The organism is Polynucleobacter sp. AP-Capit-er-40B-B4 (assembly GCF_018882245.1).
Taxonomy (GTDB): domain Bacteria; phylum Pseudomonadota; class Gammaproteobacteria; order Burkholderiales; family Burkholderiaceae; genus Polynucleobacter.
On sequence record NZ_JACVOV010000002.1, the window covers coordinates 401,917 to 458,853 of the forward strand.

The 56,937-nt window shown below is 45.6% G+C and carries 58 protein-coding genes and 1 tRNA gene (2 of these 59 cut by a window edge); 30 read left to right on the top strand and 29 right to left on the bottom strand.

The genetic code is table 11. The features are described from left to right. The 3 genes in view from ICN19_RS06990 to dacB are tightly spaced (at most 49 nt apart) and all read left to right on the top strand, a layout consistent with a single transcriptional unit that may run on beyond the window. Positions 1–370: the 3' portion of a response regulator transcription factor gene (locus ICN19_RS06990; protein WP_215347694.1), read on the top strand. The gene continues 254 nt to the left of window position 1, outside the view; 370 of the gene's 624 nt are visible here — the last part of the coding sequence; the start codon falls outside the window, past its left edge; it ends in the stop codon at positions 368–370. A gap of 6 nt (positions 371–376) precedes the next feature. Continuing rightward, entirely contained in the window at positions 377–2,809 is a 2,433-nt protein-coding gene (locus ICN19_RS06995) for an ATP-binding protein (protein ID WP_216246508.1), read from the top strand. A gap of 49 nt (positions 2,810–2,858) precedes the next feature. Next, a complete protein-coding gene (dacB, locus tag ICN19_RS07000) occupies positions 2,859–4,388 on the top strand; it encodes a D-alanyl-D-alanine carboxypeptidase/D-alanyl-D-alanine-endopeptidase (protein WP_216246518.1) in 1,530 nt (509 codons plus the stop codon). On the opposite strand, the gene ICN19_RS07005 is transcribed toward dacB, so the two are convergent. From ICN19_RS07005 to ICN19_RS07035, 7 genes are all read right to left on the bottom strand, one after another. Then, positions 4,334–5,425: an L-threonylcarbamoyladenylate synthase gene (locus ICN19_RS07005; protein WP_216246529.1), complete on the bottom strand. Its 1,092-nt coding sequence runs from the start codon at positions 5,423–5,425 to the stop codon at positions 4,334–4,336. The two genes, dacB and ICN19_RS07005, sit on opposite strands and share 55 nt — an antisense overlap. Positions 5,426–5,427: 2 nt before the next feature. Then, entirely contained in the window at positions 5,428–6,612 is a 1,185-nt protein-coding gene (locus ICN19_RS07010) for a 5-(carboxyamino)imidazole ribonucleotide synthase (protein ID WP_216246531.1), read from the bottom strand. Between the two features lie 4 nt (positions 6,613–6,616). Beyond that, positions 6,617–7,111, bottom strand: a complete 495-nt coding sequence (purE, locus tag ICN19_RS07015; RefSeq protein WP_216246533.1) for a 5-(carboxyamino)imidazole ribonucleotide mutase — start codon at positions 7,109–7,111, stop codon at positions 6,617–6,619. Positions 7,112–7,162: 51 nt separating this feature from the next. Continuing rightward, positions 7,163–8,062, bottom strand: coding sequence for a phosphoribosylaminoimidazolesuccinocarboxamide synthase (locus tag ICN19_RS07020; RefSeq protein WP_216246535.1), 900 nt, complete (start codon positions 8,060–8,062; stop codon positions 7,163–7,165). Positions 8,063–8,069: 7 nt separating this feature from the next. Beyond that, positions 8,070–9,134, bottom strand: coding sequence for a class II fructose-bisphosphate aldolase (gene fba / locus ICN19_RS07025; protein ID WP_215347708.1), 1,065 nt, complete (start codon positions 9,132–9,134; stop codon positions 8,070–8,072). Positions 9,135–9,195: 61 nt separating this feature from the next. Continuing rightward, a complete protein-coding gene (gene pyk / locus ICN19_RS07030) occupies positions 9,196–10,632 on the bottom strand; it encodes a pyruvate kinase (RefSeq protein ID WP_216246537.1) in 1,437 nt (478 codons plus the stop codon). Between the two features lie 2 nt (positions 10,633–10,634). Then, positions 10,635–11,846, bottom strand: coding sequence for a phosphoglycerate kinase (locus ICN19_RS07035; protein WP_216246538.1), 1,212 nt, complete (start codon positions 11,844–11,846; stop codon positions 10,635–10,637). 209 nt (positions 11,847–12,055) lie between these two features. Between ICN19_RS07035 and ICN19_RS07040 the strand changes: the two genes are divergently transcribed. The 5 genes from ICN19_RS07040 to ICN19_RS07060 are packed head-to-tail and all read left to right on the top strand — an operon-like array spanning position 12,056 to position 15,361. After that, a complete protein-coding gene (locus ICN19_RS07040; protein WP_216246540.1) occupies positions 12,056–12,979 on the top strand; it encodes a branched-chain amino acid transaminase in 924 nt (307 codons plus the stop codon). A gap of 22 nt (positions 12,980–13,001) precedes the next feature. Beyond that, positions 13,002–13,190, top strand: coding sequence for a zinc-finger domain-containing protein (locus ICN19_RS07045; RefSeq protein WP_215360214.1), 189 nt, complete (start codon positions 13,002–13,004; stop codon positions 13,188–13,190). 46 nt (positions 13,191–13,236) lie between these two features. Beyond that, positions 13,237–14,277, top strand: a complete 1,041-nt coding sequence (waaF, locus tag ICN19_RS07050; protein ID WP_216246541.1) for a lipopolysaccharide heptosyltransferase II — start codon at positions 13,237–13,239, stop codon at positions 14,275–14,277. Positions 14,278–14,294: 17 nt separating this feature from the next. After that, on the top strand, positions 14,295–14,729 hold the full coding sequence (locus ICN19_RS07055) for a nuclear transport factor 2 family protein (RefSeq protein WP_216246542.1): 435 nt from the start codon (positions 14,295–14,297) through the stop codon (positions 14,727–14,729). Positions 14,730–14,761: 32 nt separating this feature from the next. Next, complete coding sequence (locus tag ICN19_RS07060; protein ID WP_370625165.1) at positions 14,762–15,361, top strand: DUF2946 family protein; 600 nt, start codon at positions 14,762–14,764, stop codon at positions 15,359–15,361. On the opposite strand, the gene ICN19_RS07065 is transcribed toward ICN19_RS07060, so the two are convergent. Continuing rightward, positions 15,358–17,058: a M48 family metalloprotease gene (locus ICN19_RS07065; protein ID WP_216246544.1), complete on the bottom strand. Its 1,701-nt coding sequence runs from the start codon at positions 17,056–17,058 to the stop codon at positions 15,358–15,360. The two genes, ICN19_RS07060 and ICN19_RS07065, sit on opposite strands and share 4 nt — an antisense overlap. 23 nt (positions 17,059–17,081) lie before the next feature. On the opposite strand from ICN19_RS07065, the gene moaC reads away from it, so the two are divergent. Then, on the top strand, positions 17,082–17,558 hold the full coding sequence (gene moaC / locus ICN19_RS07070; RefSeq protein WP_216246545.1) for a cyclic pyranopterin monophosphate synthase MoaC: 477 nt from the start codon (positions 17,082–17,084) through the stop codon (positions 17,556–17,558). An 18-nt stretch (positions 17,559–17,576) separates the two neighbouring features. On the opposite strand, the gene ICN19_RS07075 is transcribed toward moaC, so the two are convergent. The 10 genes from ICN19_RS07075 to ICN19_RS07120 all read right to left on the bottom strand — a co-directional run bounded on the left by ICN19_RS07075 (position 17,577) and on the right by ICN19_RS07120 (position 24,634). Continuing rightward, positions 17,577–17,921 (bottom strand): hypothetical protein, encoded by a 345-nt coding sequence (locus tag ICN19_RS07075; protein ID WP_216246546.1) that lies wholly within the window; start codon positions 17,919–17,921, stop codon positions 17,577–17,579. Positions 17,922–18,015: 94 nt separating this feature from the next. Beyond that, entirely contained in the window at positions 18,016–18,546 is a 531-nt protein-coding gene (locus tag ICN19_RS07080; RefSeq protein ID WP_216246548.1) for a pilin, read from the bottom strand. Positions 18,547–18,667: 121 nt separating this feature from the next. Continuing rightward, positions 18,668–19,372 (bottom strand): TerC family protein, encoded by a 705-nt coding sequence (locus ICN19_RS07085; protein ID WP_216246550.1) that lies wholly within the window; start codon positions 19,370–19,372, stop codon positions 18,668–18,670. Positions 19,373–19,471: 99 nt separating this feature from the next. Beyond that, positions 19,472–20,365 carry a succinate--CoA ligase subunit alpha gene (gene sucD / locus ICN19_RS07090; RefSeq protein WP_216246552.1) on the bottom strand — a complete coding sequence of 298 codons (894 nt, stop codon included), beginning with the start codon at positions 20,363–20,365 and terminating at the stop codon, positions 19,472–19,474. A 15-nt stretch (positions 20,366–20,380) separates the two neighbouring features. Continuing rightward, positions 20,381–21,550 (bottom strand): ADP-forming succinate--CoA ligase subunit beta, encoded by a 1,170-nt coding sequence (gene sucC, locus ICN19_RS07095; RefSeq protein ID WP_216152419.1) that lies wholly within the window; start codon positions 21,548–21,550, stop codon positions 20,381–20,383. Positions 21,551–21,738: 188 nt separating this feature from the next. Continuing rightward, positions 21,739–22,260: a recombination regulator RecX gene (gene recX, locus ICN19_RS07100; protein WP_216246553.1), complete on the bottom strand. Its 522-nt coding sequence runs from the start codon at positions 22,258–22,260 to the stop codon at positions 21,739–21,741. 16 nt (positions 22,261–22,276) lie between these two features. Continuing rightward, positions 22,277–23,365 carry a recombinase RecA gene (gene recA, locus ICN19_RS07105; protein ID WP_216246556.1) on the bottom strand — a complete coding sequence of 363 codons (1,089 nt, stop codon included), beginning with the start codon at positions 23,363–23,365 and terminating at the stop codon, positions 22,277–22,279. A gap of 108 nt (positions 23,366–23,473) precedes the next feature. After that, positions 23,474–24,016, bottom strand: a complete 543-nt coding sequence (locus tag ICN19_RS07110; protein ID WP_216246557.1) for a DUF2878 domain-containing protein — start codon at positions 24,014–24,016, stop codon at positions 23,474–23,476. Between the two features lie 52 nt (positions 24,017–24,068). Continuing rightward, positions 24,069–24,145 (bottom strand) — tRNA-Met (locus ICN19_RS07115). A 78-nt stretch (positions 24,146–24,223) separates the two neighbouring features. Beyond that, the gene (locus ICN19_RS07120; protein WP_216246559.1) at positions 24,224–24,634 is read right to left on the bottom strand and encodes a hypothetical protein; all 411 of its coding nucleotides are present in this window, start codon (positions 24,632–24,634) and stop codon (positions 24,224–24,226) included. A 46-nt stretch (positions 24,635–24,680) separates the two neighbouring features. Here ICN19_RS07120 and ICN19_RS07125 point away from each other — a divergent pair, with 46 nt between their 5' ends. Next, complete coding sequence (locus ICN19_RS07125; RefSeq protein ID WP_216246561.1) at positions 24,681–25,292, top strand: MOSC domain-containing protein; 612 nt, start codon at positions 24,681–24,683, stop codon at positions 25,290–25,292. Positions 25,293–25,345: 53 nt separating this feature from the next. Here ICN19_RS07125 and ICN19_RS07130 read toward each other — a convergent pair whose 3' ends face one another. Then, positions 25,346–27,016: an MFS transporter gene (locus tag ICN19_RS07130; protein WP_216246562.1), complete on the bottom strand. Its 1,671-nt coding sequence runs from the start codon at positions 27,014–27,016 to the stop codon at positions 25,346–25,348. A 336-nt stretch (positions 27,017–27,352) separates the two neighbouring features. Between ICN19_RS07130 and ICN19_RS07135 the strand changes: the two genes are divergently transcribed. The 4 genes from ICN19_RS07135 to ggt are packed head-to-tail and all read left to right on the top strand — an operon-like array spanning position 27,353 to position 32,082. Continuing rightward, positions 27,353–28,438, top strand: a complete 1,086-nt coding sequence (locus ICN19_RS07135; protein ID WP_216246564.1) for a TRAP transporter substrate-binding protein — start codon at positions 27,353–27,355, stop codon at positions 28,436–28,438. A gap of 20 nt (positions 28,439–28,458) precedes the next feature. Next, complete coding sequence (locus ICN19_RS07140; RefSeq protein WP_216246565.1) at positions 28,459–29,001, top strand: TRAP transporter small permease subunit; 543 nt, start codon at positions 28,459–28,461, stop codon at positions 28,999–29,001. Then, positions 29,001–30,443: a TRAP transporter large permease subunit gene (locus tag ICN19_RS07145; RefSeq protein WP_370625182.1), complete on the top strand. Its 1,443-nt coding sequence runs from the start codon at positions 29,001–29,003 to the stop codon at positions 30,441–30,443. The genes ICN19_RS07140 and ICN19_RS07145 overlap by 1 nt, the downstream gene beginning before the upstream one ends. Positions 30,444–30,483: 40 nt before the next feature. Beyond that, positions 30,484–32,082, top strand: coding sequence for a gamma-glutamyltransferase (gene ggt, locus ICN19_RS07150; protein WP_216246569.1), 1,599 nt, complete (start codon positions 30,484–30,486; stop codon positions 32,080–32,082). Here the strand turns inward: ggt and ICN19_RS07155 are convergent. Beyond that, positions 32,069–32,698 (bottom strand): trimeric intracellular cation channel family protein, encoded by a 630-nt coding sequence (locus ICN19_RS07155; protein ID WP_216246572.1) that lies wholly within the window; start codon positions 32,696–32,698, stop codon positions 32,069–32,071. The genes ggt and ICN19_RS07155 overlap by 14 nt on opposite strands. Before the next feature lie 90 nt (positions 32,699–32,788). Between ICN19_RS07155 and maiA the strand changes: the two genes are divergently transcribed. Continuing rightward, entirely contained in the window at positions 32,789–33,469 is a 681-nt protein-coding gene (gene maiA / locus ICN19_RS07160; protein WP_216246573.1) for a maleylacetoacetate isomerase, read from the top strand. Here maiA and ICN19_RS07165 read toward each other — a convergent pair. Genes ICN19_RS07165 through ICN19_RS07175 form a run of 3 tightly spaced genes read right to left on the bottom strand, consistent with a single transcriptional unit; the run spans position 33,440 to position 36,166 of the window. Beyond that, complete coding sequence (locus ICN19_RS07165; RefSeq protein ID WP_216246574.1) at positions 33,440–34,369, bottom strand: AEC family transporter; 930 nt, start codon at positions 34,367–34,369, stop codon at positions 33,440–33,442. The genes maiA and ICN19_RS07165 overlap by 30 nt on opposite strands. 13 nt (positions 34,370–34,382) lie before the next feature. Then, on the bottom strand, positions 34,383–34,907 hold the full coding sequence (locus tag ICN19_RS07170; RefSeq protein WP_216246575.1) for a gamma carbonic anhydrase family protein: 525 nt from the start codon (positions 34,905–34,907) through the stop codon (positions 34,383–34,385). A gap of 56 nt (positions 34,908–34,963) precedes the next feature. Continuing rightward, positions 34,964–36,166 (bottom strand): ammonium transporter, encoded by a 1,203-nt coding sequence (locus ICN19_RS07175; RefSeq protein WP_216246576.1) that lies wholly within the window; start codon positions 36,164–36,166, stop codon positions 34,964–34,966. A gap of 137 nt (positions 36,167–36,303) precedes the next feature. Between ICN19_RS07175 and ICN19_RS07180 the strand changes: the two genes are divergently transcribed. Further along, entirely contained in the window at positions 36,304–36,666 is a 363-nt protein-coding gene (locus ICN19_RS07180) for a Rap1a/Tai family immunity protein (RefSeq protein WP_216246577.1), read from the top strand. Between the two features lie 47 nt (positions 36,667–36,713). Then, the gene (locus tag ICN19_RS07185; RefSeq protein WP_216246578.1) at positions 36,714–37,001 is read left to right on the top strand and encodes a glycine zipper domain-containing protein; all 288 of its coding nucleotides are present in this window, start codon (positions 36,714–36,716) and stop codon (positions 36,999–37,001) included. 65 nt (positions 37,002–37,066) lie between these two features. Here the strand turns inward: ICN19_RS07185 and ICN19_RS07190 are convergent, their stop codons facing one another. Together ICN19_RS07190 and ICN19_RS07195 are read right to left on the bottom strand one after the other, a co-directional pair. Further along, the gene (locus ICN19_RS07190; RefSeq protein ID WP_216246579.1) at positions 37,067–37,456 is read right to left on the bottom strand and encodes an OsmC family protein; all 390 of its coding nucleotides are present in this window, start codon (positions 37,454–37,456) and stop codon (positions 37,067–37,069) included. 48 nt (positions 37,457–37,504) lie between these two features. Continuing rightward, complete coding sequence (locus tag ICN19_RS07195; protein ID WP_216246581.1) at positions 37,505–37,915, bottom strand: rhodanese-like domain-containing protein; 411 nt, start codon at positions 37,913–37,915, stop codon at positions 37,505–37,507. Positions 37,916–37,973: 58 nt separating this feature from the next. Between ICN19_RS07195 and ICN19_RS07200 the strand changes: the two genes are divergently transcribed. From ICN19_RS07200 to ICN19_RS07240, 9 genes are all read left to right on the top strand, one after another. Next, positions 37,974–39,236 carry a putative Na+/H+ antiporter gene (locus tag ICN19_RS07200; RefSeq protein WP_216246583.1) on the top strand — a complete coding sequence of 421 codons (1,263 nt, stop codon included), beginning with the start codon at positions 37,974–37,976 and terminating at the stop codon, positions 39,234–39,236. Positions 39,237–39,302: 66 nt separating this feature from the next. Beyond that, positions 39,303–40,649 carry a tRNA (N6-isopentenyl adenosine(37)-C2)-methylthiotransferase MiaB gene (miaB, locus tag ICN19_RS07205; RefSeq protein WP_216246585.1) on the top strand — a complete coding sequence of 449 codons (1,347 nt, stop codon included), beginning with the start codon at positions 39,303–39,305 and terminating at the stop codon, positions 40,647–40,649. Beyond that, positions 40,639–41,112 (top strand): rRNA maturation RNase YbeY, encoded by a 474-nt coding sequence (gene ybeY / locus ICN19_RS07210; RefSeq protein WP_216246587.1) that lies wholly within the window; start codon positions 40,639–40,641, stop codon positions 41,110–41,112. Before miaB ends, ybeY begins: the two co-directional genes overlap by 11 nt. A 30-nt stretch (positions 41,113–41,142) precedes the next feature. Then, positions 41,143–41,982: an HlyC/CorC family transporter gene (locus tag ICN19_RS07215; protein WP_216246589.1), complete on the top strand. Its 840-nt coding sequence runs from the start codon at positions 41,143–41,145 to the stop codon at positions 41,980–41,982. Between the two features lie 38 nt (positions 41,983–42,020). Then, positions 42,021–43,523 (top strand): apolipoprotein N-acyltransferase, encoded by a 1,503-nt coding sequence (lnt, locus tag ICN19_RS07220; RefSeq protein WP_216246591.1) that lies wholly within the window; start codon positions 42,021–42,023, stop codon positions 43,521–43,523. Positions 43,524–43,583: 60 nt separating this feature from the next. Next, the gene (gene glyQ / locus ICN19_RS07225; protein WP_068319536.1) at positions 43,584–44,474 is read left to right on the top strand and encodes a glycine--tRNA ligase subunit alpha; all 891 of its coding nucleotides are present in this window, start codon (positions 43,584–43,586) and stop codon (positions 44,472–44,474) included. A gap of 27 nt (positions 44,475–44,501) precedes the next feature. Beyond that, positions 44,502–46,640, top strand: a complete 2,139-nt coding sequence (gene glyS / locus ICN19_RS07230; RefSeq protein WP_216246593.1) for a glycine--tRNA ligase subunit beta — start codon at positions 44,502–44,504, stop codon at positions 46,638–46,640. Next, entirely contained in the window at positions 46,637–47,209 is a 573-nt protein-coding gene (gene gmhB / locus ICN19_RS07235) for a D-glycero-beta-D-manno-heptose 1,7-bisphosphate 7-phosphatase (protein WP_216246596.1), read from the top strand. The genes glyS and gmhB overlap by 4 nt, the downstream gene beginning before the upstream one ends. A 7-nt stretch (positions 47,210–47,216) precedes the next feature. After that, positions 47,217–47,951, top strand: a complete 735-nt coding sequence (locus ICN19_RS07240) for a 1-acyl-sn-glycerol-3-phosphate acyltransferase (RefSeq protein ID WP_216246598.1) — start codon at positions 47,217–47,219, stop codon at positions 47,949–47,951. 12 nt (positions 47,952–47,963) lie between these two features. Here ICN19_RS07240 and rsmA read toward each other — a convergent pair whose 3' ends face one another. The 4 genes from rsmA to ICN19_RS07260 are packed head-to-tail and all read right to left on the bottom strand — an operon-like array spanning position 47,964 to position 53,702. Further along, positions 47,964–48,740, bottom strand: a complete 777-nt coding sequence (rsmA, locus tag ICN19_RS07245) for a 16S rRNA (adenine(1518)-N(6)/adenine(1519)-N(6))-dimethyltransferase RsmA (protein ID WP_216246601.1) — start codon at positions 48,738–48,740, stop codon at positions 47,964–47,966. Positions 48,741–48,743: 3 nt separating this feature from the next. Beyond that, on the bottom strand, positions 48,744–49,754 hold the full coding sequence (pdxA, locus tag ICN19_RS07250; protein WP_370625168.1) for a 4-hydroxythreonine-4-phosphate dehydrogenase PdxA: 1,011 nt from the start codon (positions 49,752–49,754) through the stop codon (positions 48,744–48,746). After that, positions 49,726–51,171: a peptidylprolyl isomerase gene (locus tag ICN19_RS07255; RefSeq protein WP_255536962.1), complete on the bottom strand. Its 1,446-nt coding sequence runs from the start codon at positions 51,169–51,171 to the stop codon at positions 49,726–49,728. Before ICN19_RS07255 ends, pdxA begins: the two co-directional genes overlap by 29 nt. Before the next feature lie 8 nt (positions 51,172–51,179). Next, positions 51,180–53,702, bottom strand: coding sequence for an LPS-assembly protein LptD (locus ICN19_RS07260; protein WP_216246605.1), 2,523 nt, complete (start codon positions 53,700–53,702; stop codon positions 51,180–51,182). Positions 53,703–53,735: 33 nt separating this feature from the next. Here ICN19_RS07260 and ICN19_RS07265 point away from each other — a divergent pair, with 33 nt between their 5' ends. The 4 genes in view from ICN19_RS07265 to ICN19_RS07280 are tightly spaced (at most 13 nt apart) and all read left to right on the top strand, a layout consistent with a single transcriptional unit that may run on beyond the window. Continuing rightward, positions 53,736–54,737: an aminoglycoside phosphotransferase family protein gene (locus ICN19_RS07265; RefSeq protein ID WP_216246607.1), complete on the top strand. Its 1,002-nt coding sequence runs from the start codon at positions 53,736–53,738 to the stop codon at positions 54,735–54,737. A gap of 13 nt (positions 54,738–54,750) precedes the next feature. Beyond that, a complete protein-coding gene (gene murU / locus ICN19_RS07270) occupies positions 54,751–55,467 on the top strand; it encodes an N-acetylmuramate alpha-1-phosphate uridylyltransferase MurU (RefSeq protein ID WP_216246610.1) in 717 nt (238 codons plus the stop codon). Beyond that, complete coding sequence (locus ICN19_RS07275; protein WP_370625183.1) at positions 55,460–56,827, top strand: aminopeptidase P N-terminal domain-containing protein; 1,368 nt, start codon at positions 55,460–55,462, stop codon at positions 56,825–56,827. The genes murU and ICN19_RS07275 overlap by 8 nt, the downstream gene beginning before the upstream one ends. Before the next feature lie 13 nt (positions 56,828–56,840). Beyond that, on the top strand, positions 56,841–56,937 hold the start of the coding sequence (locus ICN19_RS07280) for an FAD-dependent monooxygenase (protein WP_216246614.1). Its footprint extends 1,061 nt past the window's final position; only the first 97 of its 1,158 coding nucleotides appear in the window; its start codon is at positions 56,841–56,843; its stop codon lies off the right edge, out of view.

A 56,937-nucleotide genomic window follows, 5' to 3' on the forward strand; every position in this document is an offset into this window, starting at 1 on the left:
GGATGAAGCTGTATATGGCGGTAGGGTACGCTCATTAGGTGGGCATGGGTTTGTCAATAAAACTGCAGGAGCAGATGTTATTTTGGCTGCCTGCGTAGCCATATCTCAAGGTTATAACTTTTTCACTCACGGCAAAAATGGCAATAGCTCATTAAGTGACAACGATAAGCTTGCATTGATTTCTGATCGTGAATTGCAGGTCATGAAATATCTTGGTAAAGGCAATACCAATCAACAAATATCTGACATGTTACATATCAGCAATAAGACAGTCGCCACCTACAAGACAAGAGTCTTTGACAAACTAGGAATTAATAATATTGCTGACCTGATCTTGTTCTGCCGCATGAACAACATTATCGAAAGCTAAAACAGCATGCGTCGATCTATCGCCCGCACTACTTTTTTCATCTTACTGAATGGGATCTTAAGTAATGCTTATGCCAATTTTCTAAGCCCTGTTGAGCAAAGATGGATCGATGCCCATCCTGTAGTGCGTTTTAGTATTCATGAAAAGTACGCACCTTATCTAGAATTCAATCAAAAGGGTGAGAGTGGCGTTTTTCACAGCATCTTAAGCAAGCTCAGTGAGCTTACTAAACAAGAATTTCTACCAAAGTGGCGTAAGAGTGATCAAGAAGGGTTACAACAACTTGCTAGCGGGGAAGTCGACTTCATTATTGATCCGCCAGCTCTTGATGATGATTACCTAAAATTTGGCTCCCTATCAGAGGCAATTTTTTGGGGTCATGATGTAATTCTGACAAAGCGCTCAGAAAGTAATGCGCCCATCGAACCAATCAATATTGCCTACTTCGATCGTGGCTATGAAAATCCTCCGTCGCCCACCCATCCGCAATCTAGAATTTCTAGTCACACTGAGGCATTAGTTTTTGATCTACTCAAAAATGAGATCAAAGCACTTGTCTTACCAGTTCGCCTGGCGCAACAAATCATTCAGAAAGTGAATGGCCAGCAATTGCAATTAAATGGCTTATATAGCCGAGAGCCTTTTGAATACCGCTGGCTAGTTACCCATCAGAACGAGGCTTTACATGCTGTTCTTGGTGGCTTTCTAAATAACTTAGACCCTATGGAATCGCGCAATCTATTTGACCTTCATTCCAGTGAATTCTGGGGGCACGATTCCAGGTCTAATTACCCGCAACTTAGCTGGCTATCAGCCTTGGCAGCCCTGTTGGGCGGAGCCTTGTTGCTTTGGTACATAAAAAGAAAAAATCAGCTACATACCCATCAAACCGAGAGACTCATGAACTCTAAAGAGCTTGCCGAAAAAGCAAATGCTGCGAAGTCATCGTTTCTAGCTACGATGAGCCATGAAATTCGTACGCCAATGAATGCGATTTTAGGAGTGCAAGAACTATTGCTAAACAGCCCACTCCCAAATAATGAAAAAGCATTACTCAAAAGCGCTCACTCATCGGCGGAGTCACTCCTAGGTATTCTTAATCAAGTTTTAGATCTTTCAAAAATTGAGGCGGGTAAGTTAACTCTCAATTTAGAACCTTGCTCCCTCAATACTCTTATCGACGATATCGATTCTGCATTTTCAACCGTTGCCCAGATCCAAAGCCTCACCCTTCACACATCCAAAGATCCTCGGATTGCCCAAGTATTAATGATTGATGCACTCCGGCTGCGGCAAATACTACAAAACCTCCTTAGTAATGCCATCAAATTTACTGAGCATGGAGAGATTTATTTCTCAGTTACCGTTTTGGCTGATGACCATGCGGGACAGTTGATTGAGTTCCGAGTGATTGATACCGGCGTAGGGATGGGAGCTGAGGATATTGAGATTGCATTGCAAGCATTCGAGCAAATTCCGGGCACGAGCGAACAACATAAGGGGACCGGTCTTGGGCTTACTATTACCAACCACCTAGTCACCTCAATGGGCAGTCAACTTTATTTTGATAGTGCCCCAGGATTTGGTAGCAATATTTATTTTTGCGTAGCATTTCCTCGGACCAGCGTTGCTGCATCCGGACAAGAGTCGACCAAAGGTAAGGCTCATGAGTCAAGAAGACTTGTTTCTAGATGTCCCGATAAATCCAATCGAACCTTGCGCGCCCTAGTAGTCGAGGACCATCCCGCTAGCAGGCAAATTATTTCCTTGCAATTAGAGGCGCTTGGAATTGAGGTAGCTGTTTGCGATAACGCGCATACCGCTCTAGATTTGATTGCCCAGACCCCTTTCGATCTCTTGTTAACTGATCAATCCATTCCGGGAATGCAAGGCTCAGAACTGGCTAAGCAAATTCGTGATCTAGGACATCGTGATCTTGTCATCATTGGTGTAACGGCAGATATTTATGCGCTAGATTCACGTCACCAGTTTTTTGCTGCCGGCATGAATAGCGTTCTGATCAAACCTCTCAGTCTTATGACTTTGGAAAATGAATTAACTCGCTATTTTTCTGTTCAGAAGATTGCTGAAAAAATCACCTCGGAATTTAGCGCCGAAGAATATTCATTTGATGCATTTGCAGGCCTGCTAAGAGATAACCCCAATCATATTTTGGTGATACTCGATGAGATCAAGAAAGTCCATGATGAATCTCTTGAGCTATTAGAAAGCAATCAATGTGATGAAGAGACTTTCAATGGTCTGGTTCATAAGGTCAAAGGTGGTGCACAACTGCTAAAAGCTAAATCATTTATTCAAGCCTGTGCCGAGCTCGAGCAAAAGGGCAGCCTGAGCCTTAGGATCAGTGCGTTTACTCAATTATTGGCGCAGCAAAATCAAGTGATTGCGAGCTATAAATCCAAATACCTTGAGCCCTAAGACTTGATTGAGGGACCCCTTCCAATAAGGTGGGTTTATCCTATGAGGAATGTACTCATATTTTCTTCGTTACCCGACTTTAATAGCGACCCTATTTTGGCTTGCCAGCTTCAGCGTCGGCGCTAATAATGCTGCTCCACTAGATATTCCAAAGCCAGTGTCTAGCAGTCTTGAGCGCAATCAAATCCCCAAAGATGCCATCAGCATCTCGGTAATAGAAATTGAGCCTGGGCGCCCAGGAAAGCTTGTTGCCAAAAATATACTGGGTTGGCGTCCTGAGGTTGCCATGAACCCAGCCTCAACGATGAAACTACTAACCACCCTAAGCGGTTTGGATATTTTGGGGCCGCAATATCGTTGGCGCACTAACATTTATACCGATGGCGTTATTCGTCAGGGAGTCTTGAAGGGTAATGTGTATTTACAAGGCACGGGTGATCCAAAACTCATCCCCGAAGAGCTCGCCAAGATGATGAAAGAACTACAGAATCTTGGAATTCAGAAAATCGACGGTAATTTATTTTTTGATCGCAGTGCCTATGCACCAAGCGTAATGGAACATAACACGATTGATGGAGAATCTTTACGCGCCTATAACGTTCCGCCAGATCCATTGCTGTACGCCTTTCGCACCCTCTCCTTTCAATTGGGTAAGTCACGCACTGCAGACTTTATTGATATCAACTACACCCCTGCTCTCTCCCAGCTCAAAGTGGTGAATCAAATGCAGTTAGTAGATCGTCCTTGCGATAACTGGAAAAGCAATATTGGCTTTAAATTGGACCCCGAAGGGATCGGCAATACTGACCAAGCCTTGACAGCCCAGTTTTCAGGCGCCTTTCCAAGCTCTTGCAAGGGCGTGAACTTCAACATCGTTGCTTTAGATGCCAATACCTTCTTAACGCAAGGCTTTGCAGCTGCCTGGGAGTTATCTGGTGGCACCTGGTCTAAGCCACCCGTTGGCAAGGATGGTAGCGTGCCGCTTGCAGCTCGTCTGTTGCTGCAATTTGAAGGCATCAAATTAGCCGATGATGTTTTAGACATCAATAAATATTCGAATAACGTAATGGCGCGTCAGGTTCTATTAACGCTTGCCCTAGAAAAAATGGGCAAGCCGGCAACTACCGCAAACGGTGATTTGGTAATTCAAAGCTGGCTCAAGCAAAACGGTTTGAATTTTATGGACTTGGTTATTGAAAATGGATCTGGGCTATCACGCAATGAAGCAATCTCTGCGGAGCAAATGAATCAACTTCTATTAACCGCTCGCAACCTTCCAGTAGCAGAAGTGTTCTATAACAGTCTCCCGATAGCAGGAACTGATGGCACCATGCGCAATCGTTTGTTAGGGCAACTTCGCAAGTTTTTACATCTCAAGAAAAAACCTGAGGCCAGAATCAAGACTGGCTCACTAGCAGATGTGCGTGCAATATCGGGTTACGTTTTGAGTAAATCTGGAAAGATGTACGCTGTGACTTCTTTTATTAACCACCCCAATGCCTGGAGAGGTCTTGAAGCCCACGATCAGCTACTGACGTGGCTATTAGAGGATGGCCCAGAACCAAAGCACGCCCGCTGAAGTCGATCCCTCACGCCGTCCCACTCCTCACCCGCTGGCGGCTCTGGAAACAAAATAAGATCCCAACCTTGCTGATCTAAATCACGTAACGAACGGTATAGGCGACTAGCAAATGCGGCACTATCACTTGGCACTTCGACTTCTTCAAAGTGAGCAGATGGGTGACCATCATCACCTAAGGAAGAGTCCGAATCCCACACCGCTACCGCAACACGAGATTTAATATCTGGAAATTCACTTAAGGCATCTAAGACGCGTCCTGGAGCATACAAGCGCAAAGGTGTAGTTGGGGCGTAATGGGCCTTGAGACTTCCAGACACCTTAGGAAGATCTTCTGTCAATTCATTTGCCTTTATCTCACCAGGCAGATACACCTTGATACCCGTTTTAGCGAAGATCTCGCTTGGTGTAATTGCACCTGGTCTAAGAAGTATCGCTTTATCGCCTGAGGACAAATCAATAATAGTTGACTCAATCCCTACCTCGCAATCGCCTCCATCTAAGATCATTAAATCGAGCATGCCTTCAAATTCATGACGAACATCTGCAGCGCTGGTTGGTGAAACCTTGCCAAAACGATTAGCTGATGGCGCTACAACGCCACCTTTAAATTTACGTAATAGCTCTTGAGCAATGGGGTGTGACGGTGCACGAATTGCTACCGTATCTTGACCACCAGTCAAATCCGTCAATACGCTTTTATCTTTCTTAAAGACCAGCGTTAGCGGTCCCGGCCAAAATGCATTGATTAGCTTTAAGGCCTCTTCTGATACATCTCTTGCCCAATTAGCTAGTATCGGCATCCAATCTACTTGAGTCTGATCAAACCTATCCGGTGCAGCAAGGTGAACAATTAATGGATGGTTCGAAGGGCGACCCTTGGCGGTAAAGATCTTTTTAATAGCCTCAGCATTTTTAGCATCCGCGCCCAATCCATAAACAGTCTCAGTCGGAAAGGCGACTAAACCACCATCACGCAATGTTTGTACTGCCTCGTTAATTACTGCAGAAGATTGCAGGCTACTGTCGCTGGACATTTCTAGGGCTCGATACCTAATTCAGTAGCAACGGCCGCGCAGTTTTGGCGCGCTTCATTGAGAGCTTCGCCTAGGCAATTGATGTGGCCCATTTTTCTACCCATGCGAGGCTCAGACTTGCCATACAAATGCAATTTAGCATCGGGATGAGCCAGCACTTGATTCCAAGCAGGTTCTTTTGGTTGATCCTCACTACCTTCAAACCAAAGATCACCCAATAAATTCAGCATTGATACCGGCGCTAGCTGACGTGTATCACCTAAAGGTAGGCGAGCCATTGCTCTCACCTGTTGCTCAAATTGACTGCTAACACAAGCATCCATCGTGTAGTGGCCAGAGTTATGGGGGCGAGGAGCGATTTCATTCGCGACAATATCGCCATTCTTGAGAACAAAGAATTCAACACAAAGGACGCCTACGTAATCAATCTTTCGAATGAGTGCCTTTGCCGCTTCCACAATCTTTTTCTCTTGTGCGGGCTTTAGTGATGGCGCTGGCACAGTAGAGGTGTGCAAAATTCCATCGCGGTGAATGTTTTGTGAAACTGGATAAGCAACTACTGCATCATCGTATCCGCGCACAACTAAGGCCGACACTTCAAAATCCAAATCCATGCGCTTTTCTAATACACAAGGAACCTTACCTAATTCCGCCCAAGCCGCTGGTAAATCGGCGACTGCATAAACTGTAATTTGACCTTTACCGTCATAGCCCATGCGAGCTGTCTTTAATATTCCAGGAAATAAATCGGTTGGGATATGAGCAATATCAGCATCATGTTCAACAACGGCGTATGGTGCTGGGCCGATATTCGTTTCAGATTTCCAGGTGGCTAGAAACTTTTTCTCAGCCACTCGATTTTGTGCCAAAGAAACGCAACTGCTGCGTGGCGCAACAAATACACCCAGAGCTTCCAACTCATCTAATGCCTGCGCTGGAACATTCTCAAACTCAGTGCTGACTGACGGGCAAAGAGCGGCCATTTCTTTTAAGGCAGCAGAGTCGGTGTAATCAGCTTGAATAAATTTTTCTGCAATAGAGCCTGCAGGGCTATCAGAACCAGGATCTAAAACACAAACCTTGTAGCCCATCGCTTGAGCGGCTTGCGTGAACATCCGCCCCAATTGACCGCCGCCTAAAATTCCTAAATATGAACCCGGCAAAATGGGTTCCATACGATCTGCCATGTAATTAATATCCCGGCAAATTCATTGAACGTGCTGTATCTGACTGCTTCACACGGAAATCTTCTAAACGCTTAGCTAACTCCGCATCATGCAAGGCCAAACCAGCAATAACATGCAGGGCGGCATTAGCTGCACCAGCCTCACCAATCGCAAAAGTAGCAACCGGAATGCCTTTGGGCATCTGCACGATTGAATATAAAGAATCTTCGCCACGTAAATACTTACTGGCTACTGGAACACCATAAACTGGAACAATTGTTTTAGATGCAAGCATGCCTGGTAGATGCGCTGCACCACCTGCGCCAGCAATAATGGCTTGCAAGCCATTGGCTTGTGCTTTTTCAGCGTACTGAAACATATCGTCTGGCATGCGGTGTGCGGACAGCACTTTAGCTTCATGAGCGATACCAAATTGCTCAAGCATTTGAGCAGCGTGCTGCATGGTGTCCCAATCTGAATTGGATCCCATTACTATTCCGACAATTGGCTTCTTGCTCATTTACCTCTCCAAATACCTTTAATTTTTCCCAAGGCTCTTATTATCCCTGAGTTAACCCTGCTCAGTTAGCCTGGTTAAGGCTTCGCGATACTTTTGCGCAGTCTTTTCAATGACATCTGCCGGCAATTGCGGTGCTGGGGCTGTTTTAGGCCACAGCTTGCCATCTACCATCGCTGTTTCCAACCAGTCGCGGACAAACTGCTTGTCATAAGAAGGTGGGTTTGAGCCAACATAGTAGGTCTCAGCCGGCCAGAATCGGGAGGAGTCAGCAGTGAGGATCTCGTCCATCAACACCAATTGACCATTAGTATCTAAGCCAAACTCAAATTTGGTGTCGGCAATGATGATGCCGCGAGTCGCTGCATACTCAGAAGCTTCTTTATATAAACGAATACTCACTTCACGAATTTGATTGGCTAATTTTTCACCAATAAGCTCAACAACTTTTTCAAATGAAATATTTTCATCGTGCTGACCAAATTCTGCTTTTGCTGCTGGAGTAAAAATAGGCTCAGGTAATTTTTGAGCATTTTCTAAACCTGCTGGCAATGCAATTCCGCAAACCTTGCCGGTTTCTTTATAGTCTTTCCATCCACTACCAGCCAAATAGCCACGTACCACAGCTTCAACCAAAATGGGTTTCAGGCGTTTAGCAACAACTGCGCGGCCCTTAACTTGACTGACTTCATCGGCAGCCACAACAGTGGCTGGATCAATACCTGTTAAATGATTTGGGATAACAGAAGCTAACTTATCAAACCAAAAATTCGCCATTTGATTGAGAACCACACCCTTCTCAGGGATGGGTTCACCCATCACCACATCAAACGCAGAGAGGCGATCAGTCGTAATCATCAATAACTTGTCATCGTCTAGCGCGTAGACATCACGTACCTTGCCTTTAGAAAGCAAAGGCAATGACTTAATAGAAGTTGCGTATAAAGCGGCCATATTTAAATCACTTCACAATTTGAGTTAATTTGCCGCTCTTATATAGCTCAGCCATCTTCTCTAAAGAGATCGGCTTAATTTTAGATGCTTGCCCAGCAGAACCAAAGGCTTGGAAGCGTGCAATACATACTTTCTTAGCGGCTTCACGGGCTGGCTTTAAATAATCACGTGGATCAAACTTAGATGGGTTCTCAATAAAGTAACGGCGGATTGCACCAGTCATTGCCAAACGAATATCGGTATCAATGTTGATCTTACGAACACCATTCTTAATGCCCTCTTGAATCTCTTCAACAGGAACGCCGTAAGTTTCTTTCATATCGCCACCAAACTCACGAATCTCAGCAAGCAACTCTTGCGGAACGCTAGAAGAGCCGTGCATCACCAAATGAGTATTCGGAATACGCGCATGAATTTCTTTAATGCGATCGATTGCCAAAATATCGCCTGTAGGCTTCTTGCTGAACTTGTATGCACCATGGCTGGTGCCAATCGCAATTGCCAAAGCATCGCACTGAGTTGCCTTCACAAAATCTGCTGCTTGTTCAACGTCAGTCAGCAACTGTTCACGAGTCATTTTGCCGTCAGCACCATGACCATCTTCTTTGTCGCCCTGCATTGTCTCGAGTGAGCCCAATACACCCAACTCTGCCTCGACAGTAACTCCAATGGAGTGTGAGAACTTCACCACCTCTTTGGAGACGTCTACGTTGTATTCATAGCTAGCAACTGTTTTGCCGTCAGCCTCTAATGAACCATCCATCATCACGCTCGTAAAGCCGCTCTTAATGGCTGCCATACAAACTGCAGGGCTTTGACCGTGGTCTTGGTGCATTACTACTGGAATATGTGGATAAGCCTCAACTGCGGCAGAGATTAAGTGGCGTAAGAACGCTTCGCCTGCGTATTTACGGGCGCCTGCAGATGCTTGCATGATGACTGGAGAATCAGCCTCATTTGCCGCTTCCATAATTGCTGTCACTTGCTCTAAGTTGTTGACGTTAAATGCTGGTAGGCCATAACCATTTTCAGCAGCGTGATCCAAGAGTTGTCTTAAAGATACTAAAGCCATGATGTTCTCTTAATAAATAGTAATTAGGTTTAAAAATAAATCGTTTGGTTAAAGATGCAAATTACTTCACATGAATAATTTTGAGGGTATTGGTTCCACCAGGCTCGCCCATTGGCTCGCCGGAAGTCAGTACAACGGTATCGCCTTTTTTGACCGCACCCACTTTTTTCAAGCATGCCTCTACCTCTTGTAATGCAGTATCACGATCTTTGGTGTAATCCAGACCAATTGGAGTGACATTACGATAGGTACTCAATGCTCGTTGCGTAGCAATCTTAGAGGTCAACGCAAAAATAGGCACATGAATATTGTGACGACTCATCCAAATCGCAGTTGATCCTGAATCAGTCAAAGCTGCGATGGCATCCGCGTTTAAATGATGTGCCGTGAAAAGAGCTCCAAGCGCAATCGTTTGATCAATGCGGGTGAAGGTTTGATCTAAAAAGTCGGTATCGAGCTTCACGCGATCTGACTTCTCGGCCTCCACACAAATTTCTGCCATTGCTTTAATGGTCTGTACTGGATACATGCCTGCAGCAGATTCAGCAGATAACATCACCGCATCAGTGCCATCCAACACTGCATTCGCAACGTCGCTTACCTCTGCGCGCGTTGGAACTGGGGCGTTAATCATGGACTCCATCATCTGCGTAGCGGTAATCGTAAATTTATCCGCCTCACGCGCCCAAGCAATCATGCGTTTTTGGAGAGCAGGCACAGCAGCATTGCCGACTTCAATTGCTAAATCACCGCGCGCAACCATAATTCCGTCGCTTTCAGCAATGATACTTTTGAGTGCCTCTGGTTCAATGGCTTCGGCACGCTCCACCTTAGCAATCGTTCTCACCTTGCCAACACCATACTTAGCGCTAGCAGCATCTGCCAGCTTACGGGCGTAAGCCATGTCAGCGCCATCTTTTGGAAAGCTGATTGCCAAGAAATCTACGCCCATCGCGATAGCTGCATCTAAGTCAGCGATATCTTTTTCAGTCAGAGCAGGAGCAGTTAAGCCACCACCAGCACGATTAATGCCCTTGTTATTAGAGAGAGGTCCACCTTGCTCAACAACGGTAAAAATCTCCCCGCCTTTAACGCTCTCAACGGTAAGAACAACTAAGCCGTCGTTCAACAAAAGGCGATCGCCTGGCTTTACATCGCCTGGTAATTCTTTGTAGTCAAGACCAACTTTGGTTTGATCACCAAGCTCACAAGCTACATCAAGAGTAAATTTGTCACCCTCTTTGAGCAAAATTTTATTTTCTGCAAACTTTCCAACACGGATTTTTGGGCCTTGTAAGTCAGCCATGATGCCGACTTCTTTGCCAGCTTCCGCAGAGATGGTTCGCACTAAATCATGGCGCGCTTTATGGTCTGCCACAGTACCGTGAGAGAAATTCATCCGCACCACATCGACGCCGGCGCGAATCATGTCACGCAACACTTCAGGCTTTTCTGAGGCAGGCCCTAGGGTTGCAATGATCTTTGTTGCTCTCAACATATTTAGTCTTTCGCTCTTTCAGCAAGTACTGCAAAGGCTGGCAAGGTTTTACCTTCAAGAAACTCCAAGAAGGCACCGCCGCCAGTAGAGATGTAATCCACTTGATTCTCAATACCGTACTTCGCGATCGCCGCCAAAGTATCGCCCCCACCAGCAATTGAGAAAGCTGGTGAATGTGCAATAGCTGCAGCTAACATTTTGGTGCCACCACCAAACTGATCAATTTCAAATACGCCCAAAGGGCCATTCCAAACAATCGTGCCTGCATGAGCGAGCATGATTGATAAACGGGCTGCAGTCTTTGGACCAATATCTAAAATCATGTCATCTTCCGCCACCTGGTCTGAAGGAACACGGTTTGCGCGGGCCAATGGAGACAATTCATTCGCAACAACAACATCTTCCGGAATGGGTACATGGGCACCACGCTTTTCCATGATCTCCATGATCTCTCTGGCTTCATCAACTAAATCAGGTTCAGCTAGCGACTTACCAATAGGCAAACCTTTGGCTAACATGAAGGTATTTGCTATACCGCCGCCAACAATCAACTCATCCACTTTTTCTGACAAAGCTTTAAGAATGGTGAGCTTAGAGGAAACTTTAGAGCCTGCTACGATCGCCACCAAAGGACGCTTAGGACTTGCTAGTGCACGACTCAGTGCATCTAACTCAGCGGCCATCAAAGGACCAGCACAAGCTATAGGGGCAAACTTCGCTACGCCATGAGTAGTTGCTTCTGCGCGATGAGCGGTTCCAAATGCATCATTGACATAGACATCACACAATGCAGCAATCTTTTTTGCCAACTCGTCGTTGTTCTTTTTTTCGCCAACATTCAGACGACAGTTCTCTAGTAATACCAGCTCACCTGGATTTACCTCGAAGCCGCCATTCACCCAATCGCTGATTAAAGGAACTTTGCGATTCAACAAACTCGCAATTCTGTCAGCAACAGGAGCCAAACTATCTTCTGGCTTGAATTCACCTTCAGTTGGGCGCCCCAAATGTGAAGTCACCATTACCGCTGCCCCAGCATCCAAACACATCTGCACAGCAGGCATTGATGCCCGAATTCGAGTGTCTTCAGTAATATTTCCAGCCTCGTCCTGAGGGACATTCAGGTCGGCACGGATTAAAACCCGCTTACCCTTTAATTGACCTGATTGGGCTAATTCGCTTAAACGCTTAACTTTAAATAAGGATTCCGGCATGAGTTTGGGTAAAAAAAGATGATTTGTGGGGAATACTCCATTCTAAAGGCTCCGACCCATTTACCCTAAGGATCCAAGCCGACAGACTGCCCTGCCTGCTCTACAATAAGGACTTAAATGCATTCTGGGCTGAAAGACCAATGTCTACCAGCCTGATGCCTTGCTTAAACCGCTTTATAGATACTTAATAGACACAAAAGGTAAAGAAAATGTCGATGTCCGACCGCGATGGCTTTATTTGGACTGATGGGAAGCTTATTCCTTGGCGTGAGGCCAATGTTCACGTGTTAACACACAGCCTACACTACGGCATGGGCGTGTTTGAGGGCATTCGAGCCTATAAAACCCCCCAAGGAACAGCCATTTTCCGCCTTCCGGAGCACGTAAAACGCCTGTTTAATGGAACTAAGATTTTCCAAATGAACATGCCTTACAGCCCTGAAGAGGTCACCAAGGGCATTATCGACACGGTAAATAGCAATAAGCTGGAAGCCTGCTATATCCGCCCAATTATCTTTATCGGCTCCCAAAAGCTGGGAATCTCCCCAAAAGGGAACAGCATTCACACCTCAATCGCTGCCTGGGAGTGGGGTGCTTATTTGGGTGAAGATGGCCTAAACAAGGGGATTCGCGTAAAAACCTCCTCTTTTACCCGCCACTTTGTTAACTCATCCCTAGTGCGCGCTAAGGCTTCTGGCTACTACATCAACTCCATTTTGGCCAATCAGGAAGTTACTGCCAATGGCTATGATGAAGCGTTATTGCTTGATACCGAAGGTTATGTTTCCGAAGGATCCGGCGAAAACCTCTTTATGGTTCGCAATGGCATCGTATACACACCAGACTTAGCCTCTTGTTTGGATGGCATCACACGTGATTCCATCATTCAGATTGCAAAAGACCTCGGTTACGAAATTCGTGAAAAACGCATTACTCGTGACGAAGTTTATTCTGCTGACGAAGCATTCTTTACTGGCACTGCCGCTGAAGTAACTCCAATTCGCGAACTGGATGATCGCACTATTGGTGATGGCAAGCGTGGCCCGATCACTGAAAAAATTCAGAAGACATATTTTGATGCGGTTTACGGCAGAAACGATCAATACAAATCTTGGCTCACCTACGTAAAGTAACTTCGGTAATCAGGAACAGCATATGACTCAAGCTCAAGTTGTGATGGTGGATGGCAAAGACTTGCCGTTACATTGCCCCACCAATAAAACACCAGCATGGAACTCACATCCACGCGTTTTCTTAGACATTACTAAAACCGGTGAAGCGAAGTGTCCTTATTGCGGCGCAGAGTACAAACTCATTCCCGGCACTGAGCCACACGGTCACTAAGCCTTATCAGCGCCTCCTGGTGAGGCGCTGAGTCGGGATACATTACATGCACGGTATTCTGATCATCGCCCCAAACTGGATTGGGGATGCAGTAATGACACAGCCTTTACTGGCGTCTCTCAAAGCACAATATCCAGAATCAAAAATTGATGTACTAGCCAGTACTTGGGTTGCCCCAATCTATCGCGCCTGCTCTGAAGTACATGAAGTCATCGAAGCAAAGTTTGAGCACAAACAATTGCAGTGGGGCTTACGTAAAGAATTAGCTAACAAGCTCGCGCTAAAAAAATATCAGGCGTGTTTTATATTACCTAATAGCTTGAAGTCAGCGCTGATTCCTTGGCTTGCTAATATTCCCTTTCGAATTGGATATCGCGGTGAGTTGCGCTTTGGCTTAATTAACGTAGCACTAGATAATCCAAGCAAAGTAAATCGGCCGCCGATGGTTGAGCACTATCTTGCATTGAGTCAGCTTTTAAATGGTGAGCAGACTTCACCAGCTACTGACAATCTCACGCCAAAGTTAAATGTATCTTCGATAGCTACCCAATCAGTACAAGCAAAATTAAAAAATATTCATATTGATCAGGCGAATATTTATGTAATGTGCCCTGGCGCAGAGTATGGCCCAACCAAACGTTGGCCAACTGGCCACTTTGCGGAATTGGCGCAAATCATTGTTACCCACAACCCAAACAGTCAAATCATCCTTTTGGGCGGCAAAGGCGATCACTCTCTCGCCCAAGAAATCGAAGCTAAAGTCAAATGCGATGGTCATATCCATAACTGGTGTGGCGACACCTCTCTTGATGAAGCCATTGCCCTAATCGGCATGAGTAAAGCAGTCATCAGCAATGACTCCGGCTTAATGCATGTTGCGGCTGCCCTCAAAACCCCGCAAGTTGCCATTTTTGGTTCGAGTGATCCAGCCCATACCCCACCACTGTCAGACAAAGCTCAAGTCATTTGGTTAAACCTACCTTGCAGCCCATGCCATAAGAGAGAGTGCCCCCTGGGACACCTTAAGTGCTTAAATGACATTTTGCCGGCACAGGTATTCGCTACACTGAGTACATTGCAGCCTTAAACCAGGAAAAGTAAGCCATGCCAAAACTTGCCAGACTCTTTCAAAATGCAGATGATGTTGTTGAGGCGTGGCGTGATGCACTGAGCCATCGTGACGTGCAAAGCGCTCTGGATATTTGGTTGGATGACGATTCCATTACCTGCGTTCTACCTGAAGGGCATCGCCTGACAGGTCATGCAGAAATTCGCGAAGGCTTGGAGCGACTGCTTGCAAAGCAACCTCTTTTTCTAGAGCCTATCGCATGCATTAGCCACTCTGTACTGGGCGCCGCGGTATATGACACTACTGAAGCAGTACATTTACGGGCGGATCAAGTTGAAGCAGAATTTTTCCTCAACATCACACTAGTACTTCTGCAAGATAGTCAGGGATGGCGCATTGCACACTTACACGCAAGTCATTCCACCGAAGAAACCTTCGACGCACCCTCCACACCACACGGCCTGCATTAAACACTATGGATGATCAAGTACTACGGTCACTGATGAAGTGGCCAAATGTGCCTGATTGCTTCGGTTGGCTTGCACTAGATCGTCGCGGCCAATGGCGGATGCGCGATGAGTTTGCCCAACAAAATCGTCTTCCAGGACAAGTGATTAAACATGTCGCTCTTAATGACTTTATTGCTCGCAACTATGCAGGCGATGAACTCGGAAGGTATTTTTTTCAAAATGGTCCGCAGCGCGTTTTTATTACGCTAGATGCCACCCCCTGGATTGCGCGCATTATCCCGAATGCTCAAGGCGATCTATTTCTTACTCAATGTCATAACGTCATTGACCCAGATTCAGCCCTAAGCGATGAAAATGGCAATATTTATATTGTTGGGAAAGTGAACCTAACAATTTATGACAGCAGCAACAGTGGTGATGAAAATAGGCAGTTTCTCAAAAGAGAAACTCAAGCAATTGCTCTTTTGCACGATCACGATCTAGATCATTTTTCTGAGCTGGCCAAACTTCGCGAAGAGGCCTGTAGTTTTGGGGGATCCTGGACTTGGCAAGGAAAGCAGCTGCCACTAGACCCCATACATTCCCAAGAGTTAGCTACACGCTTTCGTTACCAAGCTACACCGCAACCTTAACCGGGAGCTTGCTTACCCTGCTCCTTGAGCTCATCTTGATATTGCCTCTGCATTTCACGCAAACGAGCATCAATACTGGAGCCCTGGTAAAAATCGGCCCCACCAGCTGAGCGAGCAATACGAAGTTGTTCAATTGCTGAAGGCCACGCCCCCTCGAGTGCATATTTTTCACCTAGTGCGTAATGACGCATTGGGACATTTCCAGCCTGATCATAAGACTTGGATAATAAGCTCCACCACACAATTTCATTAGGCTGAGATCTTGTTCGCGCCTTTAGCCAAGTAATCGCATCATTGGTACGACCGAGTCTTAGTTCAGCATTAATCATTGCCGCGCCTGCTGCATAAGATTGTGGATATGCACGCAAAGTGGCTTGGGCAATTTGAAGTGCTTCTTCACTTTTACCTTTAGCCAAAGCTAATTCAGAAGCGGTGACATCCAACGACAGGCTCTGCCTTTGGATCGGCGAGCCTGGCGCACTGGCCTTCTGGGCTAAGTTACGCGCTTGCTGAAGATTGGATTCGGCTTGATCAATTTTTCCCTGACGCTGAGCGATGAGAGCTAAGCCATAGAAACCTTCTAACTGTTTTCCAACTTGAGGCTGCTTACTCAAGCTATCAAAAGTATTTTTTAAGTCATAGAGTCCACTCGAGCTACCGGCCTGCTCCATGCGCGCTCGCGCCTTGATGAAATAAAACTCAACGGAGCTAGGCACGTTGCGCGTTGCCACAGTCCGCGCCCGATCTTGCATATCAGCAATACGATCTGTTGTTAAGGGGTGGGTGCGTACGTAGGCAGGCACGCCTTTATCCATAATGCCAGTAGCCTTTTGTAAACGCTGGAAAAAACCTGGCGCACCATTTACATCGTAACCACTAGCTTCCAGAATCTGAAAGCCAATACGATCAGCTTCACGCTCAGCATCTCTTGAATAAGAGAGTTGATTATTGATAGCAGCTGCTTGGCCGCCCTGCATGAGCCCCGCTGCAGCTTGTGGATTACGAGACATTGCTAAGGCGCCAAGCACCATGCCAGCAATCGCAATCATTGTATTGGTAGCCTGCTTATCCATCTGACGAGCCAGGTGACGCTGTAATACGTGGCCCGTTTCATGCCCCATGACTGAAGCTACCTCAGAATCGGATTCTGCACTCACAATCAGGCCCGTATGAAAACCAATAAATCCTCCAGGCAAAGCAAATGCATTAATGCTGCTGTCCTTAACAGCAAATACCTCGAAGTTATAAGCTCCACTACCCTGCTCGTTTGCGCCTCCAAGCTGTAATTTTTTTGCAGCCTGTAATAAGCGTCGCTCCATCTGATTGAGAAAATCATAAAGAGGTAAATCATTTGAATAATCAGGGTCAGGACGAATCTGGCGCATGATCATTTCGCCATATTTACGCTCATCCACTCGACTTAAGGCATCGCCGCCTGGATCGCCCATATCTGGCAAAACAATTGTTGGCTGACTGCGCAAAGGGCTTCGTGTTGGGGCATTAGCCGGACGCGCATCGGGTGACTGCATAGCTCTGCCAATATTCTGAATAGCAGCAGAATTACCCTCTACAGAAACGTCCCCTGTAGGAGTTGCAGCATAGGCAGGGAACCCAGAAAAAGTTAGTCCCAACGTTAACCAAACGGCTAAAGTGCGGTACAAAAAAGTGGTTTTTGGATCTGACTTTATGTCTTGCATCTCTATATGGTAAAACTTATCCCATGAACAAACTAACTCATTTTGATACCAGCGGGCAAGCCCACATGGTAAACGTTGGCGATAAGCCTAACACCCATCGTATAGCTATAGCTACCGGCAAGATCACCATGCTTCCAGAAACCTTCAAAATGGTCGAAGCTGGTACCCATAAAAAGGGTGATGTACTGGGTATTGCCAGAATTGCCGGCATTCAGGCATCTAAGAGAACATCAGACTTGATTCCTCTTTGCCACCCATTAGCGCTCACCCACGTCAGCCTGGAGTTTCAAACCAACTTCCAAGACAGCAGCATTACCTGTGAAGTGAGAGCAGAAACTACAGGGCCCACTGGCGTAGAGATGGAAGCCCTCACCGCAGTCCAAGTTGCCCTACTCACAATCTACGATATGTGCAAAGCCGTAGACCGTGGCATGGTAATGGGTGATGTGAAACTGCTTGAGAAGAGTGGTGGTAAGAGTGGGGAGTGGAAGGCGGGCTGATCCCGCGCTCCATTCACACTACTTATCTTTTACTACAAAAGAATATAAGACACATAAAACTGCTGCAACCAATCCGGTAACAATAGCTTCGCCCGAAAAGGCGGCTGGATGAGCAACAAAATCAGATGTAGTTGTTGCCAATCCAGTCAATGCTCCAGTGGAATAACGGTTATGCAGCCATTTTTTGGACTCTATAAACGATAGGCAGACCATGACACTGCCAGTAATGCAGCCGGTTCTCAGGGCCGTCTCCCAGTGCGCCAAAGTAATTACGTTCAAATTACCTTGAGCCATAACAAATAAGCAAGCAGGAGTTGCCTCAGATAGACGCCGAAGAAAGATCACTATTTTTTCTTTAATCATCCCTCACTCTCCTTGATTAATAAAATGTAGCCTCATCTTAATCTAGGCACCAGAACTTGCATGGGAAACAGACACCCCGAACCGTCTTATTTTCTTACTTAGCTATTCTGCATTCAGAAGGCAGTAACTGAGAAATCAAGTTAGTTTCCGTTGATCTACATGACCATCCACCAGACCATGTTGAACCCTCTGGCTTTGACAGGTCCAATGGCTTAGGAGCATTAGCATCGGGCTCATTTGTTGGAATAAGGTGCAAAGTGTTCTTACCTTCTGGCGCCACGCTCACTTGGTAATCAATGGCAATTGCTCCCGATGGAGTAATTTCAATCAACTTAACGCTGCGAGTTGGTGTAAATGTAAAGGCCCCATGAGTTGCCTCATCCATCAGCACAGTTCCACGGCTTGCAAAAGCTTCTGTTACGGCCAGCTTAGCGCTGGACGATAAATTCATACCTTCCACAACACGACTTCGAGCAATATAGTCTTGGTATTGGGGCACCGCTACTGCAACTAAGATGCCAATAATGGCTACGACAACCATCACCTCAATCAAGGTAAATCCAGACTCTGATGTTTGATCTTGATGGGTTTTTATATTTTCGAATTGATTATCGATACTCTGCATATTTCTGGCTCCCGAGGTGAAATACCTCATGATCCAGTCTACGCCTTTTGCATTCAAGTGGCGCAGGAAATGAAAAAGCCGGCTATGAAGGCCGGCTTTTTCTGATTCATCTGTAAGAAAATCAATGTGCTTTTGCTGCGTTCTTTTTCTTCAAATAAGTGCCTACCAAAATCACAATAGCGACACCAATTACCTCAAACGCAAGTTTTGCATCGCCTAAGGCGGCTTGAATGCTGTCTTTGATAGCAGGATCATCCACCAACATTCCACCAGCCAGCAGACCTAAAAGGCCAGCACCCAAAGTAATAATGATTGGGAAACGTTCCATTACCTTCAACAACATGGCGCTGCCAAAAATGATCAATGGAATAGACATACCCAAACCAATAACCAACAAGAGCAAACGAGTCTCTTCTGGACCTTTTTGCGCTGCAGCTGCAACAGCCAATACGTTGTCCAAACTCATTACTAGGTCAGCAATCAAGATCGTACGAATAGCAGCCCAGATACTAGTCTTAGCTTCCATATGCTCTTCGCCACCGCTATCAGATAAAAGCTGGATACCGATATAGAGCAATAACAAACCGCCAACAATCTTTAAGTACGGCAAAGTGAGCAATGCTACTGCTGTGATGGTGAGCACTACACGTAAAACAATTGCGGCAGCACTACCCCAGAAAATCGCTTTCTTTTGTTGTGCCGGTGGCAAATTACGTGATGCCAAGGCAATCACAACTGCGTTATCGCCAGATAGCAAAATATTTGCAACGATGATTGATAAAAGCGCCGCCCAAAAGGTGGCGTCAGAAAATGCTGAAAAATCCATGGTGTCTCCTACGTTTCTCTTATGTTTTATTTTATTTTTAACTACTGGGTACTACAAAAAAGGATGCTGTTTTAGCAGCACCCTTTTCCAAAACACTAATTACAACATGGCTTTCAATAAAGCAGCCATTTCTGATGGATTCTTTGTGACTTTGAAGCCACATTCTTCCATTACAGCTAATTTCGCATCCGCAGTATCAGCACCGCCAGAAATCAACGCGCCTGCGTGACCCATACGCTTGCCTGGAGGCGCTGTTACGCCAGCAATAAAGCCAACTACTGGCTTTTTCATATTGTCTTTGCACCAGCGAGCAGCTTCCGCTTCATCTGGACCACCGATTTCACCAATCATGATCACAGCATCTGTCTCTGGATCTTCATTGAACATTCTCATGATGTCGATATGTTTCAAGCCATTGATTGGGTCGCCACCAATACCTACTGCTGTGGACTGGCCTAAACCAATTGCTGTCAACTGACCAACCGCTTCATAAGTCAATGTACCGGAACGGCTAACAACACCAATACGGCCTTTCTTATGAATGTGGCCAGGCATGATACCGATCTTAATTTCGTCTGGGGTGATGATGCCTGGGCAGTTAGGGCCAAGCAATAAAGTCTTCTTGCCGCCAGCAGCTTCTTTTGCATGCATCTTGTTACGGACTTCAAGCATGTCGCGCACAGGAATACCTTCAGTAATACAGATCACAAAGTCGAGGTCAGCCTCAACCGCTTCCCAAATCGCTGCAGCAGCACCAGGAGGCGGAACATAAATTACAGAAGTTGTTGCACCAGTTTGCTGAGCAGCTTCTTTAACAGTCGCATAAATTGGAATGTTAAAAATAGACTCTCCAGCTTTTTTAGGATTTACGCCGGCAACGAAACAATTCTTGCCGTTTGCGTATTCCTGACATTTCTCAGTATGGAACTGACCTGTCTTACCAGTAATACCTTGTGTAATGACTTTGGTGTTTTTATTGATCAAAATAGACATATTGAAATTCCTGGATTATTTGTTTTTGGCAACAGCAGCAACTACCTTAGTAGCGGCTTCAGCCATTGAATCGGCGCTAATAATTGGCAAACCAGAGTCCGCAAGAATCTTCTTGCCCAACTCTTCATTTGTTCCCTTCATACGCACAACCAAAGGTACTGTGAGGTTTACTGCTTTACATGCAGTAACAACACCGTCTGCAATCACATCACAACGCATAATGCCGCCGAAGATGTTTACCAAGATTGCTTCAACACTCTTGTTCTTCAACATGATCTTGAATGCTTCGGTAACTTTTTCTGCTGTAGCGCCGCCACCAACGTCCAAGAAGTTTGCTGGTTCGCCGCCAAACAACTTAATAGTGTCCATAGTGGCCATCGCCAGGCCTGCGCCGTTCACTAAACAGCCGATATTGCCGTCGAGAGAGATGTAAGCGAGGTCAAATTTTGAAGCTTCGATTTCTGCAGCATCTTCTTCATCGATATCGCGATAAGCAACGATCTCTGGATGACGGAACAATGCGTTTGGATCAAAGTTGAACTTGGCATCCAAAGCCTTGATCTTGCCATTACCTTCAAGAATTAATGGGTTGATTTCAACCAATGAAGCATCGGTATCCCAGTAAGTCTTGTAAAGGTTTTTGAATACGTCGCGTGCCATAGGAATAGACGCCTCAGGAACGCCAATACCTTTCGCAACGATGTCGCAATCCGCATCTGTCAAACCAATCATTGGATCAACAAATACTTTGATAATTTTTTCTGGATGAGATTCAGCAACTTCCTCAATATCCATACCGCCTTCGCTAGAAGCCATGATCACATTCTTTTGTGTGCCACGATCTGTAACGATACTGAAGTAGTACTCTTTTTTAATATCAGCGCCATCTTCAATTAAGAGGCGATTTACTTTTTGACCTTCTGGTCCAGTTTGATGCGTCTTGAGCTGCATGCCCAAAATTTCAGAAGCATATTTCTTTACTTCGTCCATGCTTCTCGCCAACTTCACGCCGCCGCCTTTACCGCGACCGCCAGCATGAATCTGCGCTTTTACAACCCATACTGGGCCACCTAATTTTTCAGCAGCTTTAACTGCCTCATCAACACTAAATGCAGGAATGCCGTTAGGAACAGGCACATTAAATTGGCGAAGGAGTTCTTTGCCTTGGTACTCGTGAATTTTCATAATTACTCCGAAACGGTATCTTTTTTAGCAAGCGATGAGGATTAGTAAAACCGATGTTGCCTTGATCCCATGCTTACCCTAGAAATAGCTAAATTAGCCAATTTTGAATAAATGTGAGCGGCTTGACCGACTCCATAAGTCTATCATGCTGCAACGCCGCAAATAGCGTTGCCTGATCCGTAATTGCCCTAATCAGGGGTCTGACCGCCAATGACCTTGGCAACAATCTCCGACCCAAATCCCTTGGAAGCCAGAAACCGATACTGTCTTGCTTTTTCCTTTTGGTCCTGGGGGCGAACACCGTATTTTCTAGCCCAAAGATCAAAAGCGCGCTGAAATTCGGTCTCTTTGAGAGCCACAAGGAGTTTTGCCGACTGCTTGGAATCAACGCCAGCCTTTTCAAGCTCATCGGCAATCTTTCTCGTGCCATACCGCTCGCTACGGCGACGAACCAAAGCTTCTGCAAAACGCTCGTCAGACAACCAGCCACGAGCCTCAAAATCATCCAAGACCGCCTCAATCTGGGTATCCCTCGATTCTGGGGTTTGTTCCGCCTGCGCTCCACCTAACTTACCCCACCTGGCCTCTGATTCAGCCAATTTAACGGCTAAGCCCTTGCGGCTATATTCCCGCTGCGACAAAAGGCGCAAAGCCCGAGCTTTGAGGCTCGGGCTTTGTTTGACTTTTTTATTGCTCGTTAATTCTGACATTCAATTATTCAAGAACTTATTCGACTTCCTCTTCGCTCAGCACATCAGTAACCACTGCTGAACCAGATTTAACACCTAATTTCTCACGAATTTTTGCTTCAATATCTTTGGCAATAGCTGGGTTCTCTTTCAAGAACTCACGCACATTATCTTTGCCTTGACCAATGCGGTCGCCGTTGTAGCTATACCATGAGCCTGATTTTTCAACGAGGTCTGCCTCGACACCCATATCAATAATTTCACCCTCTCTAGAAATGCCAGCACCGTACATGATGTCAAAGATAGCTTCGCGGAATGGAGGAGACACTTTGTTCTTAACAACCTTCACACGAGTTTCATTGCCAACAACCTCATCACCTTTTTTGATGCTACCAATACGACGGATATCTAAGCGCATGGAGGCGTAGAACTTCAGCGCATTACCGCCAGTAGTGGTTTCTGGAGAACCAAACATCACACCAATCTTCATGCGAATCTGGTTAATGAAGATCACGGTAGTGTTGGTACGCTTGATCGCGCCAGTTAACTTACGCAAAGCTTGACTCATCAAACGAGCTTGTAGGCCTGGTAAAGAATCGCCCATGTCGCCTTCAATCTCAGCTCTTGGAACCAAAGCAGCAACCGAGTCAATTACGATCAAATCAATAGAGCCGGAACGAACCAATGCGTCAGCAATCTCTAATGCTTGTTCGCCAGTATCTGGTTGAGAGATCAAAAGATTATTTACATCAACACCAAGGCGTGATGCGTACTGCACATCCAATGCATGCTCAGCATCGATAAACGCGCAAGTGCCGCCAAGTTTTTGCATTTCTGCAATCGCGTGCAATGTGAGTGTTGTTTTACCGGAAGATTCTGGGCCGTAGATTTCAATCACGCGACCACGTGCGAGGCCACCAACTCCAAGAGCGATATCCAATCCGAGTGATCCACTAGAAACTACCTGAATATCTTCGCTAATTTCAGCATCGCCCAATCGCATGATTGAGCCTTTACCAAATTGCTTCTCAATTTGCGCCAGTGCTGCTGTTAGTGCTTTTTGCTTGTCTCCGCTCATTCCTTCAAATTCTGAAGAGGCTGATTTTCTTTTGTCATCCAAGGCCATTTTTGATTCCCTTTTCGCTATGTACTGGGCTTTTTCCCGAAGTTTTATCTACTGTGTAACAACTTAGGAGTTACTGTATATAAAAACAGTGGTATTTGCAAGCGACTTTTAAGCCGAATTTACGGATTTTTTACTAAGCTGCGTATGATTGGCTCGATCCCAATAGAAAAAGAGGGGGATGGCTACAGCCCAGACCACCCCAACGAGGATAAATCCAGTGATTTGACCGCCTGGACCCCAAGCTCCAGCCCCCATCCGAATACCCGCTTCGTAGGACATTGGACCTGCAATACCGCCTAAAACAGCCCCTAAAACAGGCCTGCCTCGCAACCAGCTCAAAGAACCATTGATGGTAGTTGCCACCAAAACCCACAAAACCCACATCCATAAGGGTGATAAATACGGTGATGGCCAGTCATCCCGAAAATCCAGATAGCCTAAATGCATGATGAGGGTGTCAGCCACCAAGCCAAAGATAAAAGCTTTGAGTAAAAGGCTAATTTCTGTTTTTGGGAAGGGTGAACGCCAGGCATGGAAGGCAATATAGGCCATGGTAGCGATAACCGCCCAAAGCACCTGTTTATTGGCTGCACCCAGTACACAGGCAAACCAACCAAGCTGGAAAATAACAAAGTTCCAAAATTTAGCCATACCCAGCACCCTAAGAAAAAGGCCACTGCCGAGGGGCAATGGCCTTTAGATTTGGTGGCGAATCAGGGATTTGAACCCCGGACCTGCGGATTATGATTCCGTCGCTCTAACCAGCTGAGCTAATTCGCCGAACTCGCTATTGTAAATGATCAGCATCCATCTGTCTAAAGGAAACAGAGGGGGCACCCCTACACCCTAATATAACCACTATTTAATCTGAAATGTGCTTACAGCCTCTTCTCGGCCATAAAGGACATTAAATTCAATTTTCTTAGCCAAAAAGAGCTTCTTTAGCACTTCGTCCTTATTGTCAAAAACAATTGCTGTTTGTTCCGGATAGTGGGAAAAAGGGTCGCTATTAACGTCCACCACAATCCCATCAATCTTGATCTGTTTAATAGAGCGCTTATAGAGTTTGTCTGGACGTATAAATATGAGTCGCTTTACATACTTGTCCAATACGAGCTTTTGCCCTTGCTCATTAATCTTATAGTAGTAGACCAACTCTTCTTTGCCATTGGCAGTCATGTCACGCTCTTCATCCCATTTGGCCAAAGCTGTTTGACTAATGAATAGACTCAAAAATAGAGTGGCAACTACTTTATAAAAGTGCATCATTTACTTTCTTCAATCGATACTTTCATCTTATCAGTCATTTTCATTTATGCGCCTCTTATCTATCTCCGTAGGAAAAGTTGCCCCATTGTTTGGCAACCATCACCCTGACTACAAATCTGTTGCCTCAGCAATACGCAAGAAAGTAGTGAGTGATTTAGAAAATCCTGCCTCTGTTGAAATTAATAAGCTTGGCATTAAGGGTGATGAGCAGGCAGACTTATCGGTACACGGCGGCATTGAGAAAGCAATTTATGTTTATCCTGCAGAACACTATGCGTTCTGGAATGAACTACTTACTCGCGAGACGAAACAGCCTGTGCATTTAGAGCATGGCGCTATCGGTGAAAACTTTACCATTAAAGGCTTGCTAGAAACCGAGGTTTTTGTTGGCGATCGACTGCAAATTGGAGATTTAGAATTTTCAGTTGTGAAGCTGCGTGAACCCTGCTTTAAATTTAACGCTGCGATGCGTTACAAAGGCGCTGCAAAAGCTATGCTGCAGTCTGGCTTTAGTGGCTGGTATTTACGGGTATTGAAAACTGGAACAATTTCTGCTGGAGCAGAAATTGTACTCATCCCAGGCCCAAGAGAAACTTCTATCGCCCAACAAAATCAAAAGCTTCTAAACAATCGCAATCAAAAAGATTTGTGGGAATAAAAAAACCCGACCATTTCTGATCGGGTTTCTTATTTGTTACAGACTAAAGAAGCTTAGTCACGTGCGTAGATATCTACGTCTTTGGTTTCTTTAACAAACAGTGTACCGATTACCAATGTCATCGCAGCGATGATGATTGGGTACCAGAGACCGTAGTAAATGTTACCGTTTTGCGCAACCAAGGCAAAGGAGATCGTTGGCAACAAGCCGCCGAACCAACCGTTACCAATATGGTATGGCAATGACATAGAAGTGTAACGAATGCGAGTTGGGAACATCTCAACCAGCATCGCAGCGATTGGACCATAAACCATGGTTACCAAGATCACCAAATAAACCAACAAGAGCAATACAGCAACGTAGTTAATTTGTGCTGGATCAGCTTTAGCTGGATAGCCAGCAGCATTCAACGCATCACGAATTTGCTTCTTGAACTCAGCATCTTTAGCCTTCAAATCTGCTGGAGCCATCCCTTTTGCTGAGTAACCAGTGATTTCTGTATCACCGATCTTCACAACAGCTGTACCGCCGGCTGGGCCAGGGATTGTGCTGTAGCTTGCAGAGTTAGACGCCATCACTTGTTTTGCGATATCGCAAGAACTTGTGAACTTCGCAGTACCTGTTGGGTTGAACTGGAATGTACATTCGTTCACGTCAGCAGTAATAGTTGCTGGTGAAGTTGCCATTGCCTTTTCTAACGCTGGGTTAGCAAAGTGAGTCAAAGCATTAAATACGGAAACTGGTGTATTTGGGATGTAAGTAATGATTGCCAAGAGCAAGCCGCCCATGATGATCACTTTACGGCCGATCTTGTCAGACCATGCACCAAATACTACGAAGAACGGTGTGCCAATTACCAATGAAGCAGCAATCAACAAGTTCGCAGTCTTAGCATCTACTTTCAACACTTGTGTGAGGTAGAACAAAGCGTAGAACTGACCTGTGTACCAAACCACCGCTTGACCTGCAACCAGACCAAACAATGCCAAGATAACAATCTTCAAGTTCTTCCACTGACCGAATGACTCGGACAAAGGAGCTTTTGACAATTTACCCTCTTCTTTCATCTTCTTGAAAGCTGGAGACTCATTCATGGACAAACGAATCCATACAGAGATCGCCAACAATGCGATAGAAGCGATGAAAGGAATACGCCAGCCCCAAACATCAAAGTCTGGACCAGTGAATTCACGTGTGAACAAAATCACGAGCAAGGAGAGGAACAAACCTAAAGTAGCAGTTGTTTGAATCCAAGCTGTGTATGCACCACGACGACCGTGAGGAGCATGTTCTGCAACATAAGTAGCAGCACCACCGTACTCACCGCCCAAAGCCAAACCTTGAAGCATACGCAATGCGATCAAGATAACTGGAGCAGCAACACCGATAGTTGCGTAGTTAGGCAGAATACCTACGATGAAGGTTGCGCCACCCATTAACAGGATGGTGACCAAGAACGTATATTTACGTCCGATCAAATCGCCTAAGCGACCAAACACCAACGCGCCAAATGGACGCACGATGAAACCAGCAGCAAACGCTAACAAAGCGAAAATGAAGGCTGAGCCTGCATCTAAGCCTGAGAAAAACTGCTTGGCAATAACGGCAGCCAAAGAACCGTAAAGATAAAAGTCGTACCACTCAAAAACCGTACCTAAAGAGGAAGCAAAAATAACTTTGCGTTCTTCAGCGGTCATTGGGGCTGCTTTAGTTGATGTTGACATCAGTAGCTCCTAACTATTTTTATTAAATAAAAAACAACGGGTCGATTATGCTTTGAAAAAAACCAAAGAAATCCACTAGTTAGGGTAATTCCCCATCAAATTAACTCGGGGTTTTCCCGAGAAATGTGGATTTGATGCAACGCATTTAAGCCATGATGAGGCAAGGGTTAAGCACTAATTTAAAGCGGCACGCCCAGGTGAGGTGCATTTCTGTAAATCAGAGTGCAACCCATCAAAAACACACTTGTTGTACTTCGTTTTAATTGATCTAGAAGTAAGTAAAAAGGCATAGCAAAAAAATGCCGCCAAATAATCAATAAACAAGGAGCAAGGCAAATGAAAAGACGTGACTTTTTAGGTAAGGCTGCAGTTGGCGCAGCCGCAGGCGTATTGGCTGCACCAGCAATTGCACAATCCATGCCAGAAGTGAAGTGGCGCTGTGCATCCAGTTTCCCCAAAAGCTTAGACACTATTTATGGTGGTGGTGAATTTATTGCCAAACGGGTGGCAGCGCTAACCGATGGCAAGTTTCAGATTCGCATCTTCGGTGCTGGCGAAATCGTTCCGGCATTCGGCACAGTTGATGCAGTGCAGCAAGGCACAGTGGAATGCACACATACTGCCGGCTACTATTTTGTTGGCAAAAATAAAACTTTTGCTTTTGATACTACCGTCCCATTTGGCATGAACCAGCGCCAACAAAATGCTTGGATGTACTGGGGTGGTGGCTTGAAACTGCAACGCGAGTTCTTGCGCGACTACAACATCATTTCTTTCCCAGCAGGTAACACCGGAACCCAGATGGGCGGCTGGTTTAAAAAGCCTGTAAAAACCGTTGCGGATCTTAAAGGTCTCAAAATGCGTATCGCCGGACTTGGCGGTGAAGTGATGTCTCGCCTCGGCGCAATTCCACAACAAATCGCTGGTGGTGATATTTACCCAGCCCTTGAAAAAGGTGTGATTGATGCTGCTGAGTGGGTCGGTCCATACGACGATGAAAAATTAGGCTTTTACAAAATTGCCCCCTACTACTACTACCCAGGATGGTGGGAGGCTTGCTCGATGTATTCCATGTACGTCAACATCAAGGAATGGGAAAAGTTACCAAAGCAATATCAAGAAGCATTGGCCTCAGCATGCGCCGAATGCAACATCGACATGATGGCTGAATACGACTACAAAAACCCAATCGCCTTACAAAGCTTAATTAAGAATGGTGTCAAGTTGCAGTCTTACTCCACAGAAATTATGAAAGCCGCATCAAATGCAGCCTTTGAAATGTATGAGGAAGAGGCTGCCAAGAATCCATCGTTCAAGAAGATTTACGAGCCTTGGAAGAAATTCCGCAACGATCAAATGCTGTGGAACAAGGTTGCCGAACAAACCCTCATGAGCTTCATGCTAACTAATCCTGTCAAATAAACTTTAAGCGAGTAACTGAAATGCCAAAACAATTTTTAGTTTTTGCAAATTTCGTTGATCGCCTAAATGACCGTTTTGGAGTTTTAGCAAGCTGGATGGTTCTTATCGCCGTACTGGTTAGCACTGCAAATGCGCTAATCCGGTACGGCTTTAACATCAGCTCAAACGGTTGGTTAGAAGCGCAATGGTATTTGTTTGCTGGCATGGTGATGTTTGGTGCAGCCACCACATTTCGCCTGAATGAGCACGTGCGTGTTGATGTGCTCTATGCCTTATATCCCAATAAAGTACGCCTCTGGTTGGACTTTTGGGGGGGAATTATTTTCTTCCTACCAATGACCATCATTATTGGCTACTACTCTTGGGAATTTTTTATTACCTCGGTAATTCAAAACGAAACCTCGAGCAATCCAGGCGGTCTTATTCGTTGGCCCGTGCGCGGCATCATTACTTTGGGATTTTTCTTATTAACACTCCAAGGTATTTCAGAAATCATCAAGCGCTACGCAGCCATTATTGGCATGATTCAAATCGATCCTAAATACGAAAGACCTCTCCAATGATTAGCCAAGATTTAATGGCCCCCATCATGTTTGGGGGTCTCATTGTATTTTTATTAATTGGATATCCTGCAGCGTTTTCTCTTGGCGCCGTTGGCTTATTCTTCTCTTTCATCGGTATTGAGATGGGCATGTTTCAGCCCACCTTCTTGCAAGCATTACCTGACCGGGTATTCGGCATTTTGTCGAACGATCTTCTACTCTCTATCCCATTCTTTACCTTCATGGGTGCCATTCTGGAGAAATGCGGATTAGCAGAAGATATGCTCGAAGGATTAGGTCAGTTATTTGGCCCGATCCGTGGTGGCTTAGCCTATGCCGTCATCATTGTTGGCGCGATTCTTGGTGCTATTACTGGAACTGTGGCGGCCTCTGTTATTGCGATGGGATTAATTTCTCTTCCAGTGATGCTTCGCTACGGATACAACCCGCGTGTTGCTACTGGTGTGATAGCGGCATCAGGCACGATTACCCAACTCATTCCGCCATCACTCGTTTTAATTGTGTTGGCTGACCAGTTAGGCAAATCTGTTGGCGATATGTATGCTGGAGCTATTGGACCATCCATTATCCAAGTAGTCCTGTTCTGCTTATTCATCTTCTTCCTGTCAATTTTTAGACCGCAGGATGTACCGGCACTACCGCCAGAAGCGCGCCCAAAAATTGACTGGAAACTACTCCGAAAGATTTTGTGGGGAATCATCCCTTCCATCGCACTCATTTTCTTAGTGCTTGGAACTATCTTGATGGGTCTTGCTACACCTACCGAAGGTGGCGCGATGGGCTCAGTTGGTGCTTTAATTCTCGCTGCTATGAACAAGCGTCTACAAAAGCCCTTGGTCTGGGAAGCAATGACTTCCACTATGCGCATCAATGCCATGGTGATCTTCATTCTGATTGGCTCCACTGTCTTTGGCTTGGCATTCCGTGGTGTGGATGGAGACCTTTGGATTGAGCATCTCTTGTCAGGTCTACCAGGCGGTCAGGTTGGCTTCTTAATTGTGGTGAACTTGTTTGTCTTCTTCTTAGCCTTCTTTTTGGATTATTTTGAAATTGCTTTCATCATCATTCCATTGTTGGCTCCGGTTGCAGAAAAGCTCGGCATTGACTTAATTTGGTTTGGCGTTCTTCTTGGAGCCAATATGCAGACCTCTTTCATGCATCCGCCATTTGGATTTGCATTATTCTATTTACGAGGTGTGGCACCGAAATCACTAAAGAGCTCCGATATTTATTATGGAGCCCTGCCGTGGGTTGGCCTGCAACTGATTCTGGTAGCGATCATTATTTTTATCCCAGAAACAGTGACCTACTTTGTAGATAAGCCAGCTGTTGCAATTGATGCCAATGGACCATCTATTGATCCACTGGCCGGAGTCGAACAAAATGAAATTACCGTAGACTCCAGTGCAGATATCGAGCGGCAATTGCGAGAAAATAAATAGCTATAACAAATAGCAAAATAAAAAATAGAGGGGATTTACGATGCAAGCAAAGTGGGGTATTCGGGGGATGGCGGTAGCACCGCACTCTCTCGCTTCTGAATCAGCTTTAGCAGTTCTTCGTGAGGGCGGCAATGCATTAGAAGCAATGGTGGCGGCTGCCGCTACCATTGCCGTTGTCTACCCCCATATGAACTCCATTGGTGGCGACTCTTTTTGGGTCATTCACTCACCCGGCAAGGCCATGGGCGGTATCGATGCTTGTGGCGCTGCTGCTGGCCTAGCTACCAAGCAATGGTATGCGGAGCGCGGTATTACTAAAGCAATTCCTTTTAGAGGATCGATTGCTGCAAATACGGTTGCCGGAACGATCTCAGGCTGGGGCGCTGCTCACAAACTTTCAAAGCAAGGTTTAGGTGGCAAGATTCCCTTATCCCGCCTATTGGCTGATGCAATTCATTACGCAGAAGCAGGTGTGCCTGTTACTTATAGTCAGTCTAGTTTGACAGAAAAGAAACGGAAAGAGTTAAGCCCGATTCCAGGATTTTCCGAAACATTTTTGGTTAATGGCAAAGCACCTTCGGTTGGCAGCATCTTTAAGCAAGAGCGTCTTGCGAAAACTTTGCGACAAATTGCAGAAAAAGGAACGGATGATTATTACCGCGGCGATCTTGCTCAATTACTTGCAAAAGAATTAACTGATATTGGCAGTCCTTTGCGTTTAGATGATTTGCAACGTCATCACGCAAAACTCATTGATCCTCTTGAGCTAAAACATAGTCTGGGCAAGGTATACAACATGATTCCGCCTACCCAAGGCGTTGTCTCCTTAATGATTATTGGCATCTTGGATCAGCTGAACTTAAAACGTTTCAAAGTTGATAGCCCAGAGTATGTGCATCATTGCGTTGAAGCTACCAAGCAGGCATTTAAGATTCGTGATCAATTTGTCACGGACCCTGCGTATATGACTAAGAATGCGCAGTCTTTCCTGGCGCCTGCATTCCTGAAAAAACTTGCTAAGAATATCGACCCCAATAAAGCTTTACCTTGGGGCCAAGGCAAAGGACCAGCAGATACGATTTGGATGGGCGTCATTGATGGCGATGGCAATTGCGTTTCGTTCATACAAAGTATTTATCACGAGTTTGGCGCTGGAATTGTGCTGCCAAAATCTGGTGTGAATTGGCAAAACCGTGGTTGCAGTTTTTCACTTGATCCAAATACACTCAATCATCTTGAGCCCTATCGCAAACCATTCCACACGTTGAATCCGGCGATGGCTTTATTCAAGGATGGTCGTTCTATGGTTTATGGAACTATGGGTGGTGATGGTCAACCGCAAACGCAATGCGCAGTCTTTACTCGCACTGCCACTTACGGCTTAGACCCACAAGATGCTATTAGCCGTCCACGCTGGTTGCTCGGTCGCACTTGGGGTCAAACGAGCGATAGCTTAAAACTTGAGTCTCGCTTTAGTCCTTGGGTTGCAAAAGAACTGCATGCCTTAGGTCACGAGATTGAAATGCTCGATGCATTTGATGAAACGGTAGGGCATGCGGGTTGCATTATTCGCGACCCATCGGGTACTTTGCGCGGAGGATGGGATCCTCGCAGCGATGGTGCGGTTAGCGCGTTTTAGTAATAAACATTTTAGGCACGCGCAGATCCCAATAAATAGCGGCTGCGCGTAGCCCAAAAATACCGAGCATACAAATCACAGAACCTTCAACTACATACTGTGGCAAGAAGTTCAGCACCAAAACATAAGCAACGCAACCCAAGGTCACCGGTATCGCATAGAGTTCATGCGACATGATTAACGTTTTTCTGCCGGCAAGCACATCACGCAACAGGCCACCACCGATCGCAGTAATTAACCCCAAGATGACTGGTGCAACAGGTAAGCCAAAATCCATATTCCATGCTTTATCCGCACCCTGAATTGCAAATAGTGCAGCACCAAAACCATCGATGTACAACATCCAGCGATAAATTTGCGGTTGGGTAAAAAAAGATTCTGCGAAAAATGTCAGCACGCTTGCACCTAAGGCAAGCCATACATATATTTGATTGGCTGACCAAAAAGTGGGAACTTCTAAAATAATGTCGCGAATAGTCCCCCCACCAATTGCGGTAATCAATCCGAGAACCAAAACACCAAACAGATCCACACCACGATCTGCAATGGCCAAAACCCCCGTGACGGCAAAGGCCATGGTTGCAATGATGCCGATCCAGAAACTAATCTCTTCCATAGCAATGAGTCTAAAGCACTTTGCTTGAGCCCTAACTTAAATGACCATTCTGAATATACTGTTAGCTATGAGCTCAGATAAGGTATTGATATGACCCCCAGGCTATACAGCTTTTGGCGCAGCTCTGCTGCCTTTCGTGTGCGTATCGCCCTTAACCTTAAGGGCATGAACTACGAAACCATTCCAGTTCACCTCAGTAAAAATGGTGGAGAGCAACTGGATGAGATCTATAGCAGCAAAAATCCTAATCGCTTGGTGCCTTTATTTGAAGATGACCATAAAAGTATTCATCAATCTTTGGCAATCATTGAGTATCTTGAAGAAGTTCAGCCTGAGCTAGCACTTCTCCCTAAGCTTGCGATTGATCGAGCTTGGGTGCGGTCTGTTGCAATGGATATCACCAGCGACATTCATCCGATTAATAACGTTCGCGTACTGCGGTACCTCATCAAGAAACTTGGTATTAGCAGTGAATCTAAAGATGAGTGGTACCAGCACTGGGTCAAAGTTGGACTAGAGAGCATTGAAAAACAATTAAGCAATGACTCTAGGGTGGGGATGTTTGCCTACGGCGATCAACCAGGCTTGATTGATATCTGCTTAGTGCCTCAGTTATTTAATGCATTAAGCGCAAAAGTAGATGTGAGAGCCTACCCCACACTCATGAGCATTTTTCATGAATGTATGAAGTTGCCTGCTTTTATTGATGCATCCTGGGAAAACCAAATCGATGCGGAAGGTTTAAACCCTATTGCTCCACCAAAGAAATAATGAGAGCGTGAGCAAAGAGCTCACTGTTGTGATCAGTACCACTCTAGAAATAATGCTGCCATCAGCCTTGTAATACTGGGCCAACATAAAGGGTCCCGTGCCAGTGGGGAGCGCACTCAAAATCACAATGGCGCTTACCCATAAATCAGACAAGCCCAATATCGGACCGGCAATCATCCAGGCAATCAATGGCTGCAGAATTAATTTTGCCAAACTAATGCCCCATGCTCTTATTGGAGCAGCAGTACTTTTTTGCATCAGAAACAAACCAATCGAAACCAAAGCGCATGGCGTAGAAGCAGCCGCTAAAAATGAAATGACTTGGGCAACTGGATCATACAAAGTGAATTCGCTAGAAGCCCATGCCAAACCAGCAACTGGAGCAACCAGCAATGGATTCGTGCATAAGGATTTAGCGACACTCCATCCGATCTCATGCGACTTCTTGTGCGACAAGATACCAATCTCAATAAATACTGTTGCCAAGGCAAACATCACGAACACAATAAAAGTGGAGATAATGGCTGGAGCCAGCCCATCTTGCCCAAGAGCAAGTGCACACAATGGAATGCCCATGTATCCAGTGTTTGAATAAGAGGCGCTGAGGCCATCAAAGCTGGCGGCCGCTAAGTCGCGGTGACGTATCCAGCTCACTAAAAGCACTAAGGCAAAAACAATTAAGCAGCTCAGAAAAAACGCAGCGATAAAACCTGGTTGCCACAATGTTTGCCAGCCGCTATTAGCGGCAAAGTTAAAGAGTTGTGCAGGCAAAGCCAACCAAACAACAAATCGATTTAACTCAGTTGATGCATTGATGCCCAACTTGCCAGTGCGCCCACCAAGATACCCAATCAGAATGAGTAAAAAGACAGGCAGGACTACATTAAATACGTAGAGCAAAATTCAACTGTGGTTAGGAAATCTTTTTCAGCGTCTTGGCGTAACGCTGTGCATTTTTAACGTAACGCCCAGCGATGTCGTGAATGCCAGCGATTTGCTCTGCAGTCAGCTCTTTCACCGCTTTTGCTGGAGTGCCTAAAATCATAGAGCCGTCCGGAAATTCTTTTCCTTCGGTCACCAGAGCGCCGGCGCCCACTAGGCAGTTTTTGCCAATCTTGGCGCCATTCAAAATCACTGCGCCAATACCAATTAAGCAGCCATCGCCAATCTGGCACCCATGCAGCATTACCTGATGTCCAACAGTGACACCCTTACCAATAATGAGCGGGTAGCCAGGATCGGTATGCAAAATAGAGGCGTCTTGCACATTGCTACCTTCGCCAACTTGAATGAGATCGTTATCGCCACGGATAACAACTTTGGGCCAGATGCTCGCATCTTGATGGAGTTCAACTTTACCGATCACTTCTGCGCTCTCGGCAACCCAAGCGCCCTCCGCTAATTGAGGGGCATTTCCGTCTAGTTCAAATATAGCCATGACTCATTATAGGTATGAATCAGGCTATAGATGAACAGCCTTGCACTAAAAATCCATTACCAGTTAGGTTCGCGATCAGGTGTTGAGGAAATGCGATGCACACTTAAATCAGCGCCCTCGAACTCCTCTTCTTGAGACATACGAATACCTAAGGTCGCCTTCAGGGCGCCGTATACGACAAAACCACCGATCAGTGCGATACCTACACCTAACGCGCTACCAATCAGCTGCCCGCTAAAAGTGATGCCACCGAGACCACCAAAAGCTTTGGTACCAAAAATACCTGCGGCTAGACCGCCCCATAAACCGCACAAACCGTGCAATGGCCAAACACCAAGAACATCGTCTAACTTCCAGCGGTTCTGAACCAAGGTAAACATATATACAAACAATCCACCAGCAACTAAACCAACAAACAAAGCGCCAAGCGGGTGCATTAAGTCTGATCCAGCACAAACTGCTACCAAGCCAGCGAGAGGGCCGTTATAGGTAAAACCTGGATCGTTTCGGCCAACTACCCAAGCAGCTAATGTGCCACCAACCATCGCCATTAAGGAGTTCATTGCAACCAAGCCACTGATCTTGTCGATTGTTTGCGCGCTCATCACGTTAAAACCAAACCAACCTACCGCCAAAATCCAAGCACCTAAAGCCAAGAAAGGAATGCTTGATGGTGGATGAGCAGAAATTTGACCTTCTTTTGTATAGCGACCACGGCGAGCGCCCAAAAGAATAACAGCCGGCAAGGCAATCCAGCCGCCCACTGCATGCACCACAACTGAACCAGCAAAGTCATGGAACTCTTCGCCAGTTAAGCCTTTAATCCAAGCCTGAATACCATAGTGTTGATTCCATGCAATACCCTCGAAGAAGGGATACACAAAACCAACCAAGATAAAAGTGGCAATCAGCTGAGGATTAAATTTAGCGCGCTCTGCAATGCCGCCTGAAATAATTGCCGGAATAGCTGCAGCAAAAGTAAGTAAGAAGAAAAACTTCACTAACTCATAACCATTCTTCTCGGCGAGTAACTCTGCACCAGAGAAAAAGTTCACGCCATAAGCAATGCTGTAACCAATAAAAAAATACGCAATCGTTGAGACTGCAAAATCCACCAAGATTTTTACCAAAGCATTCACTTGGTTTTTCTTGCGAACAGTTCCCAACTCTAAGAACGCAAAGCCGGCATGCATGGCAAGAACCATGATTGCACCGAGCAAGATGAATAAAGCATCGCTACCTGTTTTCAAAGTTTCCATGAAATTTCCCCTCTTATTTTTTGCATCATTATGGGGAATTAAAAAACCCAAAGAAGTGCGAGTTGCACCTATTTAGTGCATTAAATAGGCATATTTATGGTTTATCATCATTTTTACATACACCTAAGGGAGAACCCATGAAGAAATTCCTCATTGCTTTGGCTGCTTTATCCGCTTTTTCAGGCCTTGCTCAAGCACAAGAAACTATCAAAGTATTAAGCACTCAAGAACTCGCTAATGTTTGCAAGCTCCCTGCAAGCCCAGAATCACGCAGCTTTTGTATTGGCTTTACCACCTCTGTTTATGAGACTTATTTAGCCACTCGTCATCCACAACGTGCAAAGCCATTTATCTGCGTAAAGCAACCAGCTCCAGCACGTGATGAAGTAATCGCTGACTTTGTTAAGTTTGCACAAAGTACTCCACAAGTTGCTGACAAACCAGCGGCGGGTGTTTTCTTAGGCTTCTTAGCTTCACGCTTCCCTTGCGCTAGAAAATAATTCCAGCGACTTAGCCAAACTAATACACTTTTAAAGGATCAGTTGAGATGAAAAAAATTATCGCAATTACCGCAGCAACTTTAGCAATCGGTGGTTGCTCAAATATGAGCAACACTGAGCAACGTACACTCTCAGGCGCTGGCATTGGCGCAGCAGCTGGTGCCGTTGGCACTGCAATCTTCCACGGCAACCCTATCTGGGGTGCAGTTGGTGGCGCAGCAGTTGGCGCGGCTTCTGGCTATGTATACGATGCTTACAAGAAAGATCAAGCAGCTGAATACAACTCTGGCTATAACGCTGGGAAAAATAATCAGCCTGCTAAGGCACCGAATTAAGTCATTCAGTTCCGCTTGAACCCAGGCCGATTAAGGCCTGAGTAAGAAATACAACCCAGCTCGTATTAATTTACCAGCTGGGTTTTTATTTGGATCTGCCCAGCAAGTGCTTTATGAATTGGGCACTTATCTGCAATCTCCAACAAGCGCTCTTTTTCTTCTGAGCTTAAATTTCCTAGTAATTGAATCTCGCGTGAAAATGTCTCAACCTCATTTACTCGCTCGATATCTACAGTCACAATAGCATTTTCTAAATTCATTGCCTTGCGACCAGAATACATTTTCAAAGTCATTGATGTGCAAGCGGCTAAGGCTGCACCAAGATATTCATGAGGACTAGGTCCGGTCCCCTCACCACCTTTAGAGGTTTCTGCATCCGATAAAAAATGTAGATCCCCAGCAGTCAATTTCTGCTGAAGTGGACCATCGCCAAACTGTGACACGACTTTTCTCATAAAGATCCTAAATAAATAATTAATACCTGAGCACGATTAAAGATGACTTTAACCGGAATGGGGTTTGCTTGCTTTTTCCACTGTCGGTAATTGCGCCTTCTTCCAGGCACTAAAACCGCCCTCCAAATGACAAATATTTGGAACGCCCATTCTCTGAAGCGTTTGAGTTGATAGAGCGGAGCGCCAGGCGGAGGCGCAATACAAAATAATCCGCCTTCCTTCGCCGAAAATTGACTTGTAATAAGGACTTTCGGGATCAACCCAGAATTCCAACATGCCTCTGGGAGCATGAAAAGCATTGGGAATCATGCCCTCTCGCTCTAATTCACGAACATCACGAATATCTACAAACACCACATTGGGGTCTGTTAATAATTGCTGCGCTTTTTCCATTGGCAGAGTCTCGATTTCAGCCATTGCACTCTGAATGAGCTCTTGATATCCAATCTTTAATTTCACCAAAATCTCCCAAATTAACAATGCCTCATTTTTATCAACTACCTGCTACCATTCTGCTATGAACTTTACCCCTATTGAACTTGGTGCAAGCGTTATTTTTGCAACTGCAGTTTTGCATACTTTTTGTACTGGTTATTTTGAATCCATTGCAAAGAAATCACCGCGGCATGCTGGGCTTTGGCACCTTCTTGGGGAAGTGGAAATCGTTTTTGGCTTTTGGGCTGCTATCTTGGTTATTTTTATCTCTCTACAGAGTGACTTAAGTACCGCCAAAGACTTTCTAAATAAGCGCAACTTCACAGAGCCACTGTTTGTTTTTGCGATCATGATTGTGGCCGGTACAAAGCCAATCTTGTACTTTGCCACCAATATTCTGCATTCCCTATCTAAGATAGTTCAATTGTTATTGCGCACAAGAAGCGCTCCTGCTTTATATTTTCTTACCCTGGCAATCACTCCGCTTTTAGGTTCATTCATCACTGAGCCCGCGGCCATGACTTTGGCAGCCTTTCTACTGCGCGATTTGGTCTATCGCCATAAATGCTCTACAGCCCTGCTTTTTGGAACGCTTGGTGTTCTCTTTGTCAACATCTCTATTGGTGGAACACTCACCAACTTTGCCGCACCACCAGTTCTGATGGTGGCCTCTACCTGGGGGTGGAGTTCAGCATTCATGTTTGCCAACTTTGGTCTGGAATCTTGCATTGCGATTTTCATTAATGCTCTTGTAGTTACTCTTTTATTTCATCGCCAACTTATTGAGCCCGATACGGGTAAGAAAGAAGTCAAAATTCCGTTGGCCGTAATTTTGGTGCATATACTCTTTTTATTTGGGGTGGTTGTATTTGCGCATGACCCAATTATTTTTACGTGGATTCTGCTGTTTTTTATCGGCTACACCACAGCCTATCCAAAGCATCAAAGTCCGTTAATTCTGAAAGAAGCGTTGCTGGTCGGCTTCTTCCTGGGCGGCTTAGTCGTACTGGGCTCGTTACAAGGCTGGTGGTTACAACCCATCCTCGAAATGATGAGCCCTACTGCGGTGTTCTATGGCAGCCTAGTTCTCACCGCCTTTACTGATAATGCAGCACTCACCTACTTGGGTTCATTGGTGACAGGAACGTCGCCAGAATTCAAGCTTGCTTTAGTAGGAGGAGCAGTGGCAGGTGGAGGCCTAACCGTGATTGCCAATGCACCTAACCCGGCCGGGATTGCCATCTTGCGACAACACTTCCCCAATGGCGCAGTATCGGCACTCTATTTATTGGTTGCCGCCATTCCACCCACAATAGTGGCTATCTTGGCTTATCGACTCATCTAAGGCCTTGACAAGACTTAGGCAGTAAAATCTGAGCTTCGCCCCCAGCTATAAACCTGAGAACGGCATATGAAAAAGCTCTATATCAAAACCTTCGGCTGTCAAATGAACGAGTATGACTCGGGCAAGATGGCCGACCTATTGCATGCTGATGAAGGCATGGTCATGACAGATCGTCCGGAAGATGCGGATGTTGTCCTTCTCAATACTTGTTCTATTCGAGAAAAAGCTGAAGACAAAGTATTTTCAGATTTAGGTCGATTACGCGAACTCAAGAAAACAAAACCCAACCTACTCATCGGTGTTGGTGGTTGTGTAGCAAGCCAAGAAGGCCAGCAAATTGTCAGTCGCGCTCCTTATGTAGATGTGGTATTCGGCCCCCAAACATTACATCGCCTATCTGACCTTATTGCAGAACGACGTAAAACAGGCATCTCTCAAGTAGACATTTCATTTCCTGAGATTGAAAAGTTTGATCACCTCCCAGCATCACGACAAACTCGTGGCTCAGCTTATGTATCGATCATGGAGGGCTGCTCCAAATACTGTAGCTACTGCGTTGTGCCCTATACACGCGGCGAAGAAGTTTCTAGGCCTTTTGATGATGTGCTCACCGAAGTAGCGGGTCTTGCCAGCAAGGGTGTAAAAGAAATTGTGTTGCTTGGTCAAAACGTGAATGCCTATTTGGGCAAGATGGGTGATACCGAAGAAATTGCCGACTTCGCCCTTCTTATTGAATATATTGCTGAAATTCCCGGGGTCGAACGAATTCGATTTACCACTAGTCACCCGAAAGAATTTACCCAACGTCTCATAGATGTCTATGCAAAGGTACCTAAGCTAGTAAGTCACCTACACCTACCGGTTCAGCATGGATCAGATGCCATGTTGTCAGCAATGAAACGTGGCTACACAGCATTAGAGTTCAAAAGCATCATTCGCAAAATGCGCGCAGTTCGTCCTGACCTCACGCTATCGAGCGACTTCATTGTGGGCTTCCCAGGTGAAACAGAAGCGGATTTTGAGAAGCTGCTAAAGATGGTTAAAGAGTTAAATTTTGACAACAGCTTTTGCTTTATCTTTAGTCCACGCCCAGGCACACCAGCTGCCAACTTGCACGATGAAACACCTTATGAAGTCAAACTGAAGCGTCTTCAAACATTGCTAGCTCTTGTTGAGGGTCAGGCAAATCAGATTAGCCAAAAAATGTTGGGTAATACCGAAAGAGTACTGATCGAGGGCCTTGCTAAGGATGGCATTAACTTACAGGGACGCGCCGAAAATAATCGCGTCATACATTTCACGGCACCAGGTCAAGATATTGAGAGCCTCATTGGACAGATCGTAGATATACGCATCACTGAAGTTCTTAACTACACCCTCAGGGGTGAATTGGTAGAAGTAAATGTCAGCTAAGAAAAAAGTCAATCCACCTAAACTGAATATTGACTTGCAATACGCTAGTCCTGCGATTGAATCTACTCTAAGAAAAATCGCTTCACCCGCTTTAATAAAAAAATGGGTCAAGAGTGCAACACCTCTTGGTGGCCTTATGACACTACGCTTTGTAAATGCTACTGAAGGCAAAAAATTAAACCGAGCTTTTCGCGAAAAAGATTACGCCACCAATGTACTTACGTTTCCTTACGAGCTTTCAAAAGAGGAATTGATAGCAGACATCATTTTCTGCCTACCTATCTTACAAAAAGAAGCAAAAGAGCAAGATAAATTACTGAAAGCCCATTTGGCACATTTAATTTTGCATGGCTGTCTTCATGCCCAAGGCTATGACCACGAATCTGGCAAAGATGCCAAGAAAATGGAAACACTGGAAATCCAGATTCTCCAAAAAATGGGTTTTGCCAACCCTTATCAGTGATTTGACTGATTTCTACGCTATTCTTGCTATATGCCTGACCCCAATAAATCCCTTTTAGACCGTTTAGCTGATTTTTTAACCCCTCAGCCAACGGAACCTAGCGAACGCCGTCAAGAGCTGATTGAAACCCTGCGCGAAGCACAAGCCGAAGGCTTAATAGATGCAGATGCACTCTCAATGATTGAGGGCGTCTTTCAAGTTGGTCAGTTATGCGCACGCGACATTCTTGTACCTCGCGCCCAGATTGATTGGATTGATATTGGTCAGGCACTTCCCGAAATTATCAAGAATGTGATCGAAGCAGCGCACTCACGCTTTCCAGTGTTTGAAGGCAGCCGAGATAATGTCATCGGCATTTTGCTAGCCAAAGATTTATTGCGTCACGCCACAGAAAAAGATTTTCAAGTGCGAGACTGGTTGCGTCCCGCTGTCTTTATTCCAGAATCAAAACGTCTTAGCGTTTTATTGCGCGACTTTAAAGATAATCGCAATCACCTAGCGATTGTGGTTGATGAATATAGTGGCGTAGCAGGAATTATTACGATCGAGGACGTCCTTGAGCAAATCGTTGGCGATATTGAAGATGAGCATGATGTTGATGAAGAGGCAGACAACCTCATTGCTCTAGATAACGGCGACATCCGTGTCAAAGGCATCACAGAGCTTGAGCAATTTAATAAAGCACTAGGCACCCACTTCGAGCTTGAAGGTATCGAGACAGTAGCTGGCTTAGTTATTCAACATCTTGGCCGCGTACCTAAGATGGGCGAACTCATTGAAATCGATAATATTGAATTTGAAGTTCAACGCGCCGACCCAAGACAAATTCATATCCTGCTTGCGCGACAAACCAATAAAAAATCTGACTGAGATTTACTTTGTTTGATCGGCACCCCTATCAGCAGCACATGAGCGTCAAAATAATGTCAGTGTTTATCTTACTGTTATTGGGGGCAGCACTTGCGCTAGCTGCAGAGCTCCCTTACGGCGGCTGGATTCAGATTCCTCTTTTAAGTATTCTCTGGTGGCGTTTTGATTCCCACCCTTCACCCTCAGTCAAAAAACAATTTGCTTTAGGACTCACATTTGGCATTGGCTATTTTGTCCTAGCTCTATGGTGGCTCTACATTAGCTTGCATGACGTTGGTGGCATGAATGCGCTACTTGCTTGTATAGGAGTATTTTTACTCTCAGCTTACGTTGCCATCTACTTTTCGCTAGCCACGTTGGCAATACCTTTATTTAAAAAGAATCGGATAACCGGCTTATTTCTGGCGTCAAGTTGGGTTGTTGCAGAATTTTTGCGCGGCTACATGTTTACAGGATTTCCTTGGATGGGTTTTGCTGAAACCCAATTTACTGGGCCATTCGCCCTCATCGCGCCCTTCTTTGGTGGATTGACTTGCACCTTCCTAGTGGTCTGGGCTTCCTGGGAACTTTATCAAGCTTGCAAACACCCCGCTTCCAGCGTGTTCCTGATTGTGGCAGCTATTGGCCTGACTCAATTTGCTGGCCTATTTACTTTTACAAAGCCCATTGGAGAACCTATTAGCGTTCGACTCATTCAGGGCAACTTTGAACAAAGTCTGAAATTTAATCCTCAAGCGATTGGGAAACAGATTGATTTTTATGCTGGTGAAATTACTAAGCAAGCAGCTAATCTCATCATCATTCCCGAGACCGCATTCCCATGGCCTATTCCAAATTTACCGATCGGCCTGCTGAATTACCTGCAAGATTTCTCTAACAGCAGCAACAGTAATATTCTTCTTGGCTTGATTGGTGAAGTACCAGGAGAGGACGGCCTACAGTATTCCAATCGCGCCACTGGACTCTCGCCAAACGCAACGGCATATCAATACGATAAAGCGCACCTTGTTCCTTTTGGAGAATTTATTCCTCCCGGATTCCAATGGTTCGTCAAAGCATTTCACGTACCAATGAGCGACTTTGCTAGAGGAAAGTTAGATCAATCCCCTTTTGCGATTGTTCGCAAAGATCAAATAGATATTCATGCGGCTATTACGATTTGCTACGAAGATGTGTTTGGTGGTGAGTTAGCCTCTCGGATTCAGCACAGCGACAAGCCAGTTAATTTACTGATTAACATGACCAATCTTGCTTGGTTTGGCGAATCTCAGGCATCTACTCAGCAACTCAGACTCTCACAGCTACGCTCTTTAGAAACTGGGCTGCCGTCCCTGCGCGCTACTAACACTGGCATTACAGCCGTCTTAGGACCTGACGGCAAAGTTTTACAGGCGCTCCCAGAATTTACCCAAGGAACCCTAAGCACCCAAGTCCAGGCTTATTCTGGAAAAACACCTTATGTCATTTGGGGCAATTTACCGATTTTGAGTGTTTCTTGCCTGCTACTGCTCTGGGGCTTCGTTCGCCATAGACGTTTTTAGGCATTTTTTAACTCTTGAGTGCCCTAGCCATGTAAAATCAATGGCTTAGCCAGGTTAATCATGCTTACTTTTCAGCAAATCATTCTCAAACTTCAAGATTATTGGGACCAACAAGGTTGTGCCCTATTGCAACCCATCGACCTCGAGGTAGGCGCTGGTACATCTCATACCGCCACCTTCTTACGCGCTATTGGTCCAGAGCCTTGGAAGGCTGCCTACGTTCAGCCATCGCGCAGACCTAAAGACGGTCGTTATGGCGAGAATCCAAATCGCTTGCAGCACTACTATCAATACCAAGTAGTACTTAAACCAGCTCCAGAAAATATTCTCGATCTTTATCTAGGATCTCTTGCCGCACTCGGCTTAGACCTGAAGGAAAATGATGTTCGCTTTGTGGAAGACGACTGGGAAAACCCAACGTTAGGCGCCTGGGGTCTTGGCTGGGAAGTTTGGCTTAATGGGATGGAAGTGACACAGTTCACCTACTTCCAACAAGTTGGCGGCTTAGATTGCAAGCCCGTCCTTGGCGAAATTACTTATGGCATCGAGCGTTTGGCAATGTATATCCAAAACTGCTCTAACGTATATGACTTAGTTTGGGCGGATGGCATCTCTTACGGTGACGTGTATCACCAAAATGAAGTGGAACAATCTTGCTATAACTTTGAACACTCCAATACCGATTTACTCTTTGCTAACTTCACAAACTATGAAAGTGAAGCAAAGCGTTTAATGGAAGTTCCGCTAGCGCTACCTGCTTACGAAATGGTTTTAAAAGCAGCACATACATTTAACTTGCTGGATGCTCGTGGCGCCATCTCTGTGACAGAGCGCGCGGCCTATATCGGACGCATTCGCAATCTTTCACGCGCTGTAGCTCAGGCCTACTTTGAGTCTAGAGAAAAACTGGGCTTCCCAATGTGTCAACGCCAAGCTAAAGCGCAGGCTTAAGCACAACGAGATTTCTGCATTCTATCTATGAGCACATCCAATTCAAATCCTCAATCAGCCACTTTATTGATTGAGGTATTTACAGAAGAATTACCTCCAAAGTCATTGCGTCGTCTAGGTGACGCCTTTAGCGAAGGTATCTTCACAGCACTCAAGTCTGCTGGCCTTGCAACAGAAGGCTCAAAAGTTACTGACTTTGCAACACCCCGTCGCTTAGCGGTTCAAATTACAGATGTTTTAGATCAAGCGCCGGACTATCCCGTACGTGAAAAATTACTACCGACGAGCATTGCATTCGATGCCGAAGGTAAAGCAACTCCACCCCTACTTAAAAAATTAGGTGCCCTTGGATATGCGGATGTTGATCTCGCCACTTTAGAAAAAGCGGGTGAAGGTAAAAATGAAGCGCTTTACCTTAATGTCATTGCCAAAGGCGCTGCGCTTGAGCAAACCGCTCAAACTGCCCTTGAGCAAACATTAAATAAGCTACCGATTGCCAAAATGATGCACTACCAAGTGCTGCAGAAAAATGGTCAATTAGCTGATGTGCAATTTGCTCGTCCTGCCCATCGCATCATTGCACTCCATGGCAGCACTGTTCTGAATATCAGCGCTTTAGGCATTGATGCTGCCAATCAAACCGAAGGGCATCGCTTCTTGGCTCCTGGCAATGTAACGGTTTCTAACGCAGATCAATACGAAATAGATTTGCAATCCAAGGCAAAGATTATTCCTAGCTTTAACCAACGTCGCGCACAAATTGAGGCCGCCCTTTTAAAAGCAGCTGGCGATGATTTGGTTTTAATGCCGGATAGCCTTTTGGATGAAGTAACTGCCCTCGTCGAATGGCCAGCTATCTATGAGTGCCACTTCGATCAAGAGTTTTTGGAAGTTCCACAAGAATGCTTGATTTTGACAATGCAAACCAATCAAAAGTACTTTGCATTAACCGACAAGCAAGGCAAGTTACGCAATCGCTTCCTCATTGTTTCCAATATTGAAACGAATAAGCCTAATGCCATCATTTCTGGTAACGAACGCGTTGTGCGTCCTCGTTTATCAGATGCGCGCTTCTTCTTTCAGCAAGATCAAAAACGCCCGCTAGCTTCACGTGTAGTTGATCTTGGCAAAGTGGTTTATCACAATCAATTAGGCAACCAGTTAGACCGCACCAAACGCGTTCAAGGCCTTGCTGTAGGCATCGCCAAAAAACTGAATGCCGATGAAAAACTTGCTTCACGTGCTGCTGAAATTGCTAAAACAGACTTATTGACCGATATGGTTGGCGAGTTTCCAGAGCTTCAAGGCATCATGGGTCGCTACTACGCCAATCATGATGGTGAGAATGTTGATGTTGCTAGTGCCTGCAGCGAACACTATATGCCGCGCTTTGCCGGTGACACACTCCCACAGACCCAAACTGGAACTATTTTGGCCATTGCCGACAAACTAGAAACGCTAGTTGGCATTTGGGGTGTAGGCCTTGCTCCAACGGGTGATAAAGACCCATATGCATTGCGCCGTCATGCTCTTGGTATTTGCCGTTTGCTCTTAGAAAAAAATCTTTCGCTCAATTTGCCTGAACTCATTGAATTGGCTCGTGCGCAGTTTCCACAGGCTGATGTGCAAGAAAAAGCAAAGGCTGCCGATATCTACGCTTTCATCATCGATCGCTTGCGCGCCTATCTGCGTGATCAGTCTGTTGCTGGCAAAGCGTTTACTAGTGCAGAAATTGATGCTGTTTTAAGTCAAGATCCTGCTCAAATTAACGATCTGATCGAGCGCTTAACTGCATTACGTGAATTTAATGCCCTTACAGAAGCTGCTCAACTTGCAGCCGCCAATAAGCGTATTAGCAATATCCTCAAGAAAACAACCACTGCTATCCCTGCGACTTGCTCAGCAAAATTATTGCAAATTCCAGCAGAAGCTTCATTACATCAAGCATTGGAAGCGGTTACACCCGCAATCAATGCGGCTTATGAAAATCGTCAATTTGTAGAGCTATTGAGATCTCTTGTAGCTTTAAGCGGTCCAATTGATCAATTCTTTGCTGATGTGATGGTCATGGACCCGAATCCCGAGCTGCGCGATAACCGTTTGGCCCTTCTGCAACAACTTCACCAGAAAATGAATCTCGTTGCCGATCTCGGCAAGTTAGCATGAGCAACAGCTCTTCTAAACTTATTATTCTCGATCGCGATGGCGTGATCAATGAAGACCGCGATGATTACGTGAAGTCAGTTGATGAGTGGATACCACTCCCGGGAAGCCTTGAGGCAATTGCCCTACTTAATCAAGCGGGCTACCAAATTGCAATAGCAACAAATCAATCAGGTCTCTCCAGAGGCTATTTCACTATTAATGATTTGCATGCCATGCATAGCAAGATGGAAGGCTTACTTAAGCCGTTAGGTGGTCGTATCGACAGCATCTTCTTTTGCCCCCATCAAGATGCGCATCAATGCGATTGCCGTAAGCCTGCGCCTGGCCTGATGAAAGAAATTGCTTTGCGCTATAAAAAAACTGGCAGCATCAAGCCACTTACCGGCACCCCTATTGTGGGCGACTCTTTGCGTGATCTTCAAGCTGGAGTTGCTTTAGGAGCAACGCCCCACTTGGTTCTCACCGGCAAGGGAGAAAAAACGCTTGCCAAAGGCAACCTACCAGATGGCACCCAAATACATGCCGATCTACTAGCATTTGCTAATGCACTTTTAGAAAATAAGGTTTAGACACAGCATGAAATTAATTCGCTCAACCCTATTCGCCCTATTTTTGTTAATTTTCACACCAATCTGGTCGGTACTTTGTATGCTGACTTTTCCATTTCTGAGCCCTGAAAACCGTTATAACTTTATTGGACTCTGGAACAAAGTAGTGATTGCTTTGTTAAAACCCCTCTGCGGCATCCATTACGAAATCCGTGGCATGGAAAATATGCAAGCGGTGCTTAACGAGCGCGTCATCATCCTTAGCAAGCACCAGTCCGCTTATGAAACGATTGCTTATATCGCCTTGCTACCAAAACAACTTTGCTTTGTGTTTAAGCGTGAGCTGCTCTGGATTCCTTTTTTTGGTTGGGCATTAGCTCTATTAAAAATGATTCATATCAACCGCTCCAATAAACAAACCGCAGCATATTCAGTGGCAACTCAAGGCCGCAAGCGCTTAAGTGAAGGTAAATGGATCATGCTCTTTCCAGAGGGCACTAGAACAACTACTGGCTCAACTAAGCCTTACCGCAAGGGCGGCACACGCCTAGCCAGCGCCACTGATGCACTAGTCATCCCGATTGCACACAATGCCGGGCGCTGCTGGCCAAAGAATAGTTTTATCAAAAATCCAGGCACAGTCATTTTTTCAATAGGGCCTGCGATCAACTCAGCCAACAAGTCAGCAGAACAACTTCAGCAAGAGGTTGAAGGTTGGATTGAGTCTGAAATGCGCGTTATTGATCCAAGCGCCTACAAATAAAATAGCGTGAGCTTAAGAAGCAAGAATCTTGGCCCACTCAATATAGCGACTTACTGAAATATCTTGCGCTCTTGCTTTGAGCTCAATTTCAGTCAGATTTAGCCTGTCACCAAACGCCTGTAGATTGGTTCGAAGCATTTTTCTTCTTTGGGAAAAGGCTGCAGCAACTACTTTTTCTAAAGCGGCCCACTGACTATTACTCAAGGTGAAATCCCTCCTAGGAATCATTCGCACTACGGCTGAATTCACCTTGGGTTGTGGATCAAAAGCTTCGGGCGGAACCTCCAATACTAGTTCCATATCGTAACGAGCTTGCAGCATGACGGAAAGACGACTGAAGTCCGAACCTCCTTCCTTGGCAACCATTCGCTCAACAACCTCAGCTTGCAACATAAATACTTGCTCATCGATTGAATCCGCAGCAGAAACTAAATGAAATAGCAGCGGTGAAGAAATGTTGTAAGGTAGATTGCCGACCACCTTACATAAGCCCTGCTTACCAGAGCGACTCTGCGCCCATGTTAAGAAATCAAACTTAAGGGCATCCCCCTCGATCACCGTTAAGCCTTGAAGATTTTTCTCGTTCCAGAAAGCTACTAAATCACGATCAATCTCTAAAAGATCTAAATGATCAAGATTCTCCAATAAAGGCAGTGTTAGCGCTCCAAGACCAGGGCCAATCTCAATCACATGCATGTCAGCACTGGGATTGATTAACGCAACAATGGAATAAATAATTCCGTTGTCCTGCAAAAAGTTTTGACCAAATCGTTTACGTGCACGATGCATGTATTAGTGTTGCTTTCTTTGATTTACGGCCAATTGATAAGCTAAACGTAAAGCTTCAAGCATGCTGCCAGAATCGGCAATACCCTTACCAGCAATATCTAAAGCGGTTCCGTGATCGGCTGAGGTGCGGATAATTGGCAATCCCAGGGTTACATTTACACCATTGCCAAAAGTGACAAACTTGAAAGGTGCCAAACCTTGATCGTGATACATCGCAATAAAGGCATCTACCTGAGCAATGGACTCAGGATCAAACATCGTGTCCCCTGGATAGGGACCAGACACCTGAATACCCATTTCCTTTGCTGCCTGAATCGCAGGTGCAATGATCTCAATTTCTTCGCGCCCCAAGTAGCCAGACTCTCCAGCATGAGGATTTAAACCAGCTATACGAATAACCGGCTTTGCTATGCCAAATTTTTTCTGCAAATCTTGATTAACAATTTGAATTGTTTCTAATATCAAGTCATAAGTGAGAGCCTGTGGCACATCTTTCAATGGCAAATGGGTGGTCACCAAAGCCACTCGTAGATCTCTAGAGGATTTAAGCCCCAAAAATCCAACTGGTAACGGTGCGCACAACATCATGACCACATGAGAAGCATTACATCGCTGCGCAAGATATTCGGTATGCCCCGTAAAAGGAGTACCGGCAACATTAATAATACTTTTTTGAAGTGGCGCAGTTACCATGGCATCAAAACGCCCTTGCTGACAGCCATTAATAGCTTGATCTAATAGGGTAACTACATAAGGGGCATTTTGCGGATTCAAGACCCCTGAAAGAACGGGTACATCAAGCTTAATGGACTGAATCCGCAATCGATCAAGTAATGTTTGATCGATACTTTTTAGTGGGGCCAATAATTGCTCATCACCCAGCAAGGTAATAACGGCCCCATTTTGTTCGCGCAAAAAATCGAGAGAAGCTGCAAGAGAAACCTCAGGCCCAATGCCGGCCGGCTCGCCAGTGCTTACAACGAGATTAACGAGAGGGGCTGCTTGCTTCATCATCCACGTTCAAAATTTTGACAGTGGCGTTATCACGCAATTCGCGCATCCACTCTTGATAGGCTTGATCAAATTTTCTTTCACGGATAGCAGCGCGCGCAAATTGACGTTGTTTCTCTACGGTCAGCTGACCTTCGCGACGATCTATCACCTGAATCAAGTGCCAACCGAATTCAGATTTAACTGGATTACTGACTTCACCAATTTGCAAACGATTCATAGCCTGTTCAAACTCTGGAACCAAGTCCCCAGGGCTCATCCAGCCTAAGTCACCGCCATTTGGCGCTGAACCATCTTCAGAGTATTTTTTAGCAAGCTCAGCAAAATCTGCCGTCTTGGCGCGCACCTGATCGCGATACCCCTGCAAACGTCTCTCAGCATCTTGATCACTTAGGCCAGGACGATTACGCAACAAAATATGACGTGATAGGGTTTGTGTAATGGGGATATTTTGTGGAGTAGTGGTGCTGGTATCCTGTGCAGCCGCCTGCTGAGGAGGTGCGCTAGCTCCAGCTGCTCGACGATCCAAAACCTTGAGGACATGGTAGCCGGCAGGACTTTTTACAACCGCATTTGCCACTTGTCCACCACCAGTATTTCGAATAGCTTCATAAAATAATTGCGGTAAGCGATCAGGAGTGCGGTAACCCAAGTCCTGAAACTTAATCTTGGGATTTTCTTTTGCCGCCATAGCACCCAATTGCAAGAAATCAACATCGCCGCGCGCATCCCGCAACAGAGCATCCGCCTTCTTTTTGGCGTCAGCCTGAGCTCCAGCCCCAGCACCAGCATCTACGGGAATAAAGATTTGGGCGACATCAATTTCTTCTGGCTCGCCCTTGGCGACCGGCGCCGATCTTGGCGCGCCACCCGAGGTCATTGCCCGGGTACGCTCGGTAATAAAGTTATCAATTTCAGCGTCAGATATTTTGAGCTTGGTTTCCACCTCACGCTCTCGATATCGAGAAATCATGACATCATCACGCAATAATTGTTTATAGCGCTCGAAAGTGGAACCAGAAGCAATGACTTTTGCTTTAAATTCCGCAACAGTTAATTTATTTTTTGCCGCTATGTCGCCAATGATCTTATCAAGCTCTTTATTGCTAACGGCGATACCTTCTTGCTCTGCATTTTGTAGTTGAATTTTTTCTAATATTAGGCGATCTAGAATCACTTTTCGTGCTGATCCATCCTCAGGCAACTTCACACCCTGTTTTTTGAGAGCCACAATTCGATCATCAATTTCTTTGCGCGTCACAAAACCAGTATTGACAACTGCGGCTACGCCATCAATATTCCGAATCTTGCTTTCAGAGGCTGCATTCGTTTTCGCTGCATCTTGCGCAAATATAGAAGTTGCGCACAGACCTATTGCCATAATGAAGGCAAGGGCACTAATTTTTCTAATACGGTTCATACAAAGCGTCATTGATAGTTCTCGTATGTTGAGGGTGGTATAGGCTTAGAGGTAGGCATATATCCAGGTACATTCAGCTTCATGATATCAACTGGATTGCTGCCAGCGCTACCAAAGCCCCTAAATTCAACCTGAAAGAGCACTTGGGTGGTGGTTATTTGGGATGTATTTAAGACCTGTGAGTAAGCGCCACGGAAAGTCCAACAATCTCTGCTCCACTCCAGTGCCACCAGGCTATTTAAGGTTTTCGTGGTTAAAGCGTCATATCCCCAGCGACCCAAAACAGATACTTCCCTGGTGATGGGCCATTGACCAGAAATATTGTATTGATCAGTTGTCGTTGAGGCGGGTACAAAAGCCTGGTTGTTTTGAAGAGATGCCTGCACTGGCGGAGACCACACATTCCGGTAACCGAAATTCAAACTTCTGCCCTGCGTAGGTCTCCAACTTCCACCCACAGTACTTTGTACAAAACGGTTCAACTGAGTGTTGTATTGACCAAATACATCAGCACTAAAATTACCAAGTAGGCGAACAGAGCCCGAGCCTAAAGTATCTGAATAGGTAGTAGGGTTAGTAATATTGCCATTCAAGCCAACTTTCTGGCCAGCAAACTGCTGCTTTTGGGCGAGCGTTACATTGGCACGCTCTGCTCCAGTATTGGCCTCAATCATTCGACTAGTTAAACCAAGAGTTGCTGCATTGCTATTAGCTATACGATCGTTACCAACGAAAGTATTTTCACTAAAAATTTGGGAAACTCCAAAGCCGGCATCTGCGGTATCGAAGATCGGAGTTTGTGCTTGATTTTGATAGGGCGTATAAACATAAAAAGCTCTTGGCTCCATCGTTAGCAACATATCTCGACCATAAAAGCCTTTTAATTCTGCAGCCTCTCTTTCGAAAGCCAAACCAGAATCCAAACTAAATGTTGGAATAGTGAAACCCTGAACTACGGGTGCACCAGTCGAAATAAATGGAGTGGCGTTATAGGTGTTAGATTGAAAGCTAACTTTTGGAGTGACGTAATAACCTGGCGTCACTTGTGGCAAAGCCATAGCACCCTTAATCACTGTTCGATCAGCTTGGCTATAAACTCCAGGCGCAGTAGCTACCAAGTTACTACCTATGTTGTAAGAGAACCTAGTGAAGTCAGCTGAAAATGTAGTCGCTGGGCCTGTTGGCAAGGTAACGTATTTTCCGCTGGTATCTGCCACTGCAGGAGTCAAACGATTGTTATATGCCGCACTAATATTAGGTAGCACGTTATAAGGCGCTTGAACCACGGAGGTAGGATCAGGCTGCAAGGTTTGAAAGGTTAATGCTCGCGCAGAGACATTCCAGTTGCTCAAGCTTCCAGTCAGACCTTTTGTAGTTCCAACCTCTTGGCGAAACTGACTAGTCACCGCACCAGCAATACTTTGTGAAAAGTCCGTTGGATAAAGGTTATCGGATACACGAGACATATTGGCATAGCCAGTCCAAGATCCAGGCAAAGGCACTCCGCCTGGAGCAACACCGCCACTAAACACCTGCCGCTGTTGCCAGTCATAACGCCAACGATCTGTGCCGGTTTTATTATCATGCGCCAAATAATCGCCAACTAAGGTGCCGCTGTACTTGGTATCTAGAAAACGGTAGTTTGCGCCTATCTGTAGACCACGCTCACTCATATAGCGCGGCAAAATTAACAAATCTCTATTGGGGGCAATATTGACGTAGTAAGGCTGCGTAACATCAAAGCCGTTATTTGAGTTGTAGCCCGCAACGGGAGCCAAAATACCAGTACGTCGCTGACCAGAGGTGGGTGCAGTGAAGTAAGGTATGTATGCGATAGGTACATCGAAGAAGCGCATCACACCATGTGTGCCGACCATTTCCTTCTGTTCATTATCAATTTCTAATGTACTGGCCGAAAAATACCAATCCATGTTTTGCGGGGTACATGTCGTATAAGTTGCTTTATCGAAAACAAAAATATCGGTGTTTTCAATCGTCAGTTTTTTTGCGGAGCCGTTACCACGCGTATCGCGAAGTTCATATGTAGGCGAATCCATCTCGCCCTCACGCGCATCCACTTTAAATTGAGCAGTAGGTCCTTTAAAAGTAGTGTTTCCTTTTGTTAGCTCAGCATTCCCTACTAAATCTGCAATATCGGTATCTGGGTCATAAATAATTTCATCAGCCTTAATCACACCACCATTGCGACGAATTTGTGCGCGTCCCTTCAGTTTCATCTTGCGGTCAACCACGCCTTCGATAACGTCGCTTGATGTAAAAGTTAGCGCCTTACTGTCGTCCAAAGGAAGCCCGGTCCGCAGTTGATCATCCAACTTTAAGACGGTGACATTACCTCGATCAGGCAGCAAAACTGTATTAGCCCCAGACTGCGAATTTGGAGGCAGAGGAGCGGGTGCCTGAGCATATCCCTGGTGAGCAAATTGCAGCAATATCACCCCCGTCATTACGCGCAGGGTTACATGCAAAAAAAGAGGGGCGCAAAGGCCGGCGCGACGGCGATAATGACTCATAGATCCAGACCCGCCTTATTATACGAATCGACCATGACTGACTCACGCCTAAACACCCTCCGCAACTGGCTAAAAGCCCTAGAAGCTAGCTGGCAATTAGATCTTGACTCTTTGGTGCCAGCCTCGGCTGATGCCAGCTTTCGACGCTATTTCCGAATTACATCTAAAAACCCCAATTTTGGGACCTTGATCGTGATGGATGCGCCACCCCAACATGAACCTTTAGATGCCTTTATTAAGGTCGATTTATTGCTCTCAGAGGCGGGCTTAAATGTGCCAAAAATACTCGAGCAAAATCTTGCCGAAGGCTTCTTGTTATTAAATGATTTAGGCACAAAAACCTACCTGGCAGAACTTAATAATGAGACTGCTGATCATCTCTACAAAGATGCAACCCATGCACTAGTTTTAATGCAGCTGGCAAGTAAACCCGATGTCTTGCCAAATTATGACGAAGCGTTGTTACAACGTGAACTCGATTTGCTTCCTGAATGGTATTTAAAAAAACATCTCAACATTAAACTCAATGCACAGCAAATAGAGCAACTAAAAAAATCATTTGAGCTCATTATTGAAAATAATTTAGCGCAAGCAAAAGTCTATGTGCATCGCGATTACCATTCACGCAATTTGATGGTTACCGAAGAAAATAATCCCGGGGTAATTGACTTTCAGGATGCGGTTTATGGCCCCATTACTTATGACGCAGCCTCTCTTTGGCGCGATGCTTATATCGCGTGGCCAGAAGAACGAGTAATTGATTGGGTTATTAAATTCTGGGAAGCAGGTCGTAAAGCAGGGCTGCCGATGCCAAATGATTTTGGTCACTTCTATCGTGATTTTGAATGGATGGGCTTACAACGCCACCTCAAGGTGCTTGGCATCTTTGCACGGCTATATCATCGCGATGGTAAGGATGGGTATCTTAAAGACATTCCGCTCGTGCTTGAATATGCTATTGCGACAGCCAATCGTTATATTGAACTAAAGCCTTTGGCTCGCATTCTGGAATCGACTCGCATTAATAAAGACTAGTTAGATATACATAATGAGTAAGAGCAATCTCATTCCTTGTTTTTTACTTGCTGCTGGCAGAGGGGAACGCATGCGCCCTCTTACAGATGCTCTACCTAAACCCTTATTAACTATTCAGAACAAGTCTTTATTAGCCTGGCATTTAGAAGCTTTGGCTAAGGCAGGAATTCAGAATGTCGTTATTAACCATGCCTGGCTAGGCGAGAAAATTGAATTGGCCCTTGGCAATGGAGAGCAATTTAGTCTACGTATTCAATACTCTCCTGAAGGTAGTGTCCTAGAGACTGCGGGCGGCATTTGTAAGGCATTACCCATCATCGCGCCAGAAGATTACTTCCTAGTCATCAATGGCGATGTATTTAGCCCGAATTTACCAATAAGCCAGTTAGTAGAAACGACCGCCAGAATGCGCGCCTCTCCCAATAAGCCTTTGGCGCACCTATTCATGGTTCCCAACCCAGTGCAGCACCCTGAAGGGGATTTTTATCTACAAGGCTCCACTGTGGGCGACACCGAATCCGTAGACAGCGAGAAACTAACCTTCTCAGGTATTGGGATTTATCACAAAGACCTCTTTAAAGACCTGGAATTCGGAGCGCCAGCCAAGCTAGCCCCATTGCTGAGAACTGCGATGGAGCAAAATAAAGTGACTGGTGAAAAATATACCGGTCCATGGCACGATGTAGGTACACCACAACGCTTACAAGAGCTCAATGCAGCATATGAATAAACCAGATATTTATCAGCTTCGTCGGAATGAATTAGCAAAACAAATTTTTGCCAAGACTGGCGGAGGAATTGCAGTCGTCTCTACTGCGTCTGAAATTGCTCGTAATCGCGATAGTGAATTTCCATATCGTCACGACAGCGACTTTTACTACCTGACGGGCTTTGAAGAGCCGGGCGCTACGCTTGTAATGAAAGTTGATAGCAATGGAAGCAAACATCAACTTCAATCTCACTTATTTTGCAGACCCAAAGATCCCGAGCGAGAAATTTGGGATGGCATCCGTCTTGGCCCCGAAGCAGCGCCTGAAGTTTTGGGCATTGAGTATGCGCATAGCAACCAGGAGCTCGATCGAAAACTAGGTGAACTATTGGCTGATCAAGATGCAGTCTATATTCGTCTTGCAGAGAGCGCTGAAGCTGATAGGCGCTTGCGTCATTGGATGAAACAAGTGCGGGGTCAAGCCCGCTCAGGCGTGAATTCACCATCAGAGTTTCATGATATCGAGGCTCTGATTCATGAAATGCGCCTCTTTAAAGATGCGCATGAAATTGACATCATGCGTCGTGCTGCTGCTATCTCTGCTCGTGCACATATCCGCGCCATGCAAATCTGCAAGCCTGGTATGCGTGAATATCAACTCGAGGCAGAATTGCTTCATGAGTTCCGCAATAGCGGTGCCCAAAGCGTTGCTTACAACAGCATTGTTGCTGGTGGCGCTAACTCTTGCATCCTGCACTATCGCGCGGGCTCAACTGAATTGCGTAACGGCGAGCTTTGCTTAATTGATGCTGGTTGCGAACTGGATGGCTATGCATCTGATATCACTCGGACATTCCCAGTAAATGGAAAATTTACTGGCCCGCAACGTGCTCTATACGACATTACCTTAGCAGCGCAAGAGGCCGCAATTGCCATGACCAAACCAGGCAATACTTTTATGCAGCCGCATGAAGCAGCACTAACAGCCCTAACCCAAGGCCTATTAGATGAGAAGCTACTCAAGATTGCTGATGTAGGCTCACTTGAAAATGCTATTGAAACAGGCGCTTATCGCCGCTTCTACATGCACCGAACCTCACATTGGCTAGGCATGGATGTTCATGACGTAGGCTCTTATCGCGAAGCCAGCCTTGATTCATCTAGTGAAGATAAGCCATGGCGCATTCTCAAGAGCGGCATGGTAATGACGATTGAGCCTGGCCTCTATGTCAGACCAGCAGATGATGTGGATGAGAAATTTTGGAATATTGGTATTCGCATTGAAGATGATGTCGTCATTAACAACTCTGGATGTGAATTAATTTCTCGTGGCGTGCCCGTCAACGCAGATGAGATTGAAGCTCTCATGAAAAACGTCTAAAGATATTCAAAAGATGAGTGCTTCAAATTGCGACATTTTGATTCAGGGTGGCGGCCCAGTTGGGCTTGCTTGTGCCGCATGGACATTGCAAAAATTTCCAGATGCAAAAA

Excerpts from the sequence above, each read along its gene's own strand:
- ICN19_RS07040 (WP_216246540.1), top strand. The coding sequence starts at position 12,056 with ATGTCGATGTCCGACCGCGATGGCTTTATTTGGACTGATGGGAAGCTT.
- maiA (WP_216246573.1), top strand. The coding sequence starts at position 32,789 with ATGACCCCCAGGCTATACAGCTTTTGGCGCAGCTCTGCTGCCTTTCGT.
- ICN19_RS07110 (WP_216246557.1), bottom strand. The coding sequence starts at position 24,016 with ATGGCTAAATTTTGGAACTTTGTTATTTTCCAGCTTGGTTGGTTTGCC.
- ICN19_RS07190 (WP_216246579.1), bottom strand. The coding sequence starts at position 37,456 with ATGAGAAAAGTCGTGTCACAGTTTGGCGATGGTCCACTTCAGCAGAAA.
- miaB (WP_216246585.1), top strand. The coding sequence starts at position 39,303 with ATGAAAAAGCTCTATATCAAAACCTTCGGCTGTCAAATGAACGAGTAT.
- moaC (WP_216246545.1), top strand. The coding sequence starts at position 17,082 with ATGAACAAACTAACTCATTTTGATACCAGCGGGCAAGCCCACATGGTA.
- ICN19_RS07045 (WP_215360214.1), top strand. The coding sequence starts at position 13,002 with ATGACTCAAGCTCAAGTTGTGATGGTGGATGGCAAAGACTTGCCGTTA.
- ICN19_RS07065 (WP_216246544.1), bottom strand. The coding sequence starts at position 17,058 with ATGCAAGACATAAAGTCAGATCCAAAAACCACTTTTTTGTACCGCACT.
- gmhB (WP_216246596.1), top strand. The coding sequence starts at position 46,637 with ATGAGCAACAGCTCTTCTAAACTTATTATTCTCGATCGCGATGGCGTG.
- ICN19_RS07185 (WP_216246578.1), top strand. The coding sequence starts at position 36,714 with ATGAAAAAAATTATCGCAATTACCGCAGCAACTTTAGCAATCGGTGGT.
- recA (WP_216246556.1), bottom strand. The coding sequence starts at position 23,365 with ATGGCCTTGGATGACAAAAGAAAATCAGCCTCTTCAGAATTTGAAGGA.
- lnt (WP_216246591.1), top strand. The coding sequence starts at position 42,021 with ATGAGCGTCAAAATAATGTCAGTGTTTATCTTACTGTTATTGGGGGCA.
- ybeY (WP_216246587.1), top strand. The coding sequence starts at position 40,639 with ATGTCAGCTAAGAAAAAAGTCAATCCACCTAAACTGAATATTGACTTG.
- glyQ (WP_068319536.1), top strand. The coding sequence starts at position 43,584 with ATGCTTACTTTTCAGCAAATCATTCTCAAACTTCAAGATTATTGGGAC.
- ICN19_RS07175 (WP_216246576.1), bottom strand. The coding sequence starts at position 36,166 with ATGGAAACTTTGAAAACAGGTAGCGATGCTTTATTCATCTTGCTCGGT.
- sucD (WP_216246552.1), bottom strand. The coding sequence starts at position 20,365 with ATGTCTATTTTGATCAATAAAAACACCAAAGTCATTACACAAGGTATT.
- ICN19_RS07020 (WP_216246535.1), bottom strand. The coding sequence starts at position 8,062 with ATGGCCGCTTTATACGCAACTTCTATTAAGTCATTGCCTTTGCTTTCT.
- pyk (WP_216246537.1), bottom strand. The coding sequence starts at position 10,632 with ATGTTGAGAGCAACAAAGATCATTGCAACCCTAGGGCCTGCCTCAGAA.
- ICN19_RS07060 (WP_370625165.1), top strand. The coding sequence starts at position 14,762 with ATGAAGTGGCCAAATGTGCCTGATTGCTTCGGTTGGCTTGCACTAGAT.
- waaF (WP_216246541.1), top strand. The coding sequence starts at position 13,237 with ATGCACGGTATTCTGATCATCGCCCCAAACTGGATTGGGGATGCAGTA.
- ICN19_RS07120 (WP_216246559.1), bottom strand. The coding sequence starts at position 24,634 with ATGATGCACTTTTATAAAGTAGTTGCCACTCTATTTTTGAGTCTATTC.
- ICN19_RS07055 (WP_216246542.1), top strand. The coding sequence starts at position 14,295 with ATGCCAAAACTTGCCAGACTCTTTCAAAATGCAGATGATGTTGTTGAG.
- dacB (WP_216246518.1), top strand. The coding sequence starts at position 2,859 with ATGTACTCATATTTTCTTCGTTACCCGACTTTAATAGCGACCCTATTT.
- ICN19_RS07260 (WP_216246605.1), bottom strand. The coding sequence starts at position 53,702 with ATGAGTCATTATCGCCGTCGCGCCGGCCTTTGCGCCCCTCTTTTTTTG.
- ICN19_RS07275 (WP_370625183.1), top strand. The coding sequence starts at position 55,460 with ATGAATAAACCAGATATTTATCAGCTTCGTCGGAATGAATTAGCAAAA.
- ICN19_RS07255 (WP_255536962.1), bottom strand. The coding sequence starts at position 51,171 with ATGAACCGTATTAGAAAAATTAGTGCCCTTGCCTTCATTATGGCAATA.
- pdxA (WP_370625168.1), bottom strand. The coding sequence starts at position 49,754 with ATGATGAAGCAAGCAGCCCCTCTCGTTAATCTCGTTGTAAGCACTGGC.
- rsmA (WP_216246601.1), bottom strand. The coding sequence starts at position 48,740 with ATGCATCGTGCACGTAAACGATTTGGTCAAAACTTTTTGCAGGACAAC.
- ICN19_RS07170 (WP_216246575.1), bottom strand. The coding sequence starts at position 34,907 with ATGGCTATATTTGAACTAGACGGAAATGCCCCTCAATTAGCGGAGGGC.
- ICN19_RS07080 (WP_216246548.1), bottom strand. The coding sequence starts at position 18,546 with ATGCAGAGTATCGATAATCAATTCGAAAATATAAAAACCCATCAAGAT.
- ICN19_RS07125 (WP_216246561.1), top strand. The coding sequence starts at position 24,681 with ATGCGCCTCTTATCTATCTCCGTAGGAAAAGTTGCCCCATTGTTTGGC.
- ICN19_RS07085 (WP_216246550.1), bottom strand. The coding sequence starts at position 19,372 with ATGGATTTTTCAGCATTTTCTGACGCCACCTTTTGGGCGGCGCTTTTA.
- ggt (WP_216246569.1), top strand. The coding sequence starts at position 30,484 with ATGCAAGCAAAGTGGGGTATTCGGGGGATGGCGGTAGCACCGCACTCT.
- ICN19_RS07180 (WP_216246577.1), top strand. The coding sequence starts at position 36,304 with ATGAAGAAATTCCTCATTGCTTTGGCTGCTTTATCCGCTTTTTCAGGC.
- ICN19_RS07240 (WP_216246598.1), top strand. The coding sequence starts at position 47,217 with ATGAAATTAATTCGCTCAACCCTATTCGCCCTATTTTTGTTAATTTTC.
- ICN19_RS06995 (WP_216246508.1), top strand. The coding sequence starts at position 377 with ATGCGTCGATCTATCGCCCGCACTACTTTTTTCATCTTACTGAATGGG.
- ICN19_RS07135 (WP_216246564.1), top strand. The coding sequence starts at position 27,353 with ATGAAAAGACGTGACTTTTTAGGTAAGGCTGCAGTTGGCGCAGCCGCA.
- ICN19_RS07265 (WP_216246607.1), top strand. The coding sequence starts at position 53,736 with ATGACTGACTCACGCCTAAACACCCTCCGCAACTGGCTAAAAGCCCTA.
- murU (WP_216246610.1), top strand. The coding sequence starts at position 54,751 with ATGAGTAAGAGCAATCTCATTCCTTGTTTTTTACTTGCTGCTGGCAGA.
- sucC (WP_216152419.1), bottom strand. The coding sequence starts at position 21,550 with ATGAAAATTCACGAGTACCAAGGCAAAGAACTCCTTCGCCAATTTAAT.
- fba (WP_215347708.1), bottom strand. The coding sequence starts at position 9,134 with ATGGCTTTAGTATCTTTAAGACAACTCTTGGATCACGCTGCTGAAAAT.
- ICN19_RS07140 (WP_216246565.1), top strand. The coding sequence starts at position 28,459 with ATGCCAAAACAATTTTTAGTTTTTGCAAATTTCGTTGATCGCCTAAAT.
- glyS (WP_216246593.1), top strand. The coding sequence starts at position 44,502 with ATGAGCACATCCAATTCAAATCCTCAATCAGCCACTTTATTGATTGAG.
- ICN19_RS07035 (WP_216246538.1), bottom strand. The coding sequence starts at position 11,846 with ATGCCGGAATCCTTATTTAAAGTTAAGCGTTTAAGCGAATTAGCCCAA.
- ICN19_RS07010 (WP_216246531.1), bottom strand. The coding sequence starts at position 6,612 with ATGGCAGATCGTATGGAACCCATTTTGCCGGGTTCATATTTAGGAATT.
- ICN19_RS07215 (WP_216246589.1), top strand. The coding sequence starts at position 41,143 with ATGCCTGACCCCAATAAATCCCTTTTAGACCGTTTAGCTGATTTTTTA.
- recX (WP_216246553.1), bottom strand. The coding sequence starts at position 22,260 with ATGTCAGAATTAACGAGCAATAAAAAAGTCAAACAAAGCCCGAGCCTC.
- ICN19_RS07155 (WP_216246572.1), bottom strand. The coding sequence starts at position 32,698 with ATGGAAGAGATTAGTTTCTGGATCGGCATCATTGCAACCATGGCCTTT.
- ICN19_RS07075 (WP_216246546.1), bottom strand. The coding sequence starts at position 17,921 with ATGATTAAAGAAAAAATAGTGATCTTTCTTCGGCGTCTATCTGAGGCA.
- ICN19_RS07130 (WP_216246562.1), bottom strand. The coding sequence starts at position 27,016 with ATGTCAACATCAACTAAAGCAGCCCCAATGACCGCTGAAGAACGCAAA.
- ICN19_RS07005 (WP_216246529.1), bottom strand. The coding sequence starts at position 5,425 with ATGTCCAGCGACAGTAGCCTGCAATCTTCTGCAGTAATTAACGAGGCA.
- purE (WP_216246533.1), bottom strand. The coding sequence starts at position 7,111 with ATGAGCAAGAAGCCAATTGTCGGAATAGTAATGGGATCCAATTCAGAT.
- ICN19_RS07200 (WP_216246583.1), top strand. The coding sequence starts at position 37,974 with ATGAACTTTACCCCTATTGAACTTGGTGCAAGCGTTATTTTTGCAACT.